This window comes from Rhizobium etli 8C-3 (assembly GCF_001908375.1).
GTDB classification, from domain to species: domain Bacteria; phylum Pseudomonadota; class Alphaproteobacteria; order Rhizobiales; family Rhizobiaceae; genus Rhizobium; species Rhizobium etli_B.
Genome location: NZ_CP017241.1, coordinates 2,211,040 through 2,266,343 on the forward strand (window position 1 = coordinate 2,211,040; position 55,304 = coordinate 2,266,343).

Below are 55,304 nucleotides of genomic sequence, written 5' to 3' on the forward strand. Positions count from 1 at the left end.
ACGGTCTTCGAGCCAACGGCTCAGGCTGGCCCAGGTCGGAGACCGCCGTTGCGACGCACCTGGAGCGCAGGTCAGCAGTTTCCTTGATCACCAAAGTGCGACCGCCATATTTCTCAGGAAGAAAGGACGACTTCCCCTCCTCATAAATCGGCAGGGATGCGGTCGGGAACGGGAACCAGCTTGCTTCGGCCCGGCCCCAGTTGCTGTGAACCCTGCCTGAGCGACGGAGGAAATAACGAACCGCCCGCTGCATCGGAGACTTACGCAATCAGGAAACCATCCCTTGCGGCACGTCCTGTAACCTGATACTTAGCCGTTCAGCAAACTTTCAGACGACTGAAAGGCTCGACCATGTCGCTCGTTCTTTACGGACATCCACTCGCCTCCTTCTGCCACAAGGTGTTGATCGCGCTTTACGAGAACGGCACGCCTTTCGAAAACCGCACCGTCGACCTGGCCGATGAAACATCGAGCGCCGAGCTTTTCCGCTTTTGGCCGGTCGGCAAGATGCCTGTCCTGCGCGACGAGGCGCTGGACAGCACGATCCCCGAGACGAGCATCATCATCGAATATCTCGACCGACACTACCCCGGTCCTGTCCGCCTGTTGCCGGACGATATCGACCGGGCGCTTCGCGTCCGCCTCTGGGACCGCTTCTTCGATCTCTATGTGCAGGCGCCGATGCAAAAGATCGTCACCGATACGCTGCGGCCGCAGGGCAGCAAGGATCCGCATGGCGTGGAAGAGGCACGCAACACGCACGCAACGGCCTACGGCATGATCGAGCAGCAGCTCGGCAGCAACCAATGGATTGCCGGCGACAGCTTCACGATGGCCGATTGCGCTGCCGCACCTGCCCTCTTCTATGCCGAAACGCTCGTTCCCTTCGGTGACGACCAGCCGAAACTGCGGGCCTATTACGAGCGCCTGCTCGAGCGGCCGTCCTTTGAACGGGTATTGAAGGAGGCACTGCCCTACTTCAGGTTCTACCCCTACAGTCACCAGCTCCCCGAGCGCATCCGCAGCGAAATGCCCTCGCAATGACCATGGAACCTGCCGTCCTCGACCGGATGTTTCACGCTTTGTCCGACCGCAGCCGCCGCGGCATGGTCGATCGCCTCGGCCGCGGCCCTGCCTCCGTCATGGAGCTGGCAAGGCCTCTTTCCATGAAGCTGCCGACAGTGATGAAGCATCTGAACGTGCTGGAATCGAGCGGCCTCGTGCTGTCGGAAAAGGCCGGCCGCGTCCGCACCTACCGCCTGCAGCAGGAGGCGCTTGGCCATCTCGATCGCTGGATCTGCGAGCGAAACCGACAAAGCTGATCCAACGCGCGCTACCTTCCGAGGATCGCCGAAAGCAGCTTGGCCTCCAGTTCGGCGAGTTCGGCATTGCCGTGCCTGCGCGGATGCGCAAAAGGGATCGCCAGATCAAGCGCGATCCGACCCTCATCGAGCACGATCACCCGGTCGGCCAGGTGCACCGCCTCGCTAACGTCATGCGTCACCAGTACAGCGGTGAAGCCGAGTTCGCGCCAGACGCGATTGAGGAGTTCCTGCATGCTGATGCGCGTCAGCGCATCCAATGCGCCGAGCGGTTCGTCAAGCGCCAGCACGCCGGGCCTGCTTACCAGCGCCCGGGCCAGCGCAACGCGCTGCCGCTGGCCGCCGGAAAGCCGTGACGGCCATTCCTGCGCCTTCTCGGCAAGCTGCACTTCGCACAGCACCACCGCCGCTTCCGCCAGTGCCAACCGCGTCTCCACCTTGTCGCCAAGCCCAACGGCGACATTCTCCGCCACGTTCAGCCACGGCAGCAGGCGCGGCTCCTGAAAGACGATGCGCGCATTCGGCTCGTTACCTGCGGTATCTTCGAAGCGCAACTCACCGGCCGTCGGCTGATCCAGCCCCATCAGGATGCGGAGCAGCGTGCTCTTGCCGCAGCCGCTCTTGCCGATGACCGCGACGAACTGGCCCGGCGGAATGAACAGGTTGATGCCGCGTAAAACCCGGTTGCCGCTGAAACTCTTCTCAACGGCGCTGAGCGTGATCGAAGCGGCACCGGCTTGCAAAAAGGCCGCTTCCGTCCCGAATTCCGGCCCAGCAGCCCCCTGGCAGCGCTCATGCGTGATGACGGCCATTGCCCCTCTCCTGTTCCTGATAGACCGGGTTCCAGCGAAGCGCCCGCCGCTCCAGCGCCCGCGCCACGACGTCCGCCAGTTTGCCGAGCACGGCATAGATCACCAGCGCCAGCACCACGACATCCGTCATCATGAACTCGCGCGCATTGTTCGCCATGTGGCCGATGCCGGAAGACGCGGCGATCGATTCCGAAACGATCAGCGTCAGCCACATGATGCCGAGCGCATAGCGCAGGCCGACGAAGATCGAGGGAAGCGCGCCGGGAAAGATCACCATGCGAAACAGCCTCCAGCCGCCCATGCCGTAGACCCTGCCCATCTCGATCAGGTCGCGGTCGACGTTGCGCACGCCATGATAGGTATTGAGATAGACCGGGAACAGCACGCCGAGCGAAGTGAGGAAAAGCTTCGATTCCTCGCCGATCCCGAACCAGAGAATGACAAGCGGGATCATCGCCAGATGCGGAATTGTGCGCAGCATCTGCAATGTCGTATCCGTCAGCTGCTCGGAAATCTTCGAAACGCCATTTGCAATGCCGAGCAGGAAGCCGATCGACCCGCCGACGATGAGACCGGCGAAAGCCCGCCCGGCACTGACGACAACGTCATGCGGCAACTGCCCCGATAGCGAGGTCGACCAGAAGGCGACAGCCACATCCGCCGGTGACGGCATGAGGCGTGAGGAAAGAAGCCCTGCCGAAGACGCCGCCTGCCAGGCGAGAATGATCGTGAACGGTACCAGATAGGGCAGCAGCGCCTCGCGGCTTGGAAGCGAAAGGCGAGAGGACGCCTTGCTGCTCTCTTGCCCGGCAATCGCTCGCGTGAACGGCGTTTCGAAAACCGACATGCTTTCTTCTCTCTTTGCGTGCTTTTGAAATCAGGAGCCGGAAACGACCTTCAGGTTGCCATCGTGGCTGCCGCCACCGAAGACCCGGTGATGGCCGAAATCGCTTCTGAGGCCGTGGCGCTGCTCCTCACGCTCTAGCCCGAGTTCGGGAAACAGCAGTTCGGCGACGCGGTAGGCCTCTTCCAGATGCGGATAACCGGAGCCGATCACCGTCTCGATGCCGAGATCCTGATATTCGCGAAGCCGCGCGGCGACAGTCTTTGGCGAGCCGACCAGTGCTGTCCCGGCACCGGCGCGCACGAGGCCGACACCGGCCCAGAGGTTTGGCGAGACCTCGAGCTTGTCCCGTCGGCCGCCGTGAAGGGCCGCCATGCGCGCCTGGCCGACGGAGTCGGACTCCTTGGCGAAACGCTGCTGCGCTTCCTCGATCGTCGCATCGTCGAGCTTTGAGATCAGCCGGTCGGCCGCCGCCCATGCTTCCTCGTCCGTTTCGCGGACGATGAAGTGCAGTCGGATGCCGAAACTCACCTCACGGCCTTTCTTGGCGGCGGCGGCTCGCACCCGCTCGATCTTCTCGCCGACCTGTGCCGGCGGCTCGCCCCAGGTTAGATACTTGTCGACGCGGTTCACCGCAAAATCGATTCCGGCATCCGACGAGCCGCCGAAATAGAGCGGCGGGCGCGGGTTCTGGACGGACGGAAAACCGAGCCGAGCGTTGGTTGCCCTGATGTATTTTCCGTCGAGGCTCGCGACACCCTTTTCCAGCAGCTCTTCCCAGAGGCTGAAGAATTCCTCGGCGTGCCGATAGCGCTCGTCATGCTCCAGATGGATCCCGTCTCCGGCAAGCTCGCCGGGGCTGCCACCGACGACGATGTTGAGCAGCACGCGGCCGTTCGAGATGCGGTCGAGTGTTGTCGTCAACCGCGCATAATAGGCGGGCGAGGCTGTACCGGGACGGATCGCGACGAGGAATCTCAATTTCTCGGTCTTGGCCGAAAGGGCTGCGGCCGTCACGAAGGACTCCTCGCAGGCAACGCCCGTCGGCAGAAGCACGCCGGAATAGCCGAGCCGGTCGGCGGCCTGCGCGATCTGCGTCATATAGCCGATATCCGGGGCGCGCGTCAGTTCGCCGGAGCCGAGATATGTCCCGTCGCCAGAGGTCGGGATGAACCACAGGAAATCGATTGGCTTGGATGAAGCGCTCATGGGTCGGAAATCTCCATTGAAAAACCGGACAGATATCAGCTCGCCTTTGGCCGCCAGACGATGTCGCCGATGGTCAACTGCTTCGGCACGATGCCGAGCTCGTAGAATTCATCGGCAAGCGCCTGCTGGTAGGCAGCCGCATCGTCGGTGATGGTCGTTACAGCACCGAGATCGGCGCCCGGCCGCGACAGCGCCACGCGGGTCACCTCGGCCGGCACGCCGGTGATTTCGGAAAGCTCCCTGACCGTATCGTCGAGCTTGCCCTGTGCCGACGTGCCGACCCTGGCGAGTTCGTCGATCACGTCGACGACGACATGACCGTTGGCATCGGTGAAGTCCTGGTTGGCGAGGAAATAGCTGTAGGAGGCAACGATGCCCTCGGCCGTCGTCAGGATACGGGTCTCCGGATCGGCTTCGGCGATCGCAAGGTAAGGATCCCAGATCGACCAGGCATCGATGCTGCCGTTCCTGAAAGCAGGAGCCGCATCCGGCGGCGCCAGGTCCAGCGGCTGGACATCATCGAGTGTCAACCCTGCCTTGCGTAAGACCTTCACCGCAACGTTATGCGCGCTGGAACCGCGCTTGAACGCCACCTTCTTGCCCTTCAGGTCTTCGAGAGACTTGATCGGAGAGCCCTTGCGCACGAGGATCGCCGAACCTGCCGGGCTGCCGCGATAGGTGCCGACATAATAGAGATGGCCGCCGGCAGCCTGCGCAAAGAGCGGCGGCACATCGCCAGTTGCGCCAAAGTCCAGCGCACCGGCACCGAGCGCTTCGAGCAGCGGCGGGCCGGATGTGAATTCTGACCAGCTAACCGTGATGCCACGATCGGCAAGTCGGCTCTCGAGCGCCCCGCGGCGCTTGGCGAGCGCAAGCACGCCGTTCTTCTGCCAGCCGATCCGAAAGTCTGTGGCTGTCGCGCGTGCGGGTCTGATGGCCGGCAGAACGGCAGTTGCAGCAGCAGCACCGATAAGTCCGAGCGTCTGGCGTCGAGAAATCATGGCAATCCCCTTTGCTGCGGCAGCATCCCTGGTTCTGCCGGTCGTTGCGATGAGTGCATAATGATAATGTCTATATATTTAATCGACAATTTAATTTGTAACTTTTGGCACCCGGGCGGTTTTCCTGACCGCAATGTGCTCGATCAGCGAAATTTTATTCCAAAGCCCCTTCCGAGAATGCGAATGGCAAACGCACCGGCGTCACCTGGCTTTCCTGCCGTAGCACTTTCGGCTAATCATGCCCCAAATTCAGGAGAAGGATCTGGCATATGGCAAAAGTCGCGTTCATCGGTCTCGGCGTCATGGGCTACCCCATGGCAGGTCACTTGAAGACGAAGGGCGGCCACGATGTCACCGTCTATAACCGCACGGCATCCAAGGCTGCGGACTGGGCCACCAGGTTCGCGGGCAAATTTGCCGCAACCCCTGCCGAAGCAGCAGCAGATGCCGACTTCGTCTTCACCTGCGTCGGAAATGACGACGACCTGCGTTCGGTCACCATCAGCAAGGGCGGCGTCTTGGAAGGCATGAAGAAGGGCGCCGTGCTCATCGACAACACCACCGCCAGCGCCGAAGTCGCCCGCGAGCTTTACGATGCCGCCAAGGCAAAAGGCAGCGATTTCATTGACGCACCGGTTTCCGGCGGCCAGGCGGGTGCGGAAAACGGCGTGCTCACCGTCATGTGCGGCGGCGATGAAGTCGTCTTCGAAAGGGCAAGGCCGGTCATCGACGCCTATGCCCGCATGGTCGGCCTCATGGGTCCTGCAGGCTCCGGCCAGCTCACCAAGATGATCAACCAGATCTGCATCGCCGGGATCGTCCAAGGGCTCGCAGAAGGCATCCATTTCGGCAAGCGTGCCGGCCTCGACATCGAGAAGGTTGTCGATGTCATCTCCAAGGGTGCCGCCGGCTCCTGGCAGATGGAGAACCGCCACAAGACCATGAACCAGGGTAAATACGATTTCGGTTTCGCCGTCGACTGGATGCGCAAGGATCTCGCCATCGTGCTCACCGAAGCACGCGCCAACGGCGCGAAACTGCCTCTCACCGCCCTCGTCGATCAATTCTACGGCGACGTCCAGGCGATCGGCGGCAACCGCTGGGATACGTCCTCCCTTTTGGCGCGTCTGGAAAAATGATCGGCCCCGGCGCGAGCGCAGCCGAGCTGATCGCACATCTGCAGACACTGCGCTCGGAAGAGAAAATTACCGGCATGACCCGCTTCGGCATCGTCACCGGCACCGCGCTCGGCATTTCCAATCCCGACCTCAAGAAAATCGCCCGCCTTGCGAAGAAGGACCACGCCCGCGCTCGACAGCTCTGGCTAAGCGAAATTCGCGAGGCACGCATGCTGGCGCTCTACACGGCCGAGCCGAAGAAGCTTACGCGCGCGGACGCCTGCCGCTGGGTGAAGGATCTCAACTCCTGGGAAATTGTCGATTGCGCCGCAGATCTCTTCGTCGAGGCGAGGCTGGATGACTTGATTTTCCAGTTTGCCGCCGACGAAGGTGAATTCGTCCGCCGCACCGCCTTTGCCATGATCGCCGGCGCTGCTGTCCACCGCAAGCAGGACCCGGACGAAGCTCTCCTCGCCTGGCTTCCCCTGATCGAGTCGCATTCTGCCGACCCGCGCAACTTCGTGCGCAAAGCCGTCAACTGGGCGCTTCGCAACATCGGCAAGCGCAGCCGCTACTGCCACGCCCCGGCGCTGGCCCTTGCCGAACGCCTGGCCGTACACCCCGATAAAATCGCCCGCTGGATCGGCAAGGACGCCGTCAGGGAGCTGACCAATGAGAAGGTGATGGGGAAATTGAAGTAGGAGCCAGCCGCCAGTGCGAGGATGGGCGAATGCAACAGCACGCGCGGCGTTGGCTATCTGCCGCATCATTGCCACCAATTTCCCTCGCTCTTTTACCTGTCACAGGAATGGAGCCCCGAGGCAACTGCGCCGTGAATGACTGAAGGATATTCGAGGATCCTGTGCGCCAAAGCAATTGGGCGCACCTCAGGCCAGTTACGATGCCAGGCATGACGTGCGGGCAACGACGGCTCAAAAGGCAACGTTGCCGGTGCGGCTACCTGACCGCGTTGATGAGCGGCAGGTGCCATGCTTGCCCTTCCCGCGGAATGGCTGGACTTCAATCCTCGCTGGACTTTGCATTGTCCAGGACCATGTAATCAAGCGGCAGCTGCGTCGAATACTTGATCTGCTCCATGGCGAAGGCAGAAGAAACGTCGCGGATTTCGATCTTGGCGATCAGCCGCTTATAGAAGGCGTCATAGGCGGCGATATCCGGCACGACCACGCGCAGCAGGTAATCGACGTCGCCGCTCATGCGGTAGAATTCGACAACTTCGGGAAAGTCCGAGACCACTTCGGAAAAACGCCTCAGCCACTCGATCGAATGCGTCGCGGTGCGGATCGAGACGAAAACCGTGACCTTCGTGTTGACCTTCTCGGGGTCGAGGATGGCGACGCGGCGCTTGATCACGCCGTCCTCTTCCATCTTCTGGATACGGCGCCAGCACGGCGTTGTCGAAAGGCCGACCTTCTTGGCGAGATCGGCAACAGCCAAAGTCGAATCTTCTTGCAAAAGACGCAATATCTTGCGGTCGAGACGGTCCATATGCGAAAGCCCTTTTCGAATTATTTTCTCTATATAACGCGATTCCGGTGCCAGAGAAGAATTTTGTTTCAGGATATGAGCAATTTTACTCTGTCCCGCAGCACCGGGAGCAGTTCTGCTTCGAACCAGGGATTGCGCTTCAGCCAGCCGCTGTTGCGCCAGCTTGGATGCGGCAGCGGCAAGACCGCCGGACTGCGGTTTGAAAACAGCGTCTCGCGCCACGCCTTTACCGTTTCGGTCATGTTCGGCTTGCGCAATCCGCTCAAATGCCACGCCTGGGCATATTGACCCACGGTGAGAACCAGCTCGATCTGCGCCATCCGATCGATCACTCTCTGGCGCCAAAGCGGCGCGCATTCCCGCCGCGGCGGCAGGTCGCTGCCCTTGGCGTCATAGCCCGGAAAACAGAAGCCCATCGGCACGATCGCGAACCGCTTTGCGTCGTAGAATGTCTCGCGGTCCACCTGCAGCCAGCCGCGCAAACGGTCTCCGGAGGCATCGTTGAAGGGAATGCCGCTTTCATGCACCCTGAGCCCCGGCGCCTGGCCTGCAATCAGGATGCGCGCGGTGGACGACATCACGACGACCGGCCGCGGCTCGTGCGGTAGCCGATCGTCGCCCCGCAATGGGCGATCGCGGCAGATGCGACAGCGCGCAATTTCGCTGTACAGCGCCGCAAGCGCCGCTTCGCCCGTCACTGCCATCCCGTCACCGCCTGGCATCCTCTAATCCTGATTGCCTGCGCTCATGGTCGCGCACGTCGCGCGGACGCTTGAATGCCCCCGCCCAGAGACCGGCCCTTTGCGCCCGCGCCCTCGCCTCTTCCCGCTCGTAATCGCCATTGGAGACAGCCATGCCTCTGGCCACCATCTCTGCGTTGAGATCGATGCCGCCGCTCCGGCAGACGACGAGCAATCGGTCATAGTGGTCTCGTCCGGCGCCGCCGCATCGGGTATCACGTTCGGACACCAGAGCCTGCAATGCCTCTTTTGCCGCCCGGCCGCAAGCCCAGCGCTTTCCGCCGCGCTCGCAGCTCTGGTGGAGCTCCGGCGCATCGATGCCCTTCAGCCGCATGCGTTCGGCACCGGCCGTCAGGCTGTCGCCGTCTGCCGCATGAAACCTGCCGGAATGCAGGGTATCGGGCCGGTCGTCGAGCTTTGCGGCAAACAGCCAGATCAGCGCAAGAATTGCCAAAGCGGTGACACCGTCGCGTATCGATTTAAAACCACGCGCCACGCTTTCGCCTCCTTGAAAAACAAACCGTTGGCAAAAATGGCAAACAACTTCTTAAGAATTGCGGGTTACGGTGGAACCATCCGCGGATCAAGTATCATTGTGCACATGAGTACCGGCGTCAGCACATCGACCGATAAGATTATCGTCGACAAATCCCGCAGTCACCGCAACAAGCCTGTCTCCCGGGCTGTGCGGCAGACGCGCGAGCGTCTGCAATCGGGCCATTCCTCCGCCGCCGCCTTCGATCGCGATGCGCTCAGGATGTATATGAGCGCCTTCATCCAGGGCGCGTCGATCATGCCGCTCTTCGTCATCATCGTTGCGGTACTCGGCATCTATTTCACCGGCAACACACAAATCTTGCTCTGGTCGGTACTGACGCTGACTGCCTACGCAGCAAACATCTATCTCGTGCGCCGCGCCCGCAAAAAGGAGATGTCGCCGGACTCGGCGCGCAAATGGCGCCGCATCTTGCTTTTCGGCCAGCTGATGATCGGCAGCTGCTGGGCCGTCTTCGCGCTTCAACAGTGCGACGCCTGCGATCCTGCCGGCTTCATCCTGTTCAAGGGCGCAACGCTTCTCATCGCGCTTTCCGTTACGGCAATGTCGAATTTCATGCTGACGCCCGCCGTGCTCGTTGCCTTCGCGCCCTCCGTCGTGGCACTCGCTGCAAAGGCCGGCGTCTCGCGCGACCTGCTTGAGCTGAGCCTGGCTGCCGTTTTCACGACGACCGTCATTTTCTTCAACTACATCAGCGACCGCCTCTTCCAGTCGAACCTCAAGATCCTCTCCTTCCAGTCGGAAAAGGACGACTTGATCGCCGAGCTCGAAGTCGCCAAATCCATGTCCGACGAGGCGCGTCGGCGCGCGGAAGAGGCAAACCTTGCCAAGTCGCGCTTCCTCGCCTCCATGTCCCATGAGCTGCGCACGCCGCTGAATGCCATCCTCGGCTTCTCCGAGGTGATGTCGGCCGAGGTCATGGGCCCGCTGAACAACCCGACCTACAAGGAGTATACCAACGACATCCACCGTTCAGGCCAGCATCTGCTGAACCTTATCAACGAGATCCTCGACCTGTCGCGCATCGAGGCCGGAAAATACGAACTCATCGAAGAAGCGATCTCGCTCCTTGACATCGCGGAAGATTGCATCGGCATGGTGCAGCTGCGTGCCAGGGGCAAGAACATTTCCATCACCCAGCAGTTCGAACGGGAGCTGCCGTCGGTCTGGGCTGACGAGAAGTCGTTGCGCCAGGTTGTGCTGAACCTGCTTTCAAACGCAGTGAAGTTCACGCCGCAGGCCGGTGAAATCCATGTCAAGGTCGGATGGACGGCAGGCGGCGGCCAGTACATCTCCATCAAGGACAATGGCCCTGGCATCCCCGAGGACGAAATACCCGTCGTTCTCTCCGCCTTCGGCCAGGGATCGATCGCCATTAAGAGCGCCGAACAGGGTACCGGCCTCGGCCTGCCGATCGTCCAGGCGATCCTTGCCAAGCATGACGGCCAGTTCGTCCTGAAATCAAAGCTGCGCGAAGGCACCGAAGTGATCGCCATTCTGCCCGCCAAGCGCGTGCTGCAGAGCCTGCCGGCCGTCGAGGAGGCGCAGCCCGTTTCCCGCAAGCGCAAGAGCTTCGCCTGATCTTGGCAAACCTGCACGAAACCAGGGTGGCAGACCGGTGCAAACGAAGTTGAACGTCAGGCAAGAAAACCCGCGGCAAGATGACGTGGCCTCGCTTCTCTTGCTGTCCGATGCGGTTGCAGCTTCGCTCTATCCCGGACAGTATCGCCGGCCTCTCGATCCGCAAACCTTGTCCGCACCACATATTTCAGTCTTTGTCGCACGCATTGCCAACCTTACCGCAGTAGGATGCTGCGCGCTCTTCGACGATCATGATGGCACGGCGGAGCTCAAGCGGATGATCGTAGACCAGAGGTTCAGACAGCAGGGTGTTGGAAGAGCACTGTTGCAAGCCGCAGAAGCAGCGGCCATGTCCAAAGGAATTCGTCTTATCCAAATGGAAGTTGGTATCAGGAATACGGATGGACAAAAACTGTATCGTTCGGCCGGATACAGGGAGCGCGGCCCCTTCGGCACCTATAAGCCGTCACCGATCAGCCTGTTTTTCGAGAAAGCGATCGGAGAAAAATCCTGATGCCATCTGCGTCAGGAAAGGACGATTTCAATGAGGTGCGCGCCGATCGTGACGAGAAGATAGAGCCCGCAGGCGGCAATCGCGCACAGGACGGCAAAGGAGCCAAGATCCTTGGCATGTTTGCCGACCATCGAGATTTCCGGCGAGATGCGGTCGATCACCTCCTCGATCGCCGTATTCAGCGCCTCGACGGCGAAGAGCACCAGAAACAGCACGACGGCAATCATCATTTCCCACGGCGATGCACCGACGGCGGCAAGCAGGATCAGCGAAACCGCGGCAAAGACCAGTTCCTGCCGGAAGGCCGATTCCTTGATCAGGCGCTGGAAGCCCGCCCAGGAATAGACGGCGGCAGCGAAGAAATGGCTCACACCCGTCTGTTTGCCTATGGCAGGTTTGGTCAATGCACGTCCTCGTCGTTAAGTCGGCGGCGGCCGCAGCCGCCGTCCATGGGTCAAAATGCGAATACCGGTTCGAGGCTTCCGCCGCAAGCACCCGCCATCGTCTGACACGACGCTCCAGAGCTCAGTGTTTGTTGGCAACGCCTGCCTGCGAGAATGTGGCCATTCCGGAATGGCAGGCCGCGGCGGCCTTTACGATGCCGGCGGCAAGTGCCGCACCCGTTCCCTCGCCAAGCCGCATGCCGAGCGCCAGAAGCGGTGTTTTGCCGAGCATCTCGATTGCCCTGAGATGCCCCGGTTCGGCTGAGACATGGCCGATCAGGCAGTGATCGAGAGCCGACGGATTGGCCGCCTGCAGGATGGCGCCTGCCGCCGTCGCCACATAACCGTCGATCAGCACAGGTATCTTTTCGACGCGCGCAGCAAGAATGGCGCCGGCCATTGCCGCAATCTCGCGGCCGCCCAGGCGGCGCATGATTTCCAGCGGATCGTTCAGGTGGTCGCGGTGCAATTCGATCGCGCGCTCGACGGCTGCCACCTTGCGCTCCAGCATCTCGCCCTCGGAACCGGTTCCGGGGCCGACCCAGTCGCGCGCCGAGCCGCCGTAAAGCGCGTAGTTGATCGCCGCAGCGATGGTCGTGTTGCCGATGCCCATCTCGCCGATGCACAGCAGGTCCGTGCCGCCCGCAATCGCCTCCATGCCGAAGGCCATGGTTGCCGCGCAATCGCGCTCGGAAAGTGCTGCCTCTTCGGTGATGTCACCGGTCGGAAAGTCGAGCGCCAGATCGAAGACCTTCAGCCCGAGATCGTAGGCGACGCAAATCTGGTTGATCGCCGCACCGCCGGCGGCGAAATTTTCCACCATCTGCTGCGTCACGGCCGGCGGAAAGGGCGTGATGCCCTGTTTCGCCACGCCGTGATTGCCGGCGAAGATCGCAACCAGCGGCCGGTTGACGGCAGGCGCCCTGCCCGTCCAGGCCGCCAGCCAGAAGGCGATCTCCTCGAGCCGCCCGAGTGCGCCCGGCGGCTTCGTCAGCTGCGCGTCGCGCTCGCGCGCTGCCACCAGCGACCGGGTATCCGGTCCCGGCAGATCGCGCAGCAGCGCGCGGAAATCGTCGAACGGCAGGCCTGAAACGCTCATGAATTCGGCTTCCTTATATTTGCTTCTGTCCAAAGACCCCGGCCAACTTGTGTTTTGCAGGCAAATCGGCTTCTGTCGTCGCGACTCTAATAAAGGCAGCGGGCAGGCCTCACAACTCCCAAAGCGTCGCACTTTTCATGCATGAAGTTGGAGACATGAACATCAAGGCCTATGCGCTCGACACTGCCCGCGCCGTCGCTTTTCTGAGCAGGCTTCCCGTGCCGCAATGGGTTTTTTCCGCAGACGACGGCAAGCTCACCCGCACGGTGCGCGCCTTCCCGCTCGCCGGCATTTTGATCGGGCTTCTTCCGGCCCTCGTCTTTCTCATTCTCCTTGGCCTGCGCGCCGACCGTCTGATGGCGGCGTTCGTCGCACTCGCCGTCCAGACGCTCATCACCGGCGCACTGCACGAAGACGGGCTATCCGACACTGCCGACGGCATCGGCGGCGGACGTGACCGCGCCCACGCGCTGGCGATCATGAAGGACAGCCGCATCGGCAGCTACGGCGCGATTGCCCTCGTCTTCTCGCTGGCACTTCGCGCCGCAGCGCTTGCTGCCATCGCCCGCGAGGTCGCCCCGCTTGCCGCCGCCTTCGCCATCCCCGCGGGCGGTTGCCTCAGCCGTGCCGCGCTCGTCTGGCACTGGCACCGTCTGCCGCCGGCAAAGACGGATGGCATCGCCGCCTCCTCGGGCCAACCCGGCGAAAGCGCAATGCACGTCGCGCTGGTGTCCGCCTGCCTCTTTTCGGCCCTTCTCGTCTGGCCGGCGCTCGGCCTGCTGGCGCTTGTCTGCAGCCTGCTTGCAACGGGCATCGCCGTCATCGCCTTCACGCTCTATATGCGCCGCAAGCTTGCCGGACATACGGGCGACACGCTCGGCGCTGCGCAGCAGATTTCCGAAATCGCAGCCTTCTGCGCCCTTGCCACGGCCTTGTGAAATCACGATATTCCGCTCATGCAAACGCCCTGCATCCACGTATGCTCAATCGATCCCGCTACCGGCTTTTGTACGGGTTGCGGCCGCACGCTTCAGGAGATCGGCAACTGGATGTCCTTTTCGGATGAAGAAAGGCAGCGCATCACGACTGTCCTTGCCGCGCGCCTCTGCGAACCGGCGGCCCCGATCCGCGAGGCGGCCGCAATGCCGGACCATCGTTCATGAACCGGCTCGGGCTCTTCCTTCTGATCCTCGGGATCGGGCTTGCGGTGCTCGTCTACAACCATGACAGCGATCGCGTGCTCGGCATGAACATCGACGACTTCGGGCGCATGGTCTATCTCCTGCCGATCGTGCTGATGCTGTCTGCCGGCATTTGGGCAAGCCGCCGCAGCGCCGGCGAAACCATGCGCAACCTGATGATCTGGCTGGTCATCATCCTGGCCCTGGCAACGGTCTATCTCTACCGCCAGGACCTGTTGGGCGTCGGCAACCGCCTTCTAGCCGGTCTCGTGCCCGGCCGGGCCGTCGTCGTCACCACCAGCGATGGCAGCAACGAGGTCATCCTGCACAAGCTGCTGAACGGCCATTTCGAGGCCGACGTTTCGGTCAACGGCCGGACGATCCCGATGCTTGTCGATACCGGCGCCAGCATGGTGGCCTTGTCGCATACGGACGCAGAGCGCATCGGCATCATCCCCGAAAATCTCACCTATTCGATGACCGTCATGACGGCGAACGGCCGAGCACGCGCCGCCCCCGTGATGCTCGACCGCATCGCCATCGGCCCCATCGTGCGCACCGACGTCGCCGCCAGCGTCGCCGAAGACGGCGCACTCGACAAGAGCCTGCTCGGCATGAGCTTTCTCCAAACGCTGGGTTCCCTGCAGATGCAGACGGATGAACTGAGAATGCGCGACTAGGTTGTGCAATCGGATCACCACCACCACCCGCTTCGCCACATCGCAGCGGTAAAGCGTCATCGATGACAATAATTGCACCATGCATAGCCTACGGGGTATATTAAGTTGCCCCTTTGACAATGCGCGTCCCTGTTCCATACCGATTTTGCCTTGACTCACTCATACCTACATGACTATACGTCAATCCATAGCCAGCGGAGTATGGATCCAAATGTCGAACGATCCCGATATGCTCTTCAGAACGCTCGCCGACCCGACCCGGCGGGCTCTCTTCGAGCGGCTGTGCCGCGAAGGAGAAAAGACGGTCGGGGCCTTGACGGCCCGGGCCGAGGTCTCCCAGCCGGTCGTCTCAAAGCATCTGGGAGTCCTGAAGCAGGCGGGGCTGGTACGCGACCGCCACGAAGGCCGCCACACGCACTACAGCGCGCAGCTTGCAGCCCTCGCCCCGCTGATCGACTGGACAAGCCAGATGGCGGGTTTCTGGCAGAGCCGGTTCAACGATCTCGAAGATCTGCTCAAAAGGATGGATCAATGAACAAAGCCGCGACCCAAACGCTTTCCGTCATCGTCGAACGGGAGATTCCCTTTCCGCCGGAAAAGATCTGGCGCGCGCTCACGCAGCCACACCTGATTAAGGAGTGGCTCATGACGAACGACTTCAAGCCAGATATAGGGCACCGTTTCAATCTTCGCGGAGACTGGGGCGGCGTGCTGGACTGCGAGGTCCTCGCCGTGGAGCCGAACAGAACGCTGTCCTACACCTGGAACTTTGCACACAACGATGCGGCCTATAATCTGCAGAGCGTTGTGACCTTCACGCTCACCCCAACCGACACGGGCACCCATCTGCGCATGGAGCAGTCGGGCTTCCGGCCGGATCAGAAGCAGGCGTACGGGGGTGCAAAGGCAGGGTGGCAGCAGTTCTTCGCAAACCTGGAACAGGTCTTGTCGCGGGCAGACTGAGGTCGCGCCTTGCCCTTCGGCTGATACTCAAAGGAGGTTCCATTGAACTGGAGTCATTGGATTCGGCAGTTCCACCGCTGGCTGTCCATCGCCTTTGCGGCGACCGTCGTCGCCAACTTCGTCGCTATGGGATCGGAAGAGCCCCGCAGCTGGATCGTCTACTCGCCACTGCTGCCGCTATTCTTGCTCATGCTCACGGGACTTTACATGTTCGTGCGGCCTTATGTCGCGAAGTGGCGGGAGGCATGAGCAACATGGACCGCAAGACGGACAGGAAGTCGGCGACGGCCGCAAACGGGGCCACTGCCAAACCGCCCTCCACAGAACCAGTCCTTCTCTCAGGCGGCAACCCCCAGATCGCCAAGGGTTACGGCGAGGCCCCCGTGCAGGCCTACATCGCGGCCATGCCGGGCTGGAAGAGCGACGTCGGGCGACGTCTGGACGCGCTCATCGAGCGCACAGTCCCTGGCGTGCGCAAGGCGGTCAAATGGAACTCGCCCTTCTATGGTGTCGAGGACCATGTCTGGTTCCTCAGCTTTCATTGCTTCACGAAATACGTGAAAGTGACGTTCTTCCGCGGGGCATTGCTGCGCCCTCTTCCCCCCGGCCGATCCAAGCACAAGGACGTGCGCTATCTCGACATCCATGAGGGCGAACTCGACGAATCTCAGTTCGCCGATTGGGTGGAGCAAGCCAGCCGGCTGCCCGGCGAACGACTGTAAGCGACCATTATGATGAAAGCGACAACCACATGAAGAAGAACGCCATGAAGGAAGCAGAAGCCTCTCCGTCTCAGCTGATCGATGCGAAAGTAGCCGCGCTAGGCGATTGGCGGGGCAAGACGCTCGCCAGGCTCCGAAGCCTCATCAAGGAGGCCGACACCGAGGTGGTCGAGGAGGTAAAATGGAGAAAGCCCTCGAACATGTTGGGGGTTCCCGTGTGGAACCACGCCGGCATCATCTGCACCGGCGAGACCTACAAGAACGCTGTGAAGCTGACCTTCGCCAAGGGCGCCTCATTGGAGGATCCTTCAGGTCTCTTCAACTCCAGTCTCGAAGGCAACACGAGGCGTGCCATCGATTTCCATGAGAGCGATGTGATCGACGAAGAAGCCTTCAAGGCGCTCATTCGCGCCGCCGTGGCACTGAACACCTCGCAGGACAGATCAAAGCGTGCCTGAGGAGCAGCGCAGCTCGGCGCCCAGCTCTATATTCTTCAACCCATGGAACATTGCGTCGCGCATCCGGGTTGAAAGGATTGAAAGGAGGCGCTGGCCATGGAAAATCCCTCGAAGCAACTCGCGGACGAATATCTGCGCCTTGGCGGCCATCGCCGAGCGGTGATCGACGATAACATCGTGTCCACCCGCTGCTGGGAAAAAGATACGCCCGAGGCCGCACAGTTCTGGAAAGACCGCATAGATACCCTGGATGCCGCCCACCGCAGGCAGGTCGTATCCTTCCTGCCAACAATCAATAGGATCTGATCGCCCGCCACATTCAGGGGCGGGAGGCAGGTCTTGTCGCAGCGCCAGGCCGGGGTATCGAGGTTCTTGCCGGCATCGGCCGCACGCGCTTCGCAAATCGGTCAATACCAGTCGAGGTTCGATGCCAAAGACGGCACCACGATGAACGCCAGCACCTTCCGCAACGACAAGCTTGTTGCGGTCGTCGATCGCCTCCGGCGTGACCTGGATCGCATCGTTTCGCAGGCCGGCTTCAGTTCCGCAGCCGGTACCCTGTCTTGAAAATCCAGCCAAGTGTCGCAAGGCAGATCGCCAGGAACATGGTGATCATCCCAAGGCTGAGCAGCGGATTGACGTCGGCGATGCCATAGAAACTCCATCGGAAGCCGCTCACCAGGTAGAGCACCGGATTGAAGTGGCTGACGGCCTGCCAGAAGGGCGGCAGCATATTGATCGAATAGAAGCTGCCACCGAGGAAGGTCAGCGGCGGCACGACGAGCATCGGGATCAGGTTCAATTGCTCGAAGTTGCCTGCCCATATGCCGATCATGAAGCCGAACAGGCTGAACGTCACTGCCGTCAGCAGGAAGAACAGGATCATCATGAAGGGATGCTCGATCCTCACCTCCACGAAGGCATTTGCCGTCAGAAGGATAATGAGCCCGATCAGCAGCCCTTTGGTGGCCGCAGCTCCCACATAGCCGAGCAGGATCTCCGTCATCGCAACCGGCGCTGACAGCACCTCGTAGATCGTACCGGTGAATTTCGGGAAATAGATGCCGAAGGAACCGTTGCCGATGCATTGCCCGAGCAGCGTCAGCATGATGAGACCCGGCGTGATGAAGGCGCCGTAGGAAACGCCCTCCACCTCTTGGATACGCGAACCGATCGCCGCGCCGAAGACGATGAAATAGAGCGAGGTGGAAATGACCGGAGAAAAGACGCTCTGCAGCAGCGTGCGGCGCGTGCGCGCCATTTCGAAGAAATAGATCGACTTGATGGCTTCGAAGTTCATTTCGTGCCTCCCACGAGCGCCACGAAGATATCCTCGAGCGAACTCTGCCGCGTCGAAAGATCCTTGAAGTGGATGTTCTGCGCCGCAAGCCGGGTGAGCAACGCGGCAATGCTCTCCTGCTCGCTATGCGCATCGAAATCGTATATCAGGCGGTTTCCGTCGGGTTCCAGCGACAGACCGTTTCCGGAGAAACAGTCGGGCAGCTTGTCGAGCGGTTCGGCAAGCTCGAGGATCAGCTGCTTTCGGCCGAGCTTCGTCATCAGCGCGGTCTTGTCTTCGACCAGCAGCAGCTTGCCGCCGTTGATCACGCCGACGCGGTCGGCGATCTCTTCGGCCTCTTCGATGTAATGCGTCGTCAGGATGATGGTAACGCCGGACTCGCGCAGCCTTTCCACGACCCGCCACATATCCTTGCGCAGCGTCACGTCGACGCCTGCCGTCGGCTCGTCGAGGAAGAGGATCTCCGGCTCGTGGCTGAGTGCCTTGGCGATCAGCACGCGCCGCTTCATGCCGCCGGAAAGCTCCCGCAGCATATTGTCCTTCTTGTTCCACAGCGAAAGGTCGCGCAAGACCTTTTCGATATGCGCCGGGTTCGGTTTCTTGCCGTGCAGGCCGCGCGAAAAGCTCACCGTATTCCATACGGTCTCGAACTGATCGGTCGTCAGTTCCTGCGGCACGAGCCCGATCATCGTCCGCGTCGCGCGGAAGTCCTTGACGACATCGTGCCCGGCGACCAGCACCTGGCCGCTGCTCGGATTGACGATGCCGCAGATGATCGAAATCATCGTCGTCTTGCCCGCGCCGTTCGGTCCGAGCAGAGCCAGGATCTCGCCCTTCTCGACATCGAGATCGATGCCTTTCAGCGCCTCGAACCCGTTGGCATAGCTTTTTGTGAGATTTCGGATGGAAATGATGGGTGCCATTGCGGATTTCTTGAGTATTTCCTCGTTTTTCGTCCGCTATATAGCCCCTTTATTGAACTTTGACATCCTGCCGACGCTGAACAGACTATTCAGCGAAAGCATCTTTATGCGTAGATGCTGATGAGGAACCGCGCGGCAGTAACGATCAGGAAGATGCCAAAGCCGATCTCCAATTGACGCTTGCTCATCCGATGCGCAAGCCGCGCGCCGATCGGCGCGACATACATCGTCAGCGGAATGATGAACACCACGGCGATCCAGCTGACGTAGCCGGTCGAAAACGGTGGCAGGCCCGATACACCCCAACCGGCCCAGGCATAGCCAAACAATCCCGGCAGCGAGATCAGCACGCCAACCCCCGCAGACGTCGCCACCGCCTGGTGCATCGGCCGAGAGAAGAGCGTCATGAAGGTATTGTTGAGAACGCCGCCACCGATCCCCATCAGGCCGGAAAGAATACCGATGCCTGTCCCGACCAGGAACTTGAATGGATTATCCGGCAAATCGCTACCGAGCCGCCAGCTCGCGCGGTTAAACAACATGCGCAAAGCGACGACCAGCGCGACCGTTGCAAAGATGAATCGCAAGGTGACGCTCGACGCTTCCGAGGCAATCACCGCCGCGACGATTGCGCCGAGTGGCACCGCGATGATCCAGCCGTTCAAAAGCTTCTGGTCGACCGCCCCATGATTGCGATGCGCCATATAGGACCTGAGCGACGTCGGGACGATAATCGCAAGCGAGGTACCGACCGAAAGGTGCATGCGCACCGCCTCCGGCACATCGAGCAAGCCGAATACCTGATAGAAGACCGGAACGAGGATCGCGCCGCCGCCAATGCCGAGGAGACCGGCAAGCAGCCCCGCTACCGCGCCCGCAGCCGCCATCATCGGCGCAAAAAGGGCAAGCTCCGAAAGGGCCGGCATCGCGATCTCCCCTACTTCCAAGCAGGCCGGATCACGGAAAGGAAAATCAGCCGCAGGTTTTATTTGTCATCAAGCGGTGATCTTCTTCGCAGATAAGAAGTGTCGAGGCAAGCAACGGCTCCCGCGCCGCCGCCCATCCGTTCGCGGAACCGTATCCAGGGCGCTCGTTACGTCCGATCTCCGCTGCCTCGTGTATGGTAAGCAGTCATGCCAGTAATCCTACCCGGCCGCGCGTTCCCCTCCCCGGCCGGCCCAGCTTGAGCCGGCTCCGGAGCCGGCTTTCTTTTGCGCGGGAAAAGCATCCGCTTCCTGGCATACCGCATTAGATCAAGCGTGCCTCAGAATATTCACCAGCCGGCCGAAAGGGTCGCGCACGTAAAACCGCCGCACCCCCCAAGGCTCGCTCGCCGGACCATATTCCACCGCGATGCCTTCGCCGATGACCCGCTGATAGACCTCGTCGAGATTGTCGACTTCGATAGAAAGATCGGGCACCGGCGTCCCGGAGCCGCCTTCGATCGCAAAGCTGACCTGCGGCCTGGTGCTCGCATCCGCCGCATAAGTCACGATCCACCCATGATCCATGACGACATCCATGCCGAGGATGCCCTGATAGAAAGCCTTGGCGGCTTTTATATCGGAAACCACGATGTTCGCGACAATGCGTTTGACGCTCATTTCGTCCTCCCCGGTAGCCTGCCATGGCTCAATTCCTCGGTCGCAATGGTGGAACGTAATCTGGACGTCCTATGCGGCAGCTAGGTCAGGTCAGTTGCCTCTGGTTGGCCAATACTTCCTTTTTCTGCGCTTGGCCGAAGAGGAACTGCCCATACCGGCTCCAAATGCGGTCATCAGACGCATGCCGATCTGCTTCCGTCGCAGTTTACTGCTTCGCAAAGTCAAACCCATAGGCTCGCTGAACAAGTGCCACTCGAATTTCGTATCGGGAGTACCAGTCTTTGCGTCCTCGACGTTGTGCTTCGACATGATCGACGACCGACTTCCACGCACGGATGCTTGCCTCGTCCTTCCAGTAGGAGATTAATATGCCGAAGCCGTCTGCTCCGCGAGCACTTTCGAAGCCAAGATAACCCGGTTGTCGACTTGCGAGTTCGGTCATTGCATGGCCCATCTCGCCATAACCATCGTCCACATCCGTTCGCTGCGAGGTGAAGCTGACCATATAGTACGGAGGGGCTGGTAAAGAGGAAATGCGCATCGAATGTCTCGCTTGTTGACGAAAAACATGCCGCTCAATTCATATACTTAGTGATAGTAGGTCGCTGCAATTACTTCCGTATCGCAAGGACCGGTGGTGGCGCAAAGCGGAGGATTTGTTTTTCCAACGATGGCTGATCTCGCTCAAATCGTACCTCGCAGGTCTCAGCAATCTTTGCTTCAACAACAGGTCGGTGTCGGATTAACAAAGCCCCGTTCGTCCTTAGGATCGTCAATTTCATCATTGAAAAGGATCACAACCATGCCGAACACAATACGCTTGCATCGCGTCCTGGCAACCAGCCCGGAGAAGATCTACCGCGCGTTTCTCGAAGCGGATGCGCTCGCCAAGTGGCTTCCCCCTGACGGCTTTACCTGCACAGTGCACCACTTCGAATCGACAGTCGGCGGAAAGTTCAAAATGTCCTTCCGGAATTTCACAACAGGAAAAAGCCACGCATTTGGTGGCGAATATGTCGAGCTCGTCCCGGCAGAACGGCTGCGCTACACGGACAAATTCGACGACCCTAACCTGCCTGGCGAAATGGAAGTCACTGTGATCTTGAAGAAAGTTTCGGTCGGTACCGAGTTGGAGATAACGCAGGCAGGTGTGCCCGACGTTATTCCACCAGAGGCTTGTTACCTCGGCTGGCAGGAGTCGCTGCAAAACCTGGCACGGCTTGTCGAGCCGGAGATCAATGAGTAGCAATCAGGATCAAGCAAAGGCTATCGGAATCGGATCGCGAGATCTTCGCGGTTCGATCTGAAACTCGGCTTGAGAGAATTAGCTTGAATCGGCCATTGCCAAGGCGGAGCGATCCTCCTGGCTTTTGGCGCCGGCTGCCACCGCTACCCTCCAGTCCCGCATCCGTAGCCCACCAGGATTAACCGCAATAGACCCTGCCGCCTTTGCGGGATCTGAGATCGAAGTGAAAATGGTTCCAGTGCTCCGGATTGCTACCGGGGCCGAGCACGGTGTTGAAGTACCGGCAGCTGTCGGAACGCACAGCCCTCAGCAGCCTGCCCTCGCGGAAAGAGAAGAGGCCCTTCCTGCGCACGTCGATCTGGTGGCCGTTCTTCAGCACGAACTTGCCGACGTCGATCGCGTTGCCGCGTGCGTGTTCGGACATCGGATTGTATCTCTGGCGGCTGTTGTTCATGCGCCGGCAGGAATAACCGCCGAGCGGCTGGATCGTCTTGACACCGGACCAGTAGCGAAAACGGGCCGATGGCGCGAGCTCGTTCTTCACCCATTTGGCGAAGGCAAGTGTCACCTGGCAATTCAGCGTCACCGCAGGCCTCACGCCGATATTGCCGGAAAGCCCCTGCAGCGAGACCGGATAAGGCACCTGGCAGGACGGGCCGTCGTTGATCGCCGGCTTATCGGCGAAGATCACGCCCATGCGTTTCAACTCGCGGCGGCAGGCAAGCTCTGAGGCCGGCATCACGTTCGGGTCCGGGGCAACCGGTCGGCTCATCATCGGGTCGTTCGGCCTGAGCATCGCCACGTCCTGGCTCTCGTCCTCTTCCGGAACGCGCGACGGCTCGATCACCGAACTGCCGTCGTTCCACACGGGGGCACGGCTCATTTCCGCCTGGGCGGCGGACCGCGGCATGGCCGTCCGGTTCAATTGCGTCGGATTGTCGGTGCCGATCCCGTCGACCACAGGTTCAGCCGAGTTTCCTTCGGCGATCTGCATGTGCTGTTCCTGCGCCAGCCCGACGACGGGCTCCGCGCCAAGCTCGGCATCCATGTTGACGCCGCCGGAAGGCACGGAAAGCTGCTGGGTGCCGCCCCAGTTCTGAGGCTGCCCCTGCGCTTGCGCCAGATTCTCATCACCATGGACTGCCGGCAGCTTCCTCGGCATCGGCTGGCTGCCGGGGCGCGCAGAATGTCCGGTGCCCGCAAGGTTCGGCGTGTCGAGATAATCGATCGAGCCTTCGGTGTTCGATACCGGTGCATTGGAAACAGGATAGGACGGTTGGGCGTCGGCGGGTGCCATGCGCATCGCGCCTTGACCCGGCATCGGCGAGATCGAACTCACCTTCGTGCCCCGGTCGACGCTTGCCGGCGGTATCATGCCGTCGCTGATGGAACAGGTCGCAAGGCTGGTGGATATCAGCACCGGCAGCGCGACGCGCCGCAAAAGGGAGGTAGACACAATACTCTCCATCGCTCCCGCAGCCCTGCTTGCATTGAAGAATTTGGCTCGAATTTAACTAAAAACGATGAATGAAAGCTTACCCCGCAAGTGGAGAAGGGCAGGCCCGGCTCGACCGCTGATCAAGCTGCAAGTCGCGCGTTACGCTGCGACGCGCGCGAGTCGAGGCGGAACTTGGCAAGCAGCGTACGAAGCTGACTGCTCTCTTCGGCAAGCGTCTGGCTCGCCGCCGTCGTTTCCTCCACCATGGCAGCGTTCTGCTGGGTCATCTGATCCATGTGGTTGACGGAGGTGTTGATCTCGTGGAGGCCCGTAGCCTGCTCTCGCGCGGCGGTGGCAATTGTATTCACATGGTCGTTGACCTTGTTCACCAGCGTCTCGATCTCGACCAGAGCATCGCCCGTGGAGCGAACCAGCGCCACACCGGATTCAACTTCCGCCGCCGAGTTGCTGATCAGTGTCTTGATCTCCTTGGCGGCATTTGCCGAACGTTGCGCGAGTTCGCGAACCTCTTGCGCGACGACCGCAAAGCCCCGGCCGGCCTCGCCTGCGCGTGCGGCCTCGACACCTGCATTGAGCGCCAAAAGGTTGGTCTGGAAGGCGATCTCGTCAATCACCCCGATGATCTGGCCGATCCGGCTGGAGGACTCCTCAATCCGGCTCATCGCGCTAACCGCATTCCGTACGATTTCACCGGATTTCCCAGCACTCGCCTTGGTCTCGGCGACCATCTCGCGGGCTTCGGTCGCCCGTTCGGACGCGGTCCGCACCGTTGCGGTGATCTCATCGAGTGCGGCTGCCGTCTCTTCGAGCGCAGCAGCCTGCTGCTCGGTGCGCTTCGACAGATTGTTGGTGGCCTCGCTGATACCCGATGCGTTGTCGTTCACGACATTGCTCGATTCGGCGATCGCCTGGATGACGTCGTTGAGGGCGCCGACGGCAGCATTGAAGTCGGAGCGCAGCTTTGAATAGTCCTCGCCCAGATCGCCGATCGAAACCGTGAGGTCGCCCATTGCAAGCTTCTCGAGGCCGGCGCCCAGCGCCTGCATCGCGTGGTTCTGGCGCTCGGCTGCAGCACGCAGGCTCTCTTCATTGCCTCGGCGTTCGCCGTCGATCTCGCGCTGGCGCTCGTCTTCACGGGCACGCATTCTGCTGCGGTCGAGCATCGAGTCGCGCAATACCAGCAGGGCCTTTGCCATGTGGCCGATCTCGTCACGCCGGTCGCTGTCGGAGACTTCGACCGCACCGTTTTCGCCGGCGATCTCATGCATCGCCGCGCCGATGCGTGCGACAGGTGCGGTAACGCTCTTGACGATCGCATAGGCAACGGAAACGATGATTGCAGCCCCGATCGCGCAAAATATCGCCGTCCAGATCGCATTCTGCCAGTAGAGCGCTGCAAGATCGTCGGAATAGACGCCGGTGCCGACGATCCAGCCCCATGGCTCGAAGCCAGCAACGTGCGAGTATTTCAGGACGGGCTGATCAGCACCCGGTTTAGGCCAATAGTAGTCGACAAAACCCTCGCCATGGGCCTTCACGACATTGACGAACTCCATGAAAAGGAATTTGCCGGCCGGGTCCTTGTTCTGCGAAAGGTCGGTACCGTTCAGCTCCGGCTTGATCGGGTGCATCACCATGACAGGGCGCATGTCGTTGATCCAGAAGTAGCCGCTGCCGCCATAGCGCATGGCGGCGACCACGTCTTTGGCAGCCTTTTGCGCCTCATCGCGCGTCAGCGTCCCTGCCTGTTCCATCTTGTAGTATTTCTGCAGGATGTTGACCGCCGTCGAGTCCATCTGCGCAAGACCCGATTTTCTCTCCATTTCCAGTTCGGAATAAGAATAGTTCAGAAAGAAAATCATCGTCGCGACAAAGATCGCCAGCGTCAGGCCGACGAGACAATAGAGACGCGTTGATATCTTGATGTTACGCATGAATTCCCCCGGCATTCCCATGCAGAATCGATTTTTCGATGATGAGTAGGATCCATTACTGGACGGTGAACTAATATTAGAGTGAGGCGACATAACGTTACGGAAGGTGTGGTCGCCCACGGTCCGTCTCGCGTTGCAACAGACTGAATTGTCTTTGATTCTCATATCGAAGCGATTTATTTCAGCACCCGCGGCGGCCCTTGCATAAACCGCTTGTCGTTTGCGTGTTCATTTCGCGTGCGCTTTGCATTACCGTGCGGGCGGAATCGAAACCTGAAACATCGCGAAGTGGGACCATGACCGAGACCGTAAGGCCGAAAGGCGAATTGACGCTCCGCACGCTTGCCATGCCCGGCGATGCCAACCCCGCAGGCGATATCTTCGGCGGATGGGTTATGGCGCAGATGGACCTGGCGAGCGGGATTCGCGCCGCCGAACGCGCCAGGGGCCGCGTGGTCACCGCAGCTGTCAAGGAAATGGCCTTCCAGTTGCCGGTGAAGATCGGCGACACGCTTTCGGTCTTTACCGATATCGACCGCGTCGGCCGCACCTCGATTACCCTTTGCGTCGAGGCCTGGGCGCACCGTTCTCGCTACAACAAGATGGAAAAGGTCACGGCCGGCACCTTCATCATGGTGGCGCTCGACGAGAACGGGGCGCCGAAGCCGGTCCCCGAGGATTGACATCTATGCAGGCGGCGGCGACACCGGAGGTCTTCGTTTATATCCGCGCCATAATGGCGATGATCATCGGTCTCAGTCTCACCCGCCTGCTCACGGGCCTCGCCGGCATCGTACAGTCGCCAAAGAAACACCGCGTCTACCATGTCCATCTCGGCTGGGTCGCATCGATGTTCCTCTTCATCATCCATTTCTGGTGGTGGGAGTATCGCCTCGGCTCGCTGGTCGTCATCACCTTCGGCGTTTACCTCTTCCTGATCAGCTTCTGCTGCCTGTTCTATTTCCTCAGCGTCCTGCTCTTCCCCACCTCGATCGAGGAGTATGGCGACTACGAGGACTATTTCATCTCCCGGCGCATCTGGTTCTTCGGCATGCTGGCGCTGACCTATGGCGTGGACCTCGGCGATACCTGGCTGAAGGGCGAGGCTTATGTCCATGTGCTCGGCCGGGAATACCTCATCCGCAACCTCGCCTATATCGCCTCTTGCGCCGTCGCGGCTTGGACGCGCAACCGGCGCTTCCACATCGCCTTCGTCACCCTCGGCCTGCTCTATCAGATCAGCTGGATCTTTCGGCTCTACGATGTGCTTGGGTGAGGTGCGCTTGGGGCTCCGTGTCATCGCGCGGAGCGGGTGAATTCAGCTTTTATGGCGACGATTGGTCTTGTCCATCCTCTTCCTGTGCTGTGACGGCGTGCACGAGGGCGCACGCGCCGGGTTGGGGCTGGTTTTCGCACTTCTGGGCGCTGTATTTCTCACTGGCTTAGGCTGGAAAGCCATTGAACTTACGCAAGATTCCGTCAATTACTCGTTCCGGCAGGTAGCGACGCAGGGCGCGGACCTGACCGGACTGCTTGCCGGCAGTGTAGCGCAGGTTGGGCTTCTTCGCCTTCGCGGCCTTGATCACCGTGTCCGCAACGACCTGCGGAGCGTCTCCATCTTCGACCCACTTGCGCATCAGGATTTCGCTGCGCGCCCGCTCGGAAGCATATACTGGCAGCGGCTTATCGGCGCGCGTCAGATTTTCTTCGAACGAGGTGCGCGTCACTCCGGGTTCGACGAGCACAACACGGATACCAAAAGCGCGCACCTCATGATCGAGTGATTCCGAGTAGCCTTCGATGGCATGCTTAGTCGAGGCATAGAAGGCATTGAACGGAGACGGGATCAGGCCAAGGATCGAACTCATGTTGATGATCCGACCGCTTTTCTGTGCACGCATGACTGGCAATACTGCATTGACGATGCGAGCAACTCCAAACACGTTGACGTCGAACAGTCGCTGTGCCTGGGCAATGGAAGACTCTTCCGCACCACCGAGGAGGCCTACGCCGGCATTATTAACGACCAGGTCGATGCGTCCGGTCTGCGTGATGATCTCGGCAATCATTGCCTGTACCGAGGCTTCGTCCGTGACGTCGCAGACGAGCATCGTTATGCCTTGCGGACCGACCACCGGTTTGCGGCTGGTGCCGAACACGCGATATCCGGCCTTAACCAATGCTTGCGCGGTTACAAGTCCAATGCCCGAGGAAGCACCGGTCACTAACGCGACGCCGCTGTTTTGACTGCTCATGTCGTCCTCTTTCAATTGGAGTGGATCGCTGTCCGGACCGGTGTTACTATCTTTTCGATATCGTGTCACTATCGAAAAGATACTAAATGGAAAATAATTCGCTTTCCCAGTGCCCTGTCGCACGCGCCCTTCAGTCGGTTGGCGATACGTGGAGCGTTCTTCTCCTCAGGGATGCCCATGCAGGACTCACTCGTTTTGGCCAGTTCAGGAAGAGCCTCGGCATCGTGCCAACCATGCTAACGAAGCGCTTAAGGCTTTGACGAGAGATGGGTTGATGGAAAAGCGCCTTTGTTGCGAACATCCGCCCCGCGATGAATATGTTCTCACGGAAGCGGGTCGCGATTTCCTGCCGGTCCTGATGATGATCGGTGCGTGGGCGCAACGTTACTGCGACCATCGGGATGTTGCTGATGAAACGGGTTTAGATATTGGAGCCGGTGGCAATCGATGCCGTCACGGCAACAAAGCTCGGGACCGTAAAGATTCGCATGGGTAGCGGCTTGTTTTAGAGAAGAACCGAGGCCTGTCAGTCGGCGAGCACAGATCGTACGGGGCCTCGGTCCGAATCCCGTGACTTCGGCCCGCAATTACCGGCGTTTTCCGGCCATTGTCGACCTGATGCAAACCTTTGTTGTCTCCAGCGCAATTCACAGAGCGCTTGCGTCGGAAACGAGATCGTCGAAGCACTTAATCTTCAACCTGGATGGGAAGCATTTGAGCCGTTGCCTAGGCTGCCGGTGGACGATACTGAATCGACTTGGCCTTTCCCAAGGCTTCAATCGTATCCTCGACGCTGAGGAGGACAGTGGTCTCGATAGAGCTGAGCGCGCCTCCTGCGCCGATAGCAAGTGCGACGGCTGCCATCGATGCGTTATCAGGCGCCTCCCAGAGATTCCAACCATCATGCTCGCCAAAGGCATACCAGAACCCATGGAGTTTTCCGCCCACGGATTCAATGTAAGTACGTGCCGCCTCTCGGCGATCCTCGGGGTTTTCAATCATGCGCGCCCACGTCTCGGGCGTGTAGCTGAAGCGCGTGAGATACATGGCCATGGCTTACCTCCTCCTCCGTCAGAACAACAGTTAACGCTCAAGCCGGGAAGAACGCGAGTCATTTCCAATCTGCGGAACAGGGTCTCCTGCGTCCTTCGGTCGCAAAAGGACAAGACTTATGGGGACCACGATTGATGCTGTGGACGGCTCCTCCGCCGGCATCGCGATGTGCCATGGTCGTGGTTTGTCAGGAAGCACATGGGAGGAGCCACCGATAAGAGAGATTGCCAGGCTTGGACTCGACTTTGCCGAGTTGGTGTTCCAGGTGCACGCCATTTCCGCAACCAGCACGGACATCGTTCGCCCGCCAGCTTAAACGCCGCAGCTATGTTGCTCAGTCGTGCAGGGCTTAGATCTTGTCCGAGGCACATGGAACCTGTGCGCCCCCTTTCGTCAGCGGGGCGCGAGTCGGCAAAACTCGCACACGAGGTCCGGCTGATGCGCCATGGTCGCCACCAGCGCCCGCTCGGGCGTTATGACGGTATGCGTACTCGGCATGTTTGTTACTGTAACATACTTGCGCTTTCGCGCTTCAGACGCACCATCCACCCTCACGTCTGGTGTTGAGGGGGATATGCCGTGAACATAACAAAACGCGATTTCACGAAGGGTCTGGTTTTGGCTGCGGGGTTTGCTGGGTTTGGCTCCGCGACGGCTCAAGCCGCCGACATCGTTGAGACGGAGGCGCGCGCCATCGCCAAGGAGGCCTATATCTACGGCTTTCCGCTGGTCGACAACTACCGCATTCAGCACGCCTACTTCGTCGACGCCAAGAATCCCGAATACAAAGGCCCCTGGAACCAGCTCGTCAATATCCCGCGTGTCTATACGCCAGCCGACACGGCGGTTCAGACACCCAACTCGGATACACCCTACTCGATGATCGGCATGGACTTGCGCGCAGAACCGATGGTGCTGACGGTGCCACCCATCGAGAAGGATCGCTATTTCAGTATTCAGTTGATCGACGCGTACACTTTCAATTTCGACTACATAGGCAGCCGTGCGACTGGCAACGACGGCGGCAGCTTCCTTATCGCCGGACCCGGCTGGAAGGGCGAGACGCCCCAAGGCATCAAGAAGGTCTTCATCTCGGAAACCGAGCTTATCATCGCAGCCTACCGCACGCAGCTCTTCAATGCGGATGATCTCGACAACGTCAAGAAAATCCAGGCTGGCTACAAGGCAGAGCCGCTGTCCAAATTTCTCGGCCAGACCGCGGTGGAAAGCGCGCCTGCGATCGATTTCATCAAGCCGCTGACGCCGGAAGAAGAGAAGACCTCGCCCGAGTTTTTTAACATCCTGAACTTCATCCTGCAGTACTGTCCGACCGATCCGTCCGAAACCGAGCTCATGGCGCGTTTCGCCAAAATCGGGGTCGGGCCAGGCAAGACCTTTGACGCCAGCACACTTTCACCCGAAACGAAAACCGCCCTCGATCAGGGAATGGCCGACGCCTGGGCTGATCTTGCGGCCTTGCGTAAACGCGTCGACGCGGGGGAAGTGACCTCCGGCGATATGTTTGGCACACGCGAATATCTGAAGAACAATTATCTCTACCGCATGGCAGCTGCTGTGCTCGGCATCTACGGCAATTCAAAACAGGAGGCGATGTATCCGATCTATGCCGTCGATTCCGATGGCAAGAAACTTGACGGAGCTAACAAATACACCGTCCACTTCGCAGCTGACCAATTGCCCCCGGTCAGCGCGTTTTGGTCGCTGACCATGTACAATCTGCCGGAGAGCCTGCTCGTCGCCAACCCGATCAACCGTTACTTGCTCAATTCCCCAATGCTGCCGCAGTTTGTCAAGGACCCCGATGGCGGACTGACGTTTTATGTCCAGAACGAATCCCCCGGCAAGGACAAGGAGCCGAATTGGCTGCCTGCGCCCAAGGGACCGTTCTTCATTGCAATGCGCCTCTACTGGCCGAAGCAAGCGGCACTCGAGGGCACGTGGAAGCAGCCGCCCATGACGCCTGCGTCATAAACCGCAAGACCAATACGGGTCGGAGCAAGCATGGAATCTGGCACGAGGAATTTCAGGAGAGCTTGCAGCCATCGGATCTCGTTTTCGAGATCGATGCATTTCCGCTGCATGACCCCTTGCGGCTGGCGTGCAAGCGCTCGGAAGTAATCACTTTCGACGCTTTTCACGTGGACCCGACTGAACCGACCCGATTGCAGGATTAGAGCCAGGCCTCGGGCATCGTGCTTGCCCGTCCTGTTACCCATGGCTGAGAGTGTCGCCTCGCGGGCCCACTCCGGTCATCAGCCCTCTTAGGTCGCTTGAGAAGTCATTTCCTTTGCAAGTTCGCCGATCATCGAACGCAGCCACCTATGGGCCGGGTCGTGGCGGTAGCGAACGTGCCAAGCCATCTGCACTGGAAAAGTGCCAAGGTCGACGGGCGCCGGTAATACCTTCAGGCGCCGATCCCGCTCAAGGCTTCGACAGATAAGGCTCGGCAGCGTTGCGCAGTAGTCCGTAACAACAAGCATCTCTGGCACGGCAAGGAAGTGCGTGACTGAAACGGCAACCTCTCGTTTGAGGTTATGCTGCCCCAATGCCTGAAAGAGGCCGGCGCGCAGCCTACCAGGTGGGAGCACGTTCACGTGCTTGAGTCTTTCATACTGTTCTCGGGAAATATGGTCCCCAACGTCGGGATGGTCCTTGCTCACCACGCAGGCCAGCCCATCGTCCATCAGATGCTGGACGACAAGGTTGTCCGGCGGATCGACGATCCGGCCAAGCACCATCGCCGTGGTACCGGAAATGACGCCCGTCTCGGCGAGATCGTTGCCAAATGCTGTCATGCGCAGCTTGATGCCCGGCGCCAGCTCTCGCGTCCTCGCGACAAGCGCCGGCATCAACACAAGTTCCACGTAGCTGTTGGGGGCAAGCGTGAACAGTCGCTGGGCGTTTGCTGGCTGAAACTCCTGCTGATTCAAAATGAGATCGTCGAGTTGTGCCAGCGCTGCTTCGATTGTCGGAGCGATCTCCTCGGCCAGTTGCGTCGGCTTTATGCCGTACCTTTCCCGGATGAACAGCGGATCCCGCAGGGTGTCGCGCAGGCGGTTCAATGAATTCGACAGCGCCGGCTGGGTGATGCCCAGTCGCGCGGCCGCCCGTGTCACGCTCCGCTCCTCCATCAGGGCCAGGAAAACCGGAAGCAGATTCAGATCGTATCTCATCGAGATATAATCTCATCGAAATATCTAAAATAAAGGAAGTAAATTTCTGCAATATGTGGGCAGGTGCCATTATGAGCTCATCGACAGGCCGATGCGGCTGGTCGTGCTGCAAACAACCAACCGCGACGCCTCACCGCCACGAAAGGATCCGACGATGAAAATCCTGGTCGTACTCACCTCCCACGACACCCTCGGCGACACCGGCAAGAAGACCGGCTTTTGGCTCGAGGAGCTGGCAGCGCCATACTACGTGTTCAAGAATGCCGGTGCTGAAATCACCCTCGCCTCTCCGAACGGCGGCCAGCCGCCCCTCGACCCGAAGAGCGACGAGCCGATGTTCCAGACCGAACTTACGCGGCGCTTCAACGCTGACGAGGCTGCCAAGGCGCAGCTCGCAGAAACCGTGCGCCTGGGCAGCGTCGACCACAAGGACTTCGATACGGTCTTCTACCCCGGAGGCCACGGCCCGTTGTGGGATCTGGCCGAAGATCCGAATTCGATCAAGCTGATCGAATCCTTCATCGCGGCCGGCAAGCCGATCGCTCTCGTTTGCCATGCACCGGGCGTCCTGCATCGCGTGACCAATCCCAACGGCACCCCGTTTGTTCAAGGCCGCTACGTCACCGGGTTCACCAACAGCGAGGAAGAGGCCGTAGGTCTTACGCAGGTCGTGCCGTTCCTCGTCGAGGACGAGCTCATCAGCCTCGGTGCGGTCTTCTCCAGGGTCAAAGACTGGGGCGTGCATACAGTCGTCGACGGCCAGCTCATTACCGGTCAGAACCCGGCATCATCGAGCGAGGCAGCAGAGGCGCTTGTGGCTGCTCTGGACCAAATGAAGACCAAGACCGCCTGAGGGGACCGGAACATCGTGATCTGCCACGCCTTGCGTCGGCAGATCACCTTCAGAAGTCGGAGTTTGTCATCTCCTCCCTGAGTTTCACGATATTGCCGTCGGACGCCCGGAATCGGACGCCAGTCGCCGCCGCGCTGAATGTTGCCTGCTCAATCACTGTCGTCGACTAATCTCCCGCCTCAGCTCGGGATGGAGACTGGCGGCGCGTCTAGGTCCTCAGATATTCAATCCGGAATATCCTCTGAGAAGCCAATGGTGGCTTTAAATACCCTTTAGCTGGGCGGGACTCGCCGCTGGCAGAAAAATCGGGTCGGAGGTGAACACCACGCCTTCAGTGGCCGTGTGAGTTCGGGCGGCGCCTGCCTCATTTTCTCGACGCCCCCATGCCATGTTCGACATTGGCATCATGAAACCTTTTGATTTTTAAGCCGTTGTCGTGCTTATGACCGACGCAAAATCTCATCCGAACTCGGTCGACGGCACCAAGCCGAACGGTGCCGAGACGTCGCGCCAGGATAAGGCATCGACTGTCGAGGTCGCGCCGCCCCCGAATGTCATCGAACCCGATACAGACTTGACGCCTGAGGATGCCGAGCAGGCGCGCAAGAGGTATTTGCTAAGGCGTTTCTGGATCAGCGCGCGCGGTTACTGGGGCCGCAGCGGCGACAGACTCGCTTGGCCGTGCTCAATCGCGCTGTTGACCCTGATCGGCATCAATGTCGGCTTCCAGTATGGAATCAATGTCTGGAATCGCGCAATCTTTGACGCCATAGAGCAACACGATGCCCGCACAGTCTATTTTCTGAGCGCCGTATTCCTGCCACTGGTGCTCGGGACCATAGCCCTTGTCGTTGCACAGGTCTCCCTTCGGATGACGATTCAGCGCCGCTGGCGTTGCTGGCTCACGACCGCAGTCATCGCGCGCTGGCTCGCAAACGGCCGCTATTATCAGTTGAATCTCATCGGCGGCGACCACAAGAATCCCGAAGCGCGGATCGCCGAAGATTTGCGGATTGCCACTGAATCCCCCGTCGATTTCATCGCGGGTGTCATTTCCGCATTTCTGTCGGCCTCGACCTTCATCGTGGTGCTTTGGACGATCGGCGGGTCCCTCACTCTGACAATCGCGGGTTCGACTTTCAGTGTTCCTGGCTTCCTTGTCATCACCGCGGTTCTCTACGCCGCCATCACGTCGAGCTCGATGGCGGTCATCGGCCGCCATTTCGTCCAGGTCTCTGAGGTCAAAAATCAGGCGGAAGCCGAATTCCGCTATACACTGACGCATGTGCGGGAAAACGGCGAGAGTATTGCATTGCTCGGCGGTGAAGAGGAGGAACGCAACGACGTCGAGAAGACGTTCGCCAAGGTGCTCAGGCAATGGGCGCTTCTTGCTCGTCAACACATGCGCACGGCGCTTGTGTCGCAGGGCTCGAGCCTGTTTGCCCCAGTCGTGCCGGTTTTGCTTTGTGCTCCGAAGTTTCTCGAAGGCAGCATGACCCTCGGACAGGTGATGCAGGCTGCCTCTGCCTTTGCCATCGTTCAAAGCGCGTTCGGATGGCTGGTCGACAACTATCCTCGACTCGCCGATTGGAATGCCTGTGCGCGCCGCATCGCTTCGCTGATGATGTCGCTAGACGGGCTCGAGCGCGCAGAACAGAGCAATGCCCTGGGACGCATCAGGCAAGGTGAGACGGAAGGCGATACGATGCTCAGCCTAAACGATCTTTCCGTGTCGCTTGACGATGGCACCGCCGTTGTCAAGGAAACCCAGGTCGTTATCGAACCAGGCGAGCGAGTGCTCGTAGCCGGAGAATCCGGTTCAGGCAAGAGCACGCTCGTACGTGCCATCGCAGGTCTTTGGCCGTGGGGTGAGGGAAGCGTCAACTTCCACGCCGACAGACGACTATTCATGTTGCCGCAGCGGCCTTATATTCCTTCCGGCACGCTTCGCCGTGCAGTCGCCTATCCTCGCGCCGCAGATAGCTGGACGCCGGATAAGATCAAGGCAGCGCTCGACAAGGTGGGGCTCGATTACCTGAACGACAAGATCGAGGACGACGCGCCATGGGACCAGACTTTGTCGGGCGGCGAAAAGCAGCGACTCGCGTTTGCGCGTCTCCTGCTACACACTCCCGATATCATCGTCCTGGATGAGGCAACCTCAGCACTCGATGAGAAGAGCCAGGACAAGATGATGGAGATGTTGATCCATGAGTTGCCGAAGGTAACCATCATAAGCGTAGCGCATCGGGCTGAGCTGGAGGCCTTCCATAGCCGCAAGATCACATTGGAGCGGCGCGAGGGCGGTGCAAAGCTTGTCAGTGATATCGATCTTGTCCAGCGCAAGAGAAAGCGGAATTTGCTTCTGCGCCTTTTGGAGGACCGGCGCTTTCCAGCAAGCGGGCGCACTGCCTCGACTGACGCGGCGCTGTCCCAGAAAAAAAACTGAAGTCCGCCTGGCCGGGGTTCCCGGAAGGACCTGGAGCATCAAACCCGGCAGGAGCAAAGAGCTCCTGACAACCTGACGCTCGAGCTTCATTAAACTTTCAAGAACTGCGAACCGTTGTCGAAGCTTAGTCCCGGGAAAATCTTTCCCGTCAGATCGCGCGCCGTCACGTCGAACTGCCGGTAGAGCATCGCGGCGGCAATCTCGCGCACGTCGGCCGTCGGCATCAGGTCCCGGTCGTCGAGCAGTTGGCCGTCTCCAATGCCGGGCCATTGACCGAGAATACGTCCGCCATTGATCGCCCCGCCCGCCAGCACCGCGCAGCCGCCGGTGCCGTGGTCGGTGCCGCCGGAGCCGTTCTGACGCACGGTGCGGCCGAATTCCGTCATCGCCAGCACCACGGTCTTCGACCAGACTTCCGGACCGACCACAGCCTTCAGTGTATTGATCGCCCGAGCCAGATCCTGCACTGGCCGATTAAACTGTCCATTCTGCGCCACATGCGTATCCCAGCCGGTAATCGAGAAGCTCGCGATGCGATAGTCGCCCTTCAGCATATTGGCGGCGAGCATCGCAACGTCGGCGATCTTGCCGCCGCGCTTGCCCTCCGGCTCGGTGATCATCGCCGCATTGTTTGCGCGCGTCGCCTCTTCCATCGCCTCGGCAAAGGCCGGATCGCCGGCATAAAGCCGCATCAGAAACTGCATCTCGTCCTTCGCCGTTCCAAGATCGGAATCCGGGGCCCAGACGTCGACATTGTTCGGACCTGAAAGGATCAGCTCCGTCGAGGTATTCACGTCGATCGCCTTGCGGACATCCGAACGCGGGATCACCGAAAGCGCCCGGTTCAGCCAGCCGGTCTTCTGCTCGGCCGCATGTTCGCCGCCCGTCTCCAGCATGTCCTGGCCGTCGAAATGGCTGCGCTGGTCGCGATAGGGCGTCGAAACCGCATGCACGAAGGCAAGCTCCCTGCTCTTCCAGAGCGGCATCAGATCGGCCGCCGCCGGATTGAGCCCGAAATGCCCGTCGAGGTCGAGGAGCCCCCTATCCGGCGTCAGCGCCAACTTCGGCCTTAGCGCCGCAAAGCCTGCCTCGCCGTAAGGCTGCACCAGGTCGAGGCCGTCCATCGCCCCGCGCAGCACGATGGTCACGAAGCGGTTGTCTCCGGGTGTGGCGGCGAAGGTGACCGGCGTGAAGATCGGAGCGGCGGCAAGGCAACAGGCCGAAGCGAGAAAGGCGCGGCGGGAAAGCGTAGTCTCGATCATGTCCAGCTCCTATCGACGGTTGAATTCGGGGGAGGCAAGAACCAGCGTCAGGCCGCTGATCTTGGTCGGCGCCTGCGAAACCACGCGGATCGTCTCGTCGCGCGCCGCATCGGCAAGCGTCGATCTTAAAAATTCGCGCGGATCCTCGTCCTTGCCGAACTGGGCGGAAGCTCGCCGCGCCCAGGCAAGCCGCTCGGCAAGCTGGCTTGCCGTTATCCAGGCGGAGAAGTTTTCCTCGAAGCCTGCGGGGCTTGGCGGAAGCCAGGTCGGCTGGCCCATGCGGCGAAGCGCATCCTGCCCCAGGGCGCGTGCCGTCTGGAAGGACTTGCGCCGCTTGGACCTGGCTTCGTTGGCAGGATCGGGCGCAATCGCGCCCGCATCGCCGCCCAGGGCATCGTCTTGTCCCGCCATGTCCTTCGGGCGCGCCATCACATCGTCGTCTTCTTCCTGAGCCGCCTTCATGAAGTCGCCCGAAATACCGTTGCCGCTGCCAGCGTTCAGCGCCCTCAGGCCCGTCACTATATAGTCGAAAGGCTGGCGCGCCTTCGCGCCCTCGTCGCGCCAGGCTGCGGGATGATCGAACATAGCGCCATAAACGGCCGTCAGGTCGCCATCCGTCCTTTTCCAAACATCCGCCATCGCCGTCACCATCTCCTCAGGTGGCTGGTCGGAGACGAAGTGAGCGGCAAGCTTGTGACTGATATGCTGAGCCGTCTTCTGATGGACAGCCAGATCGTCGAGCAGCGCCAGATAGTTCTTCCGCGACCTTATCGCGCCGCCATAGCTGACACCGAGAACCGTGTGTCTGCCGGGCTCCGAGATGCCGGGACGGAAAGTCACGTCCATTTCCTCGCGATCGATCGTCAGTCCGGTCAATACCATTGCCGCAGCGCGCACGTCGGCTTGCGTATAGCCGCTGCCTGCACCCAGCGTATGCAGTTCCAGCAGTTCGCGGCCGAGGTTCTCGTTGAGCCCCTTGTTCTGCTTCATGCCGCGGGCCGATTCCGGCCCCTGCGATTGCACCTGATCGAGATAGATGAGCATCGCCGGATGCTCCGTCGCGGCCCGCAGCAGGTCACGGAACGAGCCGCCGATATTGGGCCGGATCGCCTCCGCCTCGTAAAGCGGAACGATCATCCACATCGGCAGGCTTTTGGCGGCGCTCGTCGAGAAATGATTGGTCCAGAAGGTCGCAAGCCGCTCGTAAAATCCGTTCGGCGAAAGCACGGCCTGCATCAGCCGCGCGCTTGCATCGCGTTGGAACCGCTGCTGCACCTGCTTCTGGATTGCCTTGCGGCTTTTGCGGCGCAATTGATCATCACTGCCGCTCTGGCGCATCTCCCGGAGCCGCTCCTGCAGATCGACAATTTGCCGATGGCGTCCATCGATGCCGCCGACCGGAAAAGACGGCGCTCGCCGGCTGGCGTCCTTCACCTGGCCAAGCAGCTGATCGCGGTTCTGCGGCAGCGCCTCGCCCGGTCGGAATCCATAGCCGAACCGGATTGCCGCCATCGTCTGGAAAGAGAGGCTCATGGGCGGTCACCTCCTCATCACTGGATGGTGACAGCCTCCCAGCCAAATGCGTCCGCAATTCGGTGATTTTTAGACATGGACGAATTGTAATCCATTGGAAAGGTTGCGTTCATGCGCGAAAGATGAAGGAGGCGCCGATGGCGATCAGGGCAAATCCGATGGCATGGTTCCAGGTCAGGTTCTCGCCGAGCCAGAAAACCGAAAATCCGGAGAAGACCATCAGAGTGATCACCTCCTGCATCGTCTTCAACTGCGCCGTCGTATAGACCGCCGAGCCGATACGATTTGCTGGCACGGCGAGGCAGTATTCGAAAAAGGCAATCGCCCAACTCACGACGATGGCAAGGGCGATCGCACTGCCCTTGTGTTTCAGGTGCCCGTACCAGGCAAAAGTCATGAAGATATTGGAGGCGAAAAGCATGACGACCGGCCAGATGGCGGCGGGGCTGAGCGAAAAATACATGGGCGAATCCGATGGGAGAGAACTGCCGGCAGCTTGTATATCCAATTAGCCGGGGCTCAAGGGGTTATGGCGACGTGCCGCAGCCCTTCCCCACCGAAATGTTGGTATGGTGGCCCAAGGCCACCCGCCGACATCGCGCGCCTAACCTTCGTCCCGAAACGCCAGTGGCGCGCCAGGAAGATAAAGCGAGATCGGCCGGATTTCATAGACTGCGGTGGGATTGGCGCGTCGCAGGTCGCGCGCTGCTGCCACGGCTTCCTCAAGACTTGGATAATCCACGACATAGAAGCCGAGCAATTGCTCCTTGGTTTCAGCAAAGGGGCCGTCCGTGACCAAGCCGGCTCCCGTCCCCCGCAAGGTCACCGCGCGCCCCGTCGGGCCAAGTCGCGCGGCCGGTCCCAAATGCTTTTCCTCGACCAGGCGATCGTTGACCTGGAGCAGCTCGCTCATCAGAGCCTCGTCCTCCTCTTTGGTCCAGGATTCGACCACTTTCTCGTCGTGATATGCCAGGATGGCGTAAAGCATGAAATGTCCCTCCTCCTGCGTCCATCATTTTCCACTCGAACGTCATCGCACACGGCTCTCTCGGTCCAGGCGCCTCTCAGTCGACGCGGATCCACTCTCCGGAAATCAAGTGCGCGCGGTTCAGGTTTGATACCTGCGAGCACTGCGGTTTGAGGCGCATACACCCGTCCCATCGCAAGACACCATAATGCGCCAAAAGGTTGCGATAGAACCGGTTCAAATCGCCCGTGAGCCATTGATATGGTCTGCTCGAAGGGGAAGGCAACGCCCAGATTGTCGACCGTTGCTGCGGCTGGCGGAATTTTCTCCGCTGCAAGCGTTGGAACGGCGCGAAGGAAACGATCCGCGCCTTCATGTAAGAGGCAAGGCCTAAGCCAGGATCGCAATGCGGGCGATGATCGCCGTCACCACGAGCCCCGAAACCGCAAGCAGCATCGTGTCGGCTTAGTGCTTCGCCCGGCGCGCCATATTGACCAGCGCGAAACCCAGCAGCGACGCCCAGGCAAGGTCATGCAGCAGCAGTTCGGCCCAAAAGGCTCTGCGCAACGATGACCGCGTAGAGGTCCGAGCATAGATGCTCGCGGAGAAGGCGAGGCGCAGCGCGGCAAGAAGATCGGCTAAAGTGGCACAGGAGCGCGCTGCCATAGAAAGACGGAAATAGCGCATCGGCGATAAGCGATGCCACGGCGCCGGAGCCTCGACGGGGGTCATGGGCAAAAAACGAAGAAGCAGGAACGATTTAGCCCGATCACCCCAATGCCTGTATTCGCGCGGGTCCGAACCGGCGACGACCAGGAAGGTGCAGCCGAAAGTGAGCATGATGACGGGCAGCAGAAAGGCGAAATTGTCGGTAAAAGCCGTGCGGCGGGACGCAATACCTGACCTCCGCGCGACAAACATTAGCGTCGCGTGGTTAAGAAAGGCCTATGGCAGGACGATGAGGAAGCCGTCTGAGATCGCGCAAGGTCCCTCGCCGTTCAGCTGCGCAAAACGCCCTGCGGCGTTTCGGCCTCCTGCGTGCCGAAACGGACGTCCTTCTTCTCGTAGCCGAAGCCGGAAAGAAGCGCGACGGCTACCGCCACCGCACTGGCGACGATGAGCAGCGCCGTCGCATAGTCGCCGTTCCAGCGCACCGCGAGCCCCGCCTGCATCGTGGCGTTGCCGGAGGCAAAGAGGTTGCCGAGCTGGTAGGCAAAGCCCGGGAAGGTGCCGCGCACCTCGTCGGGCGACAGCTCGTTGAGATGCGCCGGCACGATGCCCCAGGCGCCCTGCACGAAGAACTGCATCACGAAGGCACCGACGGCGAGCAACACCGGCCCCGGCGCATGGACCCAGATCGGCGCGACGGGCACGGCGAGCAGCGCGGCGATGACGATCGCCCGCTTCCGTCCGATCCGCTGGGATAGCTGGCCGAAGTACAGCCCACCGCAGATCGCGCCGATATTGTAGACGATGGCGATCGCGCCGGTCGTGTAGCTGTCGTAGTTGCGCTGCGTTTCCAAGAAGGTCGGATAGATGTCCTGCGTGCCGTGGCTCAAAAGGTTGAATGCCGTCATCAGCAGCACCGACCAGACGAACAGCGGAATGTTTTGCCTAAGGATGGTGAGGAACGGCCGCCGCCCCTCCGCTTGCCGCTTCAGGAACACCGGGCTTTCGGCGACATTGCGGCGGATATAGAGCACCAGGAGCGCCGGCAGGGCGCCGACGAAGAACATGCCGCGCCAGCCGATCACCGGAAAGAGCAGGAAGAAGACGATCGAGGCGACGAGATAGCCGGAGGGATAGCCGGCCTGCAGGATGCCGGAGACGATGCCGCGGCTTTCTTCCGGCACGCTCTCCATGACCAGCGAGGCGCCGACGCCCCATTCCCCGCCCATGGCGATGCCGTAGAACGCGCGCAGCACGAGGAACATGGCCAGGCCCGTCGAGAATCCGGTCAGAAATTCGAACAGCGAATACAGCAGCACGTCGGCCATAAGCGCCACGCGGCGCCCGAACCTGTCGGCCGCAAGCCCGAAAACAAGCGCTCCCACCGCCCGCATCGCAAGCGTCAGGAAGATCGCCACCGAAACAGCCGGGACGTCGGTGTGGAACTCATCGGCAATATGCTTGAGAACGAAAACGAGAATGAAGAAATCGAAGGCATCGAGCGTCCACCCGAGATAGCTGGCAATGACGGTGTTGCGCTGCTGGTGGCTGAGCGCGCGCAGGCTTTCGAATGCGGACATCATGCTTCCTCCGTCCGAAAGCGGCGGCGAGGCGGGCAATGTCCGGATGCCGTCGAAGAGAGGTTGGCCCGAAACGGGGTTGCCGGACGGCAACGCCGGACAACGGCAGCACTCCTGCCCATGTTCCGCGGCTGCGACAGTTTGACCGCCACAAAGCACCGGTCTGGCCGGAGCGCCTGCTCGCCTCAGCTCAGGTTCCGGCGCCGCTCAAGCTCTGCCGCGGACGGGTTTTCGAATGCGAATGAGCCGGTGACGACGTCGCCGTCCCGGACATATTTGTTGATCGTGACACCGGTTCCGGAAACCTTCGAGCCGAGAAGTTTCAGCTTGCCTGGATAAGCGCCGTCGCCGAACAGTTTCTTGCCCTTCCCGAGCACGACCGGGAAGACGAAGACATTGATTTCATCGACCAGGTCGTTGCTGAACAGGGTCTGGAGAAAGTCGGTCGAGCCCTGAGTAAGCAGATCCGGCCCCTTTTCGCTTTTCAGCGTCCTGAGTGCGCCGACCACGTCCGCCCCGAGCACCTGGCTGTTCTGCCAGCTGAGCTTGAAGTTGCGATTGCGGGTGGCGACATATTTGGTGACGCGGTCGAAAAGCGGGCCGATCGGGTCGTCGGCAGCGACATAGGGCCAATGCGCGGCGAAAATGTCGTAGGTCTTGCGGCCGAGAAGGAGGTCGAACGCCCCGGCAAACATCTCGCCCACGGCATCCCCCATCGCCTCATCGAAATAAGGGGCAACCCAGCCGCCGTACTTGAAGCCACCGACTGGGTCTTCGTCCGGGCCGCCCGGGGCCTGCATGACGCCGTCGAGACTGACAAATGCACCAATGATGATCTTTCTCATGTCTGCTCTCCTTCGTGGTTCCCTTGGCCCGTTGTAATGGCCCGTCGCTGCCCCGTTGCATGTCAAGGACGTGGGGCAGCCGTCGGCGCCGACAACGGCGCGAAAAAACCAGGATGAAAGACATTGATCGATACTATTCACGAAATCCGAACGATTCATTCGTTTCCCTTTTGTACTCTTTGCCTCTTCCCTTTAGCGCTGACTCTCTCCATATTCCGCCCATGGCCAAATCGACGAAGAAATCCCCCACCCCGAACGGCTTCGAGGAAGCCCCGCAGACGTCCTTCGAAGGCGCTCCATTGGACGGCTCCGTCGCCGACTGGGTAAGGCAGCTCGAGGCCGATGCCGAGGCCTCGAGCGTCGAGACGCAGCGCGAGATAGCCTCCAAGGCCGGCAAGCACCGCAAGAAGGTGGAAATCGCAGCCTCGAAATCCGCGCGCGGCACCTCGATGGGCGGCTCGACCGATCCGAAGACCCGCGCCGCCGCCGGCCTCAATCCGGTCTCCGGCATGGATACGACGCTGGAGGAGGCCTCCTCGCTTTCGGCCGGCACTGCCGTTACAGCCACGGTCGAGGCGCTTTCGGCGCTAATCGAATCCGGCAATCCGCTTCACAAGAACGGCAAGATCTGGACGCCGCACCGCCCGGCCCGGCCGGATAAATCCGAAGGCGGAATCGCCATTCGCATGGCTTCGGACTACGAGCCCGCCGGCGACCAGCCGACCGCCATCAAGGACCTCGTCGAGGGCCTGGAAAACGGCGACCGCTCGCAGGTCTTGCTCGGAGTCACCGGCTCGGGCAAGACCTTCACCATGGCCAAGGTGATCGAGGCGACACAGCGCCCTGCCGTGATACTGGCGCCGAACAAGACGCTCGCCGCCCAGCTCTATTCCGAGTTCAAGAACTTCTTTCCGGACAACGCCGTCGAATATTTCGTCTCCTACTACGACTACTACCAGCCGGAGGCCTACGTCCCGCGCTCCGACACCTATATCGAAAAGGAATCCTCGATCAACGAGCAGATCGACCGCATGCGCCACTCGGCGACGCGCTCGCTGCTGGAGCGCGACGACTGCATCATCGTCGCCTCCGTGTCCTGCATCTACGGTATCGGCTCGGTCGAGACCTATACCGCCATGACCTTCCAGATGTCGGTCGGCGACCGCCTCGACCAGCGCCAGCTGCTCGCCGATCTCGTCGCCCAGCAATACAAGCGCCGCGACATGGATTTCCAGCGCGGCTCGTTCCGCGTCCGCGGCGACACCATCGAGCTCTTCCCCGCGCACCTGGAAGATGCCGCCTGGCGCATAAGCATGTTCGGCGACGAGATCGACGCCATCACCGAGTTCGACCCGCTGACCGGACAGAAGACCGGCGAGCTGAAATCGGTCAAGATCTACGCCAATTCGCACTATGTCACACCACGTCCTACCCTCAACGGCGCCATCAAGGCGATCAAAGAGGAGCTGAGGCTTCGCCTCGCCGAGTTGGAAAGGGCCGGCCGCCTGCTGGAGGCCCAGCGCCTGGAGCAGCGTACCCGTTACGACATCGAGATGCTGGAGGCCACCGGCTCATGCGCCGGCATCGAGAACTATTCGCGTTATCTGACCGGCCGCGCCCCCGGCGAACCGCCGCCCACCCTCTTCGAATACATTCCCGACAACGCCCTGCTCTTCATCGATGAGAGCCACGTCACCGTGCCGCAGATCGGTGGCATGTACCGCGGTGACTTCCGCCGCAAGGCGACGCTCGCCGAATATGGTTTCCGCCTGCCCTCCTGCATGGACAACCGTCCTTTGCGTTTCGAGGAATGGGATGCGATGCGCCCGGACACGGTCGCTGTGTCAGCCACGCCTGGCGGCTGGGAGATGGAGCAGGCAGGCGGCGTCTTCGCCGAACAGGTCATCCGTCCGACCGGCCTCATCGACCCGCCGGTGGAAGTCCGCTCCGCCCGCTCCCAGGTCGACGACGTGCTCGGCGAGATCCGCGAGACTGCCGCCAAAGGTTACCGCACCCTCGTCACCGTGCTCACCAAGCGCATGGCCGAGGACCTCACCGAATACCTGCATGAGCAGGGCGTGCGCGTCCGCTACATGCATTCCGACATCGACACGCTAGAGCGCATCGAGATCATCCGCGACTTGCGCCTTGGCGCCTTCGACGTGCTGGTCGGCATCAACCTTTTGCGTGAGGGCCTCGATATCCCCGAATGCGGCTTCGTCGCCATCCTCGATGCCGACAAGGAGGGTTTCCTGCGCTCCGAAACCTCGCTTATCCAAACGATCGGTCGCGCTGCGCGCAACGTCGACGGCAAGGTCATCCTCTATGCCGACACCATCACCGGCTCGATGAAACGGGCCATGGAAGAAACCAGCCGTCGCCGCGAAAAGCAGGTGGCCTACAACGAGGAACACGGCATCACCCCGGAATCGGTGAAGGCCCGCATCTCCGATATCCTTGATTCGGTCTACGAACGCGACCACGTCCGCGCCGACATCTCCGGCGTCTCCGGCAAGGGTTTTGCCGACGGCGGCAACCTCGTCGGCAACAACTTGGCTGCCCATCTCAACGCGCTGGAAAAACAGATGCGCGACGCTGCCGCCGACCTCGACTTCGAAAAAGCCGCCCGCCTCCGCGACGAAATCAAGCGCCTCAAGGCTGCCGAGCTGGCGGTCATGGACGACCCGATGGCCCGCGAGGAGTCGCGGGCGATGGAAAGCGGACGTAAGGATGCTACGAGCCTTCGGTCCTCGACCTCCGCGCCTCAGCATGGGGGTGCCGCAAACTCAACAAATTCCTTCCCGCAAGCAACCGGGGCCAGCAGGAGACCTCGTGGTGAGGACGTTCAAAGGACCGCCTCGAACGGCAAACCCAGCCTCGACGACATGGGACCCGGAATCGACGCCGCAAAACCGCTCTTCCGCAAGCCCGATCTGGATGACATGGGCCGCGACGTCGCCGAACCCACGAGAAAGCCCCTTTTCCGCAAAAACACCCTCGACGAAATGACCGTCGGCCGCACCGAAAAACCGGTCACCGGCAAGCTGCCGGTAAAGCCTGATGCCGCAAAAAGCACGAAGCTCATCACACCGCCGCAAGAAGGCCAGCGGGAACGCGCCGACGCGCCAAGCTCTCCGCCATCCTCGGGCTTGACCCGAGGATCCAGCGACGACCCCCGCCCCCTCGTCCGGGGCAAGACGGGGGCCGGCTCCTACGAGGAGCCCGCGGATCAGAAGCGTAAGGGCAGCACGAAAGGCAAGACCGGGCGCCCGGGGCACTGAACTTTTCCCTCCCGGACTCCATCCGCGAACCAGCCACGTTCAGCGTCAAACCGCACATCACCGCACATCGATCTGCAGCACCTGCTCAAAATCACACTGTCGATCGCAACATGCGAAAGCAGTTTCGGACCAATGGCCCGCACAGCGCCCATACGATCGAATTCTTGTGCCCGCGGTGCCGATGCACCTCGACGGGAACCGATATCCGGAATTCGGCGCTTGCATGATTTGCGCGACCGCCCGAGGACGACCGCGAGCCGTGAAGCGCCCTACTCCGCAGCCTCGCCCCGCCGCTCCGTCACGGTCGCTATCGCCACCATTTCCACCTCATACGAGTACCCTTCGAGCATCTGATATGCATGCTCGATCGCCTCGATCTGGCCCTCCGCCTTGCGGATGGCGTCAGTGATCGACTGGCTGCGGGCGCGCAGCATGGAGCCGAGCACGTCAGTTTCCGGGCGACGGCCGAGGCGGTCGATGTGCTGGCGCACGCGGTTGCGGTGGCGCTCCAGCTCCAGGATGTGGAAGCGGTTCTTGACGATGTCGTCGGAGAGCTTTCTGCGCATGGCCGCCACAGGGTCGAAGCTGCCGGGCTCGCGATCGTCGAGGATGACGTCGTTGACAAGCTTTTCCAGCATCAGCACGCCTTCGAGGTCCTTGGGGTCGGCAAGCTGCGGGTCGTAGCCGGTGTCGTCGTAGACCCGGCGGCGCACCGGATCCTTCAAGAGTTCGTAGGCGGTCTGCAGCCGGCCGAAATGCTCCGCATCTCCGCCCGAGTCGGGATGGGCTGTCTTGGCGGCCTTGCGCCAGGCGCTGCGGATCGCCTGCTCGCCGGCGTCGCGGTCAAGTCCGAGCAAAATATAGGGATCGATCAAACCGCCCACCTGTCCATCTAGCATTCATCTGTCCCCACCCCCGTGACCTACCCCCTCGGCCCTCCGGCATCAAGCCCGAAGCACCTGCACCGGCCATAATCGGGTCCAGTCGGGACGAAATTGTGGAGCGGCACGTGAATTCGCCGGGCCGCGAACCATTCGATTAGCCAATTTCGGCGGCCATTCCCCATCTCTATGCTTGTCGCGCGCGCCATGTCCATGGTTCGAAAGGCTCATTCAACATTGCAAGAAGGTTGGTTCACGGCGCCGACCGGCGTCGACGTGGTGAATTCCTGTTAAAACACAGTCGAATGATGGCGCGCGGAAGTGCGACGGAAAAGGAACCGTCAGGGCGTCAAGGCTGCAGTCGAGATCGCCGCGGAGCAAGGGGGGCGGTTCTGTTCCGAGACGGAATCCGCAAATGACACAGATCGCCTTGTGAAAGGTAACATTTCGTCAAGTGTTTGAATCTTTGGCGTTTCCCGGCTTGCGTCAGCGCATGCCACAATATTGCCGCTTGCTTTTTTCCCGAAATGCTGTCACCAATTGCAGCACTCGGGCATTAGCATGCCGGTGACTGGACAGATGTGGTAAAGCCTTCCGTTACGGAAGGCGGCGCGGGTAACCCCCGCCTGCGTAGACGTTCTTTCCCCGTACGTGACTTCTCCGACTGACCCTTCGTTCCGGTCTAACGGGACGAAAGCTAAAGCCGTCCGCTTCCTTTCGGGGGCGCGGATACCAGACAGACTAAGGGAAAAGGACTATCCCACATGGCCACCAAAGGCGTCGTAAAATTCTTCAACCAGGACAAGGGTTTTGGTTTCATCACTCCGGACGGCGGTGCAAAGGACGTATTCGTTCACATCTCCGCTCTCCAGGCATCCGGCATCCAGTCGCTCCGTGAAGGCCAGCAGGTCACCTTCGACACCGAGCCGGACCGCATGGGCAAGGGCCCGAAGGCCGTCAACATCTCGGCCAACTGATTTTAATTTCTGCCACGGCAGGAATGAGAACGGCGTCTCATGGGCGCCGTTTTTTGCTTTTGGCGTCAGGCGCTCAGCGCCTCCTTGGCACCGGGAAAATCCACCGCCGCAAAGGCCGCTGCGATCACCTCCGGCCCGGCGCCTGCCTTTGCCGCATCGCTCGACAGAATCTGTCGGTAGCGCCTGGCGCCTGGCAGACCGGTGAACAGCCCGACCATGTGCCGCGCCACATGTTGCAGGCGCCCGCCGCTTTCGAGATGCCGCGCGGCATAGGCCATCATGCGGTCGCGCAGCCCGTCCCAATCCGGCTCTGCCGCCGGTGCGCCGAAGAAGCGGTGATCGAGATCGGCAAGGATCCCCGCATTCTGATAGGCCGCCCGACCCAGCATCACGCCGTCGACATGCTTCAGATGCGCCGCTGCTTCGTCCAACGTCAGGATGCCGCCGTTGATACCGATAAAGACCTCCGGCCACCGCTCCTTCATGCGATAGACGATGTCGTAGTCGAGCGGCGGGATCTCGCGGTTCTCCTTCGGACTCAGCCCTTTGAGCCAAGCCTTTCGTGCGTGGATCCACACCGCATCGGCACCTGCGTCCAGCACCCGCGCCAACAGTTCCGGCAGTGCCTCTTCCGGCTCCTGCTCGTCCACGCCGATCCGGCACTTTACCGTGACCGGTACATTGGAGACTGCCTTCATGGCCATAACGCAATTCGCCACCACCTTAGGCGTCAGCATCAGGCAGGCCCCGAAGGTTCCCGACTGCACCCGGTCCGAAGGACAGCCGACATTGAGATTGACCTCGTCGTAGCCGTAGGGCCCTGCGATCCGAAGCGCCTCGGCAAGTTTCACCGGATCCGATCCGCCGAGCTGCAGCGCCACCGGATGCTCGTCGCCATCAAACGACAGCAGCCTCTCGCGCGGCCCGTGAATGATCGCGTCCGCCACGACCATTTCAGTATAGAGCAATGCGTTCCGGCTGATCTGCCGGTGGAAATACCGGCAATGGCGGTCGGTCCAGTCGATCATAGGGGCGACCGCGAAAATCGAAAGCCCTGATCTCCGGGCTTTTGCGTAGAAATTCAATTTGTTATGGCCGTTTGCTTGTGTCACGTTTTGTCAGTCTTTTTCAGCCTGTTGCACCATTTTTCAGGGCGAGGTACAACATTGTCGTACTTCAACGGAGCAATGTTGTACCGCAATGGGAACCATCAACGCACGCAAGCGCAAAGACGGCACGGTCGGATATACCGCACAAATCCTACGCAAGAAAGGCGGCGAGATCGTTTGGCGAGAGGCTAAGACCTTCGGCAGGAAGCGCGAGGCAGAAGCATGGATCCGCTGGCGCGAAGCGGAACTCGACAAGCCAGGCGCCATTGAGCAATTATCCAAGAGCGATTCCACGCTTGCCGACGCGATCGACAATTACGTGGATGCGAAAAGGACGATTGGTCGGACGAAGGCGCAATGCCTGCGCAGCATCAAGACCTACGCTATAGCATCTAAAGACAGCCGCACCATCCGCAGCGTCGATATCGTTTCGTTCGCGGATGAGCTTCTGGCTGGCGGCCGAAAGCCTCAGACCGTCGCGAATTACATCAGCCACCTTGCCGCCGTCTTTCGCGATGCAAAGGCGGCATGGGATATCGACCTTGACTACGGCGAAATGCAAGCGGCCCAGCGAACCCTCATGCGCCTTGAGAAGACTTCCAAGTCGGAAGAGCGCACGCGCCGCCCTACCCTCGCCGAGCTCGACAAGTTGATGGAGCATTTCACCGATCGGCAGGTACGCGCGCCACACAGCGCCCCAATGTGCAAGCTTATCGCGTTCGCCATCTTCTCGACGCGGCGGCAGGAGGAAATATCGCGCATCCTTTGGGATGACCTTGACGAGCCGCACAGCCGCATCTTGGTTCGCGACATGAAACATCCCGGACAAAAGCGCGGCAATCATACGTGGTGCGAACTGACGCCCGAGGCAATGGCCATCGTTAAATCGATGCCGCGGACCAAACCGGAGATCTTCCCGTACACCGGAGACGCCATGTCCGCAGCCTTCACGCGGGCTTGCCAGTTCCTTGGCATTAACAAGGAAGATACACCAGAGGCGGATCGCCTTGTTTTCCATGACCTGCGGCACGAGGGTATTTCGCGCCTGTTTGAAATGGGCAGGACTATCCCGCTCGCCGCAAGCGTGTCAGGCCACCGCTCTTGGAACTCCCTGAAACGCTACGCGCAGATCAAGGAAGTCGGCGACAAGTTTGCTGGCTGGAAGTGGCTCGATGTCGTGACGAAGTAGGAGACGAGAGGAAAAAATCTGACAAAGCTTGACAGCGGCACGTGTTGCCGCTATATTCCCCTGTTATGCGCATAAACGCTCTGCGCTTATTTTAATTTCACTGTCAACTTTATACAGGGTGTAAACAGATCATGTCAAGCGAAAAATTCAAGACGAATGAAGCAGCCGCATACATCGGCAAGTCGGCATCGTGGCTTAATAAAACCCGCATGACCGGCATCGGGCCAGTCTACATGAAAATCGGCGGCGGCGTGGTCTACGCCAAATCCGATCTTGACGCGTTCCTAGCCGGAGCGCGACGCACCGCAGTCTACGCGCACGCAAACGACAACAAGCGTGCGGCAACGGCGGCATAAACCCCACCACAGGAGACGATATGGAGATTCACAACCTCCGGCCAGCAGCCGGAAGGAACGAGCGCGCCATCTTTGACGTGCAGATCGGGCCGCACCTACGGCTCTACAGCCTCACCCTGAAAGAAGGCCCCGACGGCAGGTTGCGCACGTTCGCACCGAAAGCCTTCGGCAAGCATGCTGCATCGTTCCACCCGGAACTTGCCCAGCAAATCACCAATGCCGCAGTAGCGGCCATGAACGGCGGAGCAGCCAGTGACCGTAGCGCAGCGTAAGAAATTCATCCTCAATGGCCATGCCGCCGCCGACGACTTCGATGCCGTCGCCTCGGTGTATTACGGAATTTATGACCGCCTCACCGACTGGGGGCACGCCACTGCAAACGTCGTCGTCGCCCCTGCCAAGGAAGACGGCCAGCCCGATTGGGACCGCGCCGGCCCGACGAACCTAGAGAAGCCATCCAGCGATAGCGGGCCAGCCGACATGGCTGAAGCAAGCCGCTTGGCAATCCTAGTTGACGAAATCGATGGCTGCGACTCCGCAACCTCTCTGCTGCTATGGCTTGATCCCGAAACGGGCAATCCCAACATGGGGCAGATCGCCGGCCCGGAAGCTGACGGCGACATTGCCATGCGCATCATCGGCCGTGACATCGGCGCCGCACCACCGGCGAAGGAATACAAGCCAGGACCTCTTTCGGCGAGCCTTCTGAAGCTCGCGGAAAAGATCAGCCCTCCGCCTGCCGCCAACGACAACGAACCCCAGATCGACAAGCGGCTGATAGCTTTTGGCGACGCGTACGGCGGCCAGATTATCGGCAATACGCTGTTCAGCGCCAAGGTCGACGGCGCGCTGGGTCAAATCGTCTTCTCGGCTGACGGCAACGCGTGGTTCCACACATCCAAGGGAGCTCGCCGGATTGGCCTTCCTGAGAAGCCAAAAGACCGCTTCGCCGTCGACTGGTTTGGCGATCTGGAAGAAGACATGCCGAAAGAGACGATCGTTAAAGGCGTCTTCGGAGTCAACGAATTCACCATGCTCTCTGGCAAGCCAGGATCAGGCAAGTCCGTCATCACCACAGACCTGGCTTGCCACGTTGCGGCCGGCATGGAGTGGCATGGCAGGAAGGTCAAGCAAGGGCTTGTCGTCTATGTAGCCGCCGAGCGGCGCGCGCTTACCAAGCGGCGCATGATGGCTTTCCGCAAGCATCATGGCATCGGCACGATACCGCTAGCCGTGATTGGCGGCAGGCTGGACATGACGAGCTCGGTTGCCGACGCTGAAGCCCTTGCCGCGTCAATCCGCCAGTTGGAGGAAGACTGCGGCCACAAGTGTGTGTGGATTGTCATCGACACCTTGACGCGCGTTTTCGGCCCCGGCGATCAGAACGCCACGAAGGACATGGGCAAATTCGTCCTATCGTGCGACGCACTTCGTGAGGCTGTGCCGGATTCCCACGTCACCGTTATCCACCACACCGGATGGGCTGGCGACCGCGGCAAGGGTGCGATCGATCTGGACGGCGCGGTGGACGCTTCCTTCCTTGTGAAGAAAGAGGCCGCCGGCTACATCCTTGAGTGCGACGGCGCGAACGATGGCGACGAGGGTGTGATTGCGCACTTCCGTATGGAAGGCGTCCAGGTGGGTGTTGACGCTGACGGCGAGCCGACGATGGCGCCTGTGGTTGTGCCTGGCGCGGGTGAAGGCCCCGCCGAGAAGCTGCTTAGCGGGCCAAAACGAAAGGCGATCCATGCGCTTGCTGAGCTTTCGGTGGACGGCGAGCCGGTGCCTATGGCCCTCTGGCGTGCCAAGTGCCGAGAGCTATTCGATAATGGTGGCGGCAAGTCACAAGACGCACTCAACAAGCAGTTCGAGCGAGCCAAGCGGTCACTGCTGGACGAGGGTCTAGTCCAGCAAGTGGACGCTGGGTTTTTGCCATCGTGATCCCCATGGACGGTGAGCGTCCATCATGGATGTCCATGCCGTCCATCTATCAACCACGACACCTTCTCGCATGGATGGACATGGACACACCCCTTTAGGGGTGTCCGTCCGTCCATGCAGAGAGTCCATAAAAAAGAGAATCTGACCAATGGCTAAATGGCCATACTCAACAGCAGCTTGGCAGCGTTTGCGTGCTGCTAAGCTCTCTATCCAGCCGTTGTGCGAAGTCTGCATTCGGCGGGAAGTCGTAGAGCCTGCCACCGTCGTTGACCACGTCGTCGCTATCAATGCGGGCGGCGATCCGTTCCCTCCCCTCGATGGTCTCATGTCCATGTGCACTGAGTGCCACAACATCAAGACCAACGCCAAGGACCATCCGAATGCAACGGGCTTCCGTCGCGCTCTGAAGGGCTACGACGTGGACGGCAACCCAATCGACGTCGAAGGCTGGGAACGCACCAGCGAGGCGCTGGGTGGCGATGCAGAGCCGGCGGCCTTCGGATCACGGCGATCGACGGGCCAAGGACCGGCGCGGGAGACGCGCAAAGACTTAGTTTCATGCGACTCATTCGCAACTAGCGAAAAGGAGGGCGACCTATGGGTTTAAGAGGCCCCGGCGCAAAGCCCAAATCTGCCAAGGTCGCTGCCAACGACAATCTGCGCGAGGAGCTCCCATGGGAGGCTGAAGGGCTGACACGGATAGAGCGCGTAGTCGCGTTCTGCGAGGACATGCCAGTCACCCAGGGCAAGCTTGCCGGAACAAAGCTGAAGCTGCGCGAATGGCAAATCGAGGAGTTCCTCGAGCCCGTTTACGCAGAAGATGACGACGGCAAGCGGCAGGTTCGGACTGCCGTGTTCTCGATGGGCAGAAAGAACGGAAAAACCGGCATTTCGGCGGCGTTGGCGCTTTGCCACCTCGTGGGACCGGAGGCAGAAGAGCGCGGCGAAATCTATTTTTGCGCAATGGACAAGGCGCAGGCGGCGAAGGCATGGGCGGAGTGCAAAGCCATGTTGGAAGCCCATCCGGAGCTTTCGCAGCGCGTCAATATCATCCGGTTCTCGAAAGAGATTGAAGTGCTCGACGGCGCCGGCAAAGGCTCGGTCCTCAAAGCCTTGTCAGCCGACGCTGATAGCAAACTTGGCCTGTCGCCCTCATTCGTTCTGTGTGACGAGATCGGGTACTGGCCGAAGCGCGATCTATTCGACGCGATGGACTCCGCCCTCGGCGCGCGTGACGAGCCGCTAATCGTGGCCATCAGCACGCAAGCCAAGGACGACACGCATTTCTTCTCGGAAATGATTGACTACGGCTTGAAGATCAAGACCGGCGAAGTCGAGGACGAATCCTTCCACCTCGCCATGTTCGCGGCTGGCCCGAATGACGATCCGTGGGATCCAGCTACATGGGAGAAGGCTAACCCGGCGCTCGGCGACTTCCTGTCATATGAGCAAGTCGAGCGCCAGGCGATGCAGGCGCAGCGCATCCCGTCGAAGGAAGCGGATTTTCGGAACAAAGTCCTCAATCAGCGGGTAGACGGCACGGTGCGCTTTATCGCGGCCAGAGAATGGAACGACTGCGATCTTGGCCCCATCGACGACAAAGAACTGGAAGGGCGCGAATGCTTCGGGGCGTTGGATTTGAGCGCGGCACGCGATCTTACAGCATTTGTGCTCGTGTTTCCCGAAGAGGATGGCCGCTACACGGTCCTGCCGCGGTTCTTCCTTCCCGAGTTCGATATTGACGGCAAGAGCGATACCGACCGCGTGCCGTACAACGTCTGGGCGAAACAGGCGGACGCGCGCCTGACCCTGCTTCCCGGCAAGGTCATCGATCCGGCGCTCGTAGCCGAATACATCGCCGACGAGGCGGCCCGCTTCGATATCAAGGAGATCGCCTTCGATCGTTGGCGGATCGAGGACTTGAAGCGCGAGCTCGAAAAGCTATCCGTCGAGTTGCCGCTTGTGCCGTTCGGCCAGGGCTACAAGGATATGTCGCCAGCCGTGGACGTTCTGGAGGTCACAGTGGCCCAGCAGAAGCTAAACCACGCCGGCAACCCCCTGATGCGCATGTGCGCCGCCAACGCTGTCGTCACGAAAGACCCGGCTGGCGCGCGCAAGCTTGACAAGTCTAAGGCGAGTGGGCGCATAGATGGTATCGTCGCGCTTGCAATGGGCTTGAAAATCGCACAGGGCCACGAGGAAGAAACAATGCCAGGCTGCTTGCTGGCCATGCTGGCGGCATAACTAGGAGATTGGAATGGCACAGGGATTAGCGATAACGCGCGGGCAGTTGGCCATGATGAGGGGCAAGGCTGCCGACGCTGTTAAGGACCAGAACGACAAGGAAGCGTTGGCGGAGGTTATACGCCTGCATATTGCAATACAGGCGATCGATGCCGTTCTCGTCGAGCGAGGCGCTGGCAATCAGGAGTCGCCTTGGAACGATCCCACCTTTCGGCTCAACCGCTGATCTATTGCCAATCAGCAACACCTTGCCGCTATCCATTGGCGGCGGGGTAAGTTTTTTCGCCGGAAATGTCGGCTTTCCGGGTTTTCGTGGTGAGTATAGTAGAGGGGTGCGAAACGAGTACGGACTCAAACGGTGCGCCGAGCGGTTAGTATGAGAGGCGAGAGCGGTCCCTTTCCGCGTTTTCGGCGGGTGTATAGGTGAGCCAGTATATACTCAAACGCCCCTAGCTTCCTAATAAGTGGGAAGCATGCTTCGACCGGCCCGAAGTTTGTAATAAGGGGGGAACGTCTCCCACGCGCACTCAAGTCCCCAAGGGGTGAGGCATACCTGAAACAGTGCGCCGAGCGGTAGGAGTGGAAGGTATACCTCAAACCGCCTCAGAATGACTAGGGATGAGAGAGGCACTTTTGGCATTTCGTCCCCCTTTATAGTGAGAGGTCATGACCTGATTGCCCTGGAAGTGACTAGGGATAGCAGGAACGCATGCGCTGATTAGCGCGCGGATGACTAGAAGTAGATAGACAATTTCGATTTCAGGCGGCTATCTCCCTTGGGGCTTGGCCAGTCCTTAAAGCATGCATCGCTGCCGCCACCTGTAAGGGACATGGGCGGTGCAGGCACGGCAAGTCGTTGGAGTTGTGACCCCGCGCAAATTGCAACGGATCTGCCGATCCATTGCTGCCCTTGATTGGGCATAGCGGGAGGCGGGCTTCGGCCCGCTTCCCCTTTTTTATCCAACATAGAATCCTACAACTGATGAAAGGAAACGGCGATGGCCGACCCTTGGCGCGAGCGCGCCTATTCCGTCGGCGAGGCCGCAACCCTTGCCGGCATACGACGCAGCACCCTCGACGTCTGGTGCATCAGGCAACCCCATGAGCTTTTTAGCGAAAAGCGCGGGCACCGCCGCTGGTTTAGTCCCAAGGACATCGCAGTGCTGCGGATGGCCCATGAGCTGGAGCGCGGGGGCATGGTCCTTCTAACCGCGATCGCGTGCGCCTACGAGCACATGCAGGAGCCGCCAGCCGCGGACGCAGTTTTCGTTATCCCAGCCGGCAAGCTATCGCCTCGGTCAGGCTGGTTCATCAGCGACCGCGACGTGCCCCGGCTCGCCATCGACAAATCGATCATTCTCATTCCCATCGGCCAGTTGGTCGCCGGGATAATCGCGGCCTGCGCAGAGCTTCGCTCACGCGCCGCATAAGCAAGCGGGACCATGGCC

At 60.5% G+C, this 55,304-nt stretch carries 60 protein-coding genes and 1 pseudogene; 33 read left to right on the forward strand and 28 right to left on the reverse strand.

Annotation, left to right across the window (positions count from 1 at the left end; translation table 11 throughout):
• Window positions 1-351: 351 nt before the first annotated feature.
• Window positions 352-1,044: a glutathione S-transferase family protein gene (locus AM571_RS11230; RefSeq protein WP_074061466.1), complete on the forward strand. Its 693-nt coding sequence runs from the start codon at window positions 352-354 to the stop codon at window positions 1,042-1,044.
• Window positions 1,041-1,322, forward strand: a complete 282-nt coding sequence (locus AM571_RS11235) for an ArsR/SmtB family transcription factor (RefSeq protein ID WP_074061467.1) — start codon at window positions 1,041-1,043, stop codon at window positions 1,320-1,322. The genes AM571_RS11230 and AM571_RS11235 overlap by 4 nt, the downstream gene beginning before the upstream one ends.
• A gap of 11 nt (window positions 1,323-1,333) precedes the next feature.
• Here the strand turns inward: AM571_RS11235 and AM571_RS11240 are convergent, their stop codons facing one another.
• From AM571_RS11240 to AM571_RS11255, 4 genes are read right to left on the reverse strand one after another with little or no spacing between them, the layout of a single operon-like run.
• The gene (locus AM571_RS11240) at window positions 1,334-2,134 is read right to left on the reverse strand and encodes an ABC transporter ATP-binding protein (RefSeq protein WP_074061468.1); all 801 of its coding nucleotides are present in this window, start codon (window positions 2,132-2,134) and stop codon (window positions 1,334-1,336) included.
• Window positions 2,115-2,981 (reverse strand): ABC transporter permease subunit, encoded by an 867-nt coding sequence (locus AM571_RS11245; protein ID WP_074061469.1) that lies wholly within the window; start codon window positions 2,979-2,981, stop codon window positions 2,115-2,117. Before AM571_RS11245 ends, AM571_RS11240 begins: the two co-directional genes overlap by 20 nt.
• Window positions 2,982-3,011: 30 nt before the next feature.
• Window positions 3,012-4,187, reverse strand: coding sequence for an FMNH2-dependent alkanesulfonate monooxygenase (gene ssuD, locus AM571_RS11250; RefSeq protein ID WP_074061470.1), 1,176 nt, complete (start codon window positions 4,185-4,187; stop codon window positions 3,012-3,014).
• Between the two features lie 35 nt (window positions 4,188-4,222).
• Window positions 4,223-5,188, reverse strand: coding sequence for an aliphatic sulfonate ABC transporter substrate-binding protein (locus tag AM571_RS11255; protein WP_074061471.1), 966 nt, complete (start codon window positions 5,186-5,188; stop codon window positions 4,223-4,225).
• A gap of 269 nt (window positions 5,189-5,457) precedes the next feature.
• On the opposite strand from AM571_RS11255, the gene AM571_RS11260 reads away from it, so the two are divergent.
• Complete coding sequence (locus AM571_RS11260) at window positions 5,458-6,327, forward strand: NAD(P)-dependent oxidoreductase (protein WP_074061472.1); 870 nt, start codon at window positions 5,458-5,460, stop codon at window positions 6,325-6,327.
• Window positions 6,324-7,007 (forward strand): DNA alkylation repair protein, encoded by a 684-nt coding sequence (locus AM571_RS11265; protein ID WP_074061473.1) that lies wholly within the window; start codon window positions 6,324-6,326, stop codon window positions 7,005-7,007. Before AM571_RS11260 ends, AM571_RS11265 begins: the two co-directional genes overlap by 4 nt.
• A 319-nt stretch (window positions 7,008-7,326) precedes the next feature.
• Here AM571_RS11265 and AM571_RS11270 read toward each other — a convergent pair whose 3' ends face one another.
• The 3 genes from AM571_RS11270 to AM571_RS11280 form a co-directional block, all read right to left on the reverse strand.
• Complete coding sequence (locus tag AM571_RS11270) at window positions 7,327-7,815, reverse strand: Lrp/AsnC family transcriptional regulator (RefSeq protein ID WP_074061474.1); 489 nt, start codon at window positions 7,813-7,815, stop codon at window positions 7,327-7,329.
• A gap of 68 nt (window positions 7,816-7,883) precedes the next feature.
• Complete coding sequence (locus AM571_RS11275; protein WP_074063190.1) at window positions 7,884-8,513, reverse strand: uracil-DNA glycosylase family protein; 630 nt, start codon at window positions 8,511-8,513, stop codon at window positions 7,884-7,886.
• Between the two features lie 10 nt (window positions 8,514-8,523).
• Entirely contained in the window at window positions 8,524-9,051 is a 528-nt protein-coding gene (locus AM571_RS11280; RefSeq protein ID WP_074061475.1) for a thermonuclease family protein, read from the reverse strand.
• A gap of 105 nt (window positions 9,052-9,156) precedes the next feature.
• Between AM571_RS11280 and AM571_RS11285 the strand changes: the two genes are divergently transcribed.
• On the forward strand, window positions 9,157-10,692 hold the full coding sequence (locus AM571_RS11285; protein WP_074063191.1) for a sensor histidine kinase: 1,536 nt from the start codon (window positions 9,157-9,159) through the stop codon (window positions 10,690-10,692).
• Window positions 10,693-10,729: 37 nt separating this feature from the next.
• On the forward strand, window positions 10,730-11,206 hold the full coding sequence (locus AM571_RS11290; RefSeq protein WP_074061476.1) for a GNAT family N-acetyltransferase: 477 nt from the start codon (window positions 10,730-10,732) through the stop codon (window positions 11,204-11,206).
• An 11-nt stretch (window positions 11,207-11,217) separates the two neighbouring features.
• Here the strand turns inward: AM571_RS11290 and AM571_RS11295 are convergent, their stop codons facing one another.
• The gene (locus AM571_RS11295) at window positions 11,218-11,610 is read right to left on the reverse strand and encodes a diacylglycerol kinase (RefSeq protein ID WP_074061477.1); all 393 of its coding nucleotides are present in this window, start codon (window positions 11,608-11,610) and stop codon (window positions 11,218-11,220) included.
• Between the two features lie 121 nt (window positions 11,611-11,731).
• The gene (gene cobT, locus AM571_RS11300) at window positions 11,732-12,748 is read right to left on the reverse strand and encodes a nicotinate-nucleotide--dimethylbenzimidazole phosphoribosyltransferase (protein WP_074063192.1); all 1,017 of its coding nucleotides are present in this window, start codon (window positions 12,746-12,748) and stop codon (window positions 11,732-11,734) included.
• 155 nt (window positions 12,749-12,903) lie between these two features.
• Here cobT and AM571_RS11305 point away from each other — a divergent pair, with 155 nt between their 5' ends.
• The 10 genes from AM571_RS11305 to AM571_RS11350 all read left to right on the forward strand — a co-directional run bounded on the left by AM571_RS11305 (window position 12,904) and on the right by AM571_RS11350 (window position 17,319).
• Entirely contained in the window at window positions 12,904-13,686 is a 783-nt protein-coding gene (locus AM571_RS11305) for an adenosylcobinamide-GDP ribazoletransferase (RefSeq protein ID WP_074061478.1), read from the forward strand.
• 18 nt (window positions 13,687-13,704) lie between these two features.
• Window positions 13,705-13,911, forward strand: coding sequence for a DUF1289 domain-containing protein (locus AM571_RS11310; RefSeq protein WP_074061479.1), 207 nt, complete (start codon window positions 13,705-13,707; stop codon window positions 13,909-13,911).
• Complete coding sequence (locus tag AM571_RS11315; RefSeq protein WP_074061480.1) at window positions 13,908-14,609, forward strand: TIGR02281 family clan AA aspartic protease; 702 nt, start codon at window positions 13,908-13,910, stop codon at window positions 14,607-14,609. Before AM571_RS11310 ends, AM571_RS11315 begins: the two co-directional genes overlap by 4 nt.
• Before the next feature lie 211 nt (window positions 14,610-14,820).
• Window positions 14,821-15,144 carry an ArsR/SmtB family transcription factor gene (locus AM571_RS11320; protein WP_074061481.1) on the forward strand — a complete coding sequence of 108 codons (324 nt, stop codon included), beginning with the start codon at window positions 14,821-14,823 and terminating at the stop codon, window positions 15,142-15,144.
• Window positions 15,141-15,572, forward strand: a complete 432-nt coding sequence (locus AM571_RS11325; RefSeq protein ID WP_074061482.1) for an SRPBCC family protein — start codon at window positions 15,141-15,143, stop codon at window positions 15,570-15,572. The genes AM571_RS11320 and AM571_RS11325 overlap by 4 nt, the downstream gene beginning before the upstream one ends.
• A 42-nt stretch (window positions 15,573-15,614) precedes the next feature.
• Window positions 15,615-15,821 (forward strand): hypothetical protein, encoded by a 207-nt coding sequence (locus AM571_RS11330; protein WP_074061483.1) that lies wholly within the window; start codon window positions 15,615-15,617, stop codon window positions 15,819-15,821.
• 5 nt (window positions 15,822-15,826) lie between these two features.
• A complete protein-coding gene (locus tag AM571_RS11335) occupies window positions 15,827-16,294 on the forward strand; it encodes a DUF1801 domain-containing protein (RefSeq protein ID WP_074063193.1) in 468 nt (155 codons plus the stop codon).
• A gap of 44 nt (window positions 16,295-16,338) precedes the next feature.
• Window positions 16,339-16,752, forward strand: coding sequence for a DUF1801 domain-containing protein (locus AM571_RS11340; protein WP_420493348.1), 414 nt, complete (start codon window positions 16,339-16,341; stop codon window positions 16,750-16,752).
• Window positions 16,753-16,848: 96 nt separating this feature from the next.
• A complete protein-coding gene (locus AM571_RS11345; RefSeq protein WP_074061485.1) occupies window positions 16,849-17,058 on the forward strand; it encodes a hypothetical protein in 210 nt (69 codons plus the stop codon).
• Between the two features lie 33 nt (window positions 17,059-17,091).
• Complete coding sequence (locus AM571_RS11350; RefSeq protein ID WP_074061486.1) at window positions 17,092-17,319, forward strand: hypothetical protein; 228 nt, start codon at window positions 17,092-17,094, stop codon at window positions 17,317-17,319.
• On the opposite strand, the gene AM571_RS11355 is transcribed toward AM571_RS11350, so the two are convergent.
• From AM571_RS11355 to AM571_RS11375, 5 genes are all read right to left on the reverse strand, one after another.
• A complete protein-coding gene (locus AM571_RS11355; protein ID WP_074061487.1) occupies window positions 17,291-18,052 on the reverse strand; it encodes an ABC transporter permease in 762 nt (253 codons plus the stop codon). The two genes, AM571_RS11350 and AM571_RS11355, sit on opposite strands and share 29 nt — an antisense overlap.
• Window positions 18,049-18,975, reverse strand: a complete 927-nt coding sequence (locus AM571_RS11360) for an ABC transporter ATP-binding protein (protein WP_074061488.1) — start codon at window positions 18,973-18,975, stop codon at window positions 18,049-18,051. Before AM571_RS11360 ends, AM571_RS11355 begins: the two co-directional genes overlap by 4 nt.
• Window positions 18,976-19,079: 104 nt before the next feature.
• Window positions 19,080-19,901: a sulfite exporter TauE/SafE family protein gene (locus AM571_RS11365; protein WP_074061489.1), complete on the reverse strand. Its 822-nt coding sequence runs from the start codon at window positions 19,899-19,901 to the stop codon at window positions 19,080-19,082.
• Between the two features lie 327 nt (window positions 19,902-20,228).
• Window positions 20,229-20,579 carry a VOC family protein gene (locus tag AM571_RS11370; RefSeq protein WP_074061490.1) on the reverse strand — a complete coding sequence of 117 codons (351 nt, stop codon included), beginning with the start codon at window positions 20,577-20,579 and terminating at the stop codon, window positions 20,229-20,231.
• A gap of 205 nt (window positions 20,580-20,784) precedes the next feature.
• Window positions 20,785-21,120 carry an antibiotic biosynthesis monooxygenase family protein gene (locus tag AM571_RS11375; protein WP_074061491.1) on the reverse strand — a complete coding sequence of 112 codons (336 nt, stop codon included), beginning with the start codon at window positions 21,118-21,120 and terminating at the stop codon, window positions 20,785-20,787.
• Between the two features lie 261 nt (window positions 21,121-21,381).
• Here AM571_RS11375 and AM571_RS11380 point away from each other — a divergent pair, with 261 nt between their 5' ends.
• Window positions 21,382-21,825: an SRPBCC family protein gene (locus AM571_RS11380; RefSeq protein WP_074061492.1), complete on the forward strand. Its 444-nt coding sequence runs from the start codon at window positions 21,382-21,384 to the stop codon at window positions 21,823-21,825.
• Between the two features lie 178 nt (window positions 21,826-22,003).
• Here AM571_RS11380 and AM571_RS11385 read toward each other — a convergent pair whose 3' ends face one another.
• Both AM571_RS11385 and AM571_RS11390 read right to left on the reverse strand, forming a co-directional pair.
• On the reverse strand, window positions 22,004-23,293 hold the full coding sequence (locus AM571_RS11385; protein WP_074061493.1) for an extensin family protein: 1,290 nt from the start codon (window positions 23,291-23,293) through the stop codon (window positions 22,004-22,006).
• A gap of 110 nt (window positions 23,294-23,403) precedes the next feature.
• Window positions 23,404-25,218: a methyl-accepting chemotaxis protein gene (locus AM571_RS11390; RefSeq protein WP_074063194.1), complete on the reverse strand. Its 1,815-nt coding sequence runs from the start codon at window positions 25,216-25,218 to the stop codon at window positions 23,404-23,406.
• A gap of 296 nt (window positions 25,219-25,514) precedes the next feature.
• Between AM571_RS11390 and AM571_RS11395 the strand changes: the two genes are divergently transcribed.
• Both AM571_RS11395 and AM571_RS11400 read left to right on the forward strand, forming a co-directional pair.
• Complete coding sequence (locus tag AM571_RS11395) at window positions 25,515-25,901, forward strand: acyl-CoA thioesterase (protein ID WP_074061494.1); 387 nt, start codon at window positions 25,515-25,517, stop codon at window positions 25,899-25,901.
• A gap of 5 nt (window positions 25,902-25,906) precedes the next feature.
• Complete coding sequence (locus AM571_RS11400; protein ID WP_074061495.1) at window positions 25,907-26,494, forward strand: hypothetical protein; 588 nt, start codon at window positions 25,907-25,909, stop codon at window positions 26,492-26,494.
• Window positions 26,495-26,660: 166 nt separating this feature from the next.
• Here AM571_RS11400 and AM571_RS11405 read toward each other — a convergent pair whose 3' ends face one another.
• Window positions 26,661-27,473 carry an oxidoreductase gene (locus AM571_RS11405; RefSeq protein WP_074061496.1) on the reverse strand — a complete coding sequence of 271 codons (813 nt, stop codon included), beginning with the start codon at window positions 27,471-27,473 and terminating at the stop codon, window positions 26,661-26,663.
• A gap of 86 nt (window positions 27,474-27,559) precedes the next feature.
• On the opposite strand from AM571_RS11405, the pseudogene AM571_RS11410 reads away from it, so the two are divergent.
• Window positions 27,560-27,982 (forward strand): annotated as a pseudogene (locus AM571_RS11410) (winged helix-turn-helix transcriptional regulator).
• A gap of 217 nt (window positions 27,983-28,199) precedes the next feature.
• Here the strand turns inward: AM571_RS11410 and AM571_RS11415 are convergent.
• On the reverse strand, window positions 28,200-28,526 hold the full coding sequence (locus AM571_RS11415; protein WP_074061497.1) for a GYD domain-containing protein: 327 nt from the start codon (window positions 28,524-28,526) through the stop codon (window positions 28,200-28,202).
• Window positions 28,527-29,105: 579 nt separating this feature from the next.
• On the opposite strand from AM571_RS11415, the gene AM571_RS11425 reads away from it, so the two are divergent.
• Complete coding sequence (locus AM571_RS11425) at window positions 29,106-30,518, forward strand: DUF1254 domain-containing protein (RefSeq protein ID WP_074061499.1); 1,413 nt, start codon at window positions 29,106-29,108, stop codon at window positions 30,516-30,518.
• A 290-nt stretch (window positions 30,519-30,808) separates the two neighbouring features.
• Here the strand turns inward: AM571_RS11425 and AM571_RS11430 are convergent, their stop codons facing one another.
• Entirely contained in the window at window positions 30,809-31,720 is a 912-nt protein-coding gene (locus AM571_RS11430; protein WP_074061500.1) for a LysR substrate-binding domain-containing protein, read from the reverse strand.
• Between the two features lie 154 nt (window positions 31,721-31,874).
• Here AM571_RS11430 and AM571_RS11435 point away from each other — a divergent pair, with 154 nt between their 5' ends.
• Window positions 31,875-32,573, forward strand: a complete 699-nt coding sequence (locus AM571_RS11435; protein WP_074063195.1) for a type 1 glutamine amidotransferase domain-containing protein — start codon at window positions 31,875-31,877, stop codon at window positions 32,571-32,573.
• Between the two features lie 442 nt (window positions 32,574-33,015).
• A complete protein-coding gene (locus tag AM571_RS11440) occupies window positions 33,016-35,022 on the forward strand; it encodes an ABC transporter ATP-binding protein/permease (protein WP_074061501.1) in 2,007 nt (668 codons plus the stop codon).
• 89 nt (window positions 35,023-35,111) lie between these two features.
• Here the strand turns inward: AM571_RS11440 and AM571_RS11445 are convergent, their stop codons facing one another.
• From AM571_RS11445 to AM571_RS11475, 7 genes are all read right to left on the reverse strand, one after another.
• A complete protein-coding gene (locus AM571_RS11445) occupies window positions 35,112-36,284 on the reverse strand; it encodes a DUF1501 domain-containing protein (RefSeq protein ID WP_074061502.1) in 1,173 nt (390 codons plus the stop codon).
• A gap of 9 nt (window positions 36,285-36,293) precedes the next feature.
• Entirely contained in the window at window positions 36,294-37,817 is a 1,524-nt protein-coding gene (locus AM571_RS11450; RefSeq protein ID WP_074061503.1) for a DUF1800 domain-containing protein, read from the reverse strand.
• A gap of 109 nt (window positions 37,818-37,926) precedes the next feature.
• Window positions 37,927-38,280: a DMT family protein gene (locus AM571_RS11455; protein WP_074061504.1), complete on the reverse strand. Its 354-nt coding sequence runs from the start codon at window positions 38,278-38,280 to the stop codon at window positions 37,927-37,929.
• A 141-nt stretch (window positions 38,281-38,421) separates the two neighbouring features.
• Window positions 38,422-38,805 carry a YciI family protein gene (locus AM571_RS11460; protein WP_074061505.1) on the reverse strand — a complete coding sequence of 128 codons (384 nt, stop codon included), beginning with the start codon at window positions 38,803-38,805 and terminating at the stop codon, window positions 38,422-38,424.
• A 444-nt stretch (window positions 38,806-39,249) separates the two neighbouring features.
• Window positions 39,250-39,624: a hypothetical protein gene (locus AM571_RS11465; protein ID WP_132660716.1), complete on the reverse strand. Its 375-nt coding sequence runs from the start codon at window positions 39,622-39,624 to the stop codon at window positions 39,250-39,252.
• A gap of 158 nt (window positions 39,625-39,782) precedes the next feature.
• Window positions 39,783-41,033, reverse strand: coding sequence for an MFS transporter (locus tag AM571_RS11470; RefSeq protein ID WP_074063196.1), 1,251 nt, complete (start codon window positions 41,031-41,033; stop codon window positions 39,783-39,785).
• Between the two features lie 185 nt (window positions 41,034-41,218).
• Window positions 41,219-41,878: a dihydrofolate reductase family protein gene (locus AM571_RS11475; RefSeq protein ID WP_074061507.1), complete on the reverse strand. Its 660-nt coding sequence runs from the start codon at window positions 41,876-41,878 to the stop codon at window positions 41,219-41,221.
• A 221-nt stretch (window positions 41,879-42,099) separates the two neighbouring features.
• On the opposite strand from AM571_RS11475, the gene uvrB reads away from it, so the two are divergent.
• Window positions 42,100-45,159, forward strand: a complete 3,060-nt coding sequence (uvrB, locus tag AM571_RS11480) for an excinuclease ABC subunit UvrB (protein WP_074063197.1) — start codon at window positions 42,100-42,102, stop codon at window positions 45,157-45,159.
• A 269-nt stretch (window positions 45,160-45,428) separates the two neighbouring features.
• Here the strand turns inward: uvrB and AM571_RS11485 are convergent, their stop codons facing one another.
• A complete protein-coding gene (locus AM571_RS11485) occupies window positions 45,429-46,058 on the reverse strand; it encodes a J domain-containing protein (RefSeq protein WP_132550195.1) in 630 nt (209 codons plus the stop codon).
• Between the two features lie 746 nt (window positions 46,059-46,804).
• On the opposite strand from AM571_RS11485, the gene AM571_RS11490 reads away from it, so the two are divergent.
• Window positions 46,805-47,017, forward strand: a complete 213-nt coding sequence (locus AM571_RS11490) for a cold-shock protein (RefSeq protein ID WP_018900054.1) — start codon at window positions 46,805-46,807, stop codon at window positions 47,015-47,017.
• Window positions 47,018-47,082: 65 nt separating this feature from the next.
• Here AM571_RS11490 and dusA read toward each other — a convergent pair whose 3' ends face one another.
• Complete coding sequence (dusA, locus tag AM571_RS11495) at window positions 47,083-48,045, reverse strand: tRNA dihydrouridine(20/20a) synthase DusA (protein WP_081377062.1); 963 nt, start codon at window positions 48,043-48,045, stop codon at window positions 47,083-47,085.
• 172 nt (window positions 48,046-48,217) lie between these two features.
• On the opposite strand from dusA, the gene AM571_RS11500 reads away from it, so the two are divergent.
• The 8 genes from AM571_RS11500 (at window position 48,218) to AM571_RS11535 (ending at window position 55,286) form a co-directional block, all read left to right on the forward strand.
• Window positions 48,218-49,315, forward strand: coding sequence for a tyrosine-type recombinase/integrase (locus AM571_RS11500; RefSeq protein WP_074061508.1), 1,098 nt, complete (start codon window positions 48,218-48,220; stop codon window positions 49,313-49,315).
• 131 nt (window positions 49,316-49,446) lie between these two features.
• Window positions 49,447-49,671, forward strand: coding sequence for a helix-turn-helix domain-containing protein (locus AM571_RS11505; RefSeq protein WP_074061509.1), 225 nt, complete (start codon window positions 49,447-49,449; stop codon window positions 49,669-49,671).
• Between the two features lie 20 nt (window positions 49,672-49,691).
• On the forward strand, window positions 49,692-49,943 hold the full coding sequence (locus AM571_RS11510; protein WP_074061510.1) for a hypothetical protein: 252 nt from the start codon (window positions 49,692-49,694) through the stop codon (window positions 49,941-49,943).
• Entirely contained in the window at window positions 49,924-51,612 is a 1,689-nt protein-coding gene (locus AM571_RS11515) for an AAA family ATPase (RefSeq protein ID WP_074061511.1), read from the forward strand. The genes AM571_RS11510 and AM571_RS11515 overlap by 20 nt, the downstream gene beginning before the upstream one ends.
• Before the next feature lie 148 nt (window positions 51,613-51,760).
• A complete protein-coding gene (locus AM571_RS11520; protein WP_081377063.1) occupies window positions 51,761-52,219 on the forward strand; it encodes an HNH endonuclease signature motif containing protein in 459 nt (152 codons plus the stop codon).
• Window positions 52,210-53,856: a terminase large subunit gene (locus AM571_RS11525; RefSeq protein ID WP_081377064.1), complete on the forward strand. Its 1,647-nt coding sequence runs from the start codon at window positions 52,210-52,212 to the stop codon at window positions 53,854-53,856. Before AM571_RS11520 ends, AM571_RS11525 begins: the two co-directional genes overlap by 10 nt.
• Before the next feature lie 13 nt (window positions 53,857-53,869).
• A complete protein-coding gene (locus tag AM571_RS11530; protein WP_074061513.1) occupies window positions 53,870-54,082 on the forward strand; it encodes a hypothetical protein in 213 nt (70 codons plus the stop codon).
• A 772-nt stretch (window positions 54,083-54,854) separates the two neighbouring features.
• A complete protein-coding gene (locus AM571_RS11535) occupies window positions 54,855-55,286 on the forward strand; it encodes a MerR family transcriptional regulator (protein WP_074061514.1) in 432 nt (143 codons plus the stop codon).
• Window positions 55,287-55,304: the final 18 nt, after the last annotated feature.

Coding starts and splice junctions, on each gene's coding strand:
- AM571_RS11230 (WP_074061466.1), top strand. CDS start 352: ATGTCGCTCGTTCTTTACGGACATCCACTCGCCTCCTTCTGCCACAAG.
- AM571_RS11235 (WP_074061467.1), top strand. CDS start 1,041: ATGACCATGGAACCTGCCGTCCTCGACCGGATGTTTCACGCTTTGTCC.
- AM571_RS11240 (WP_074061468.1), bottom strand. CDS start 2,134: ATGGCCGTCATCACGCATGAGCGCTGCCAGGGGGCTGCTGGGCCGGAA.
- AM571_RS11245 (WP_074061469.1), bottom strand. CDS start 2,981: ATGTCGGTTTTCGAAACGCCGTTCACGCGAGCGATTGCCGGGCAAGAG.
- ssuD (WP_074061470.1), bottom strand. CDS start 4,187: ATGAGCGCTTCATCCAAGCCAATCGATTTCCTGTGGTTCATCCCGACC.
- AM571_RS11255 (WP_074061471.1), bottom strand. CDS start 5,188: ATGATTTCTCGACGCCAGACGCTCGGACTTATCGGTGCTGCTGCTGCA.
- AM571_RS11260 (WP_074061472.1), top strand. CDS start 5,458: ATGGCAAAAGTCGCGTTCATCGGTCTCGGCGTCATGGGCTACCCCATG.
- AM571_RS11265 (WP_074061473.1), top strand. CDS start 6,324: ATGATCGGCCCCGGCGCGAGCGCAGCCGAGCTGATCGCACATCTGCAG.
- AM571_RS11270 (WP_074061474.1), bottom strand. CDS start 7,815: ATGGACCGTCTCGACCGCAAGATATTGCGTCTTTTGCAAGAAGATTCG.
- AM571_RS11285 (WP_074063191.1), top strand. CDS start 9,157: ATGAGTACCGGCGTCAGCACATCGACCGATAAGATTATCGTCGACAAA.
- cobT (WP_074063192.1), bottom strand. CDS start 12,748: ATGAGCGTTTCAGGCCTGCCGTTCGACGATTTCCGCGCGCTGCTGCGC.
- AM571_RS11305 (WP_074061478.1), top strand. CDS start 12,904: ATGAACATCAAGGCCTATGCGCTCGACACTGCCCGCGCCGTCGCTTTT.
- AM571_RS11310 (WP_074061479.1), top strand. CDS start 13,705: ATGCAAACGCCCTGCATCCACGTATGCTCAATCGATCCCGCTACCGGC.
- AM571_RS11315 (WP_074061480.1), top strand. CDS start 13,908: ATGAACCGGCTCGGGCTCTTCCTTCTGATCCTCGGGATCGGGCTTGCG.
- AM571_RS11320 (WP_074061481.1), top strand. CDS start 14,821: ATGTCGAACGATCCCGATATGCTCTTCAGAACGCTCGCCGACCCGACC.
- AM571_RS11325 (WP_074061482.1), top strand. CDS start 15,141: ATGAACAAAGCCGCGACCCAAACGCTTTCCGTCATCGTCGAACGGGAG.
- AM571_RS11335 (WP_074063193.1), top strand. CDS start 15,827: ATGGACCGCAAGACGGACAGGAAGTCGGCGACGGCCGCAAACGGGGCC.
- AM571_RS11340 (WP_420493348.1), top strand. CDS start 16,339: ATGAAGGAAGCAGAAGCCTCTCCGTCTCAGCTGATCGATGCGAAAGTA.
- AM571_RS11345 (WP_074061485.1), top strand. CDS start 16,849: ATGGAAAATCCCTCGAAGCAACTCGCGGACGAATATCTGCGCCTTGGC.
- AM571_RS11355 (WP_074061487.1), bottom strand. CDS start 18,052: ATGAACTTCGAAGCCATCAAGTCGATCTATTTCTTCGAAATGGCGCGC.
- AM571_RS11360 (WP_074061488.1), bottom strand. CDS start 18,975: ATGGCACCCATCATTTCCATCCGAAATCTCACAAAAAGCTATGCCAAC.
- AM571_RS11365 (WP_074061489.1), bottom strand. CDS start 19,901: ATGCCGGCCCTTTCGGAGCTTGCCCTTTTTGCGCCGATGATGGCGGCT.
- AM571_RS11370 (WP_074061490.1), bottom strand. CDS start 20,579: ATGAGCGTCAAACGCATTGTCGCGAACATCGTGGTTTCCGATATAAAA.
- AM571_RS11375 (WP_074061491.1), bottom strand. CDS start 21,120: ATGCGCATTTCCTCTTTACCAGCCCCTCCGTACTATATGGTCAGCTTC.
- AM571_RS11380 (WP_074061492.1), top strand. CDS start 21,382: ATGCCGAACACAATACGCTTGCATCGCGTCCTGGCAACCAGCCCGGAG.
- AM571_RS11385 (WP_074061493.1), bottom strand. CDS start 23,293: ATGGAGAGTATTGTGTCTACCTCCCTTTTGCGGCGCGTCGCGCTGCCG.
- AM571_RS11390 (WP_074063194.1), bottom strand. CDS start 25,218: ATGCGTAACATCAAGATATCAACGCGTCTCTATTGTCTCGTCGGCCTG.
- AM571_RS11395 (WP_074061494.1), top strand. CDS start 25,515: ATGACCGAGACCGTAAGGCCGAAAGGCGAATTGACGCTCCGCACGCTT.
- AM571_RS11400 (WP_074061495.1), top strand. CDS start 25,907: ATGCAGGCGGCGGCGACACCGGAGGTCTTCGTTTATATCCGCGCCATA.
- AM571_RS11405 (WP_074061496.1), bottom strand. CDS start 27,473: ATGAGCAGTCAAAACAGCGGCGTCGCGTTAGTGACCGGTGCTTCCTCG.
- AM571_RS11415 (WP_074061497.1), bottom strand. CDS start 28,526: ATGGCCATGTATCTCACGCGCTTCAGCTACACGCCCGAGACGTGGGCG.
- AM571_RS11430 (WP_074061500.1), bottom strand. CDS start 31,720: ATGAGATACGATCTGAATCTGCTTCCGGTTTTCCTGGCCCTGATGGAG.
- AM571_RS11435 (WP_074063195.1), top strand. CDS start 31,875: ATGAAAATCCTGGTCGTACTCACCTCCCACGACACCCTCGGCGACACC.
- AM571_RS11440 (WP_074061501.1), top strand. CDS start 33,016: ATGACCGACGCAAAATCTCATCCGAACTCGGTCGACGGCACCAAGCCG.
- AM571_RS11445 (WP_074061502.1), bottom strand. CDS start 36,284: ATGATCGAGACTACGCTTTCCCGCCGCGCCTTTCTCGCTTCGGCCTGT.
- AM571_RS11450 (WP_074061503.1), bottom strand. CDS start 37,817: ATGAGCCTCTCTTTCCAGACGATGGCGGCAATCCGGTTCGGCTATGGA.
- AM571_RS11455 (WP_074061504.1), bottom strand. CDS start 38,280: ATGTATTTTTCGCTCAGCCCCGCCGCCATCTGGCCGGTCGTCATGCTT.
- AM571_RS11460 (WP_074061505.1), bottom strand. CDS start 38,805: ATGCTTTACGCCATCCTGGCATATCACGACGAGAAAGTGGTCGAATCC.
- AM571_RS11465 (WP_132660716.1), bottom strand. CDS start 39,624: ATGCTCACTTTCGGCTGCACCTTCCTGGTCGTCGCCGGTTCGGACCCG.
- AM571_RS11470 (WP_074063196.1), bottom strand. CDS start 41,033: ATGTCCGCATTCGAAAGCCTGCGCGCGCTCAGCCACCAGCAGCGCAAC.
- AM571_RS11475 (WP_074061507.1), bottom strand. CDS start 41,878: ATGAGAAAGATCATCATTGGTGCATTTGTCAGTCTCGACGGCGTCATG.
- uvrB (WP_074063197.1), top strand. CDS start 42,100: ATGGCCAAATCGACGAAGAAATCCCCCACCCCGAACGGCTTCGAGGAA.
- AM571_RS11485 (WP_132550195.1), bottom strand. CDS start 46,058: ATGCTAGATGGACAGGTGGGCGGTTTGATCGATCCCTATATTTTGCTC.
- AM571_RS11490 (WP_018900054.1), top strand. CDS start 46,805: ATGGCCACCAAAGGCGTCGTAAAATTCTTCAACCAGGACAAGGGTTTT.
- dusA (WP_081377062.1), bottom strand. CDS start 48,045: ATGATCGACTGGACCGACCGCCATTGCCGGTATTTCCACCGGCAGATC.
- AM571_RS11500 (WP_074061508.1), top strand. CDS start 48,218: ATGGGAACCATCAACGCACGCAAGCGCAAAGACGGCACGGTCGGATAT.
- AM571_RS11505 (WP_074061509.1), top strand. CDS start 49,447: ATGTCAAGCGAAAAATTCAAGACGAATGAAGCAGCCGCATACATCGGC.
- AM571_RS11510 (WP_074061510.1), top strand. CDS start 49,692: ATGGAGATTCACAACCTCCGGCCAGCAGCCGGAAGGAACGAGCGCGCC.
- AM571_RS11520 (WP_081377063.1), top strand. CDS start 51,761: ATGGCTAAATGGCCATACTCAACAGCAGCTTGGCAGCGTTTGCGTGCT.
- AM571_RS11525 (WP_081377064.1), top strand. CDS start 52,210: ATGGGTTTAAGAGGCCCCGGCGCAAAGCCCAAATCTGCCAAGGTCGCT.
- AM571_RS11530 (WP_074061513.1), top strand. CDS start 53,870: ATGGCACAGGGATTAGCGATAACGCGCGGGCAGTTGGCCATGATGAGG.
- AM571_RS11535 (WP_074061514.1), top strand. CDS start 54,855: ATGGCCGACCCTTGGCGCGAGCGCGCCTATTCCGTCGGCGAGGCCGCA.